Annotated in this window: 37 protein-coding genes, 3 pseudogenes and 1 riboswitch (1 of these 41 running past the window's edge); of the genes and pseudogenes, 20 read left to right on the plus strand and 20 right to left on the minus strand. The window is 69.9% G+C overall.

The features are described 5' to 3' along the window. A partial coding sequence (locus VMR06_RS00645) for a transposase (RefSeq protein WP_325372106.1) occupies positions 1–135 on the plus strand: 135 nt, incomplete at its 5' end. A gap of 317 nt (positions 136–452) precedes the next feature. Here VMR06_RS00645 and VMR06_RS00650 read toward each other — a convergent pair. The 3 genes from VMR06_RS00650 to gpmI form a co-directional block, all read right to left on the minus strand. Next, positions 453–1,781: a S41 family peptidase gene (locus VMR06_RS00650; RefSeq protein WP_325371935.1), complete on the minus strand. Its 1,329-nt coding sequence runs from the start codon at positions 1,779–1,781 to the stop codon at positions 453–455. A 134-nt stretch (positions 1,782–1,915) separates the two neighbouring features. Continuing rightward, the gene (locus VMR06_RS00655) at positions 1,916–3,070 is read right to left on the minus strand and encodes a murein hydrolase activator EnvC family protein (RefSeq protein WP_325371937.1); all 1,155 of its coding nucleotides are present in this window, start codon (positions 3,068–3,070) and stop codon (positions 1,916–1,918) included. Continuing rightward, on the minus strand, positions 3,070–4,599 hold the full coding sequence (gene gpmI / locus VMR06_RS00660) for a 2,3-bisphosphoglycerate-independent phosphoglycerate mutase (RefSeq protein ID WP_325371939.1): 1,530 nt from the start codon (positions 4,597–4,599) through the stop codon (positions 3,070–3,072). Before gpmI ends, VMR06_RS00655 begins: the two co-directional genes overlap by 1 nt. A 134-nt stretch (positions 4,600–4,733) precedes the next feature. Between gpmI and VMR06_RS00665 the strand changes: the two genes are divergently transcribed. After that, complete coding sequence (locus VMR06_RS00665; RefSeq protein WP_325371941.1) at positions 4,734–5,396, plus strand: hypothetical protein; 663 nt, start codon at positions 4,734–4,736, stop codon at positions 5,394–5,396. Positions 5,397–5,514: 118 nt separating this feature from the next. Then, on the plus strand, positions 5,515–5,712 hold the full coding sequence (locus tag VMR06_RS00670; protein WP_325371943.1) for a hypothetical protein: 198 nt from the start codon (positions 5,515–5,517) through the stop codon (positions 5,710–5,712). 19 nt (positions 5,713–5,731) lie between these two features. Here VMR06_RS00670 and VMR06_RS00675 read toward each other — a convergent pair whose 3' ends face one another. After that, on the minus strand, positions 5,732–6,961 hold the full coding sequence (locus VMR06_RS00675) for a nucleoside recognition domain-containing protein (RefSeq protein WP_325371945.1): 1,230 nt from the start codon (positions 6,959–6,961) through the stop codon (positions 5,732–5,734). A 182-nt stretch (positions 6,962–7,143) separates the two neighbouring features. On the opposite strand from VMR06_RS00675, the gene VMR06_RS00680 reads away from it, so the two are divergent. The 7 genes from VMR06_RS00680 (at position 7,144) to VMR06_RS00710 (ending at position 22,898) form a co-directional block, all read left to right on the plus strand. Next, positions 7,144–8,574 carry a hypothetical protein gene (locus tag VMR06_RS00680; protein ID WP_325371947.1) on the plus strand — a complete coding sequence of 477 codons (1,431 nt, stop codon included), beginning with the start codon at positions 7,144–7,146 and terminating at the stop codon, positions 8,572–8,574. Positions 8,575–8,837: 263 nt separating this feature from the next. Continuing rightward, a riboswitch (cobalamin riboswitch) is annotated at positions 8,838–9,029 on the plus strand. 199 nt (positions 9,030–9,228) lie between these two features. Then, positions 9,229–11,718, plus strand: a complete 2,490-nt coding sequence (locus tag VMR06_RS00685; RefSeq protein ID WP_325371949.1) for a ribonucleoside-diphosphate reductase subunit alpha — start codon at positions 9,229–9,231, stop codon at positions 11,716–11,718. A 66-nt stretch (positions 11,719–11,784) separates the two neighbouring features. Further along, complete coding sequence (locus VMR06_RS00690) at positions 11,785–12,816, plus strand: ribonucleotide-diphosphate reductase subunit beta (RefSeq protein WP_325371951.1); 1,032 nt, start codon at positions 11,785–11,787, stop codon at positions 12,814–12,816. 361 nt (positions 12,817–13,177) lie between these two features. Continuing rightward, complete coding sequence (locus VMR06_RS00695; RefSeq protein WP_325371953.1) at positions 13,178–14,194, plus strand: bile acid:sodium symporter family protein; 1,017 nt, start codon at positions 13,178–13,180, stop codon at positions 14,192–14,194. A gap of 42 nt (positions 14,195–14,236) precedes the next feature. Beyond that, positions 14,237–16,675 carry a winged helix-turn-helix domain-containing protein gene (locus VMR06_RS00700; protein WP_325371955.1) on the plus strand — a complete coding sequence of 813 codons (2,439 nt, stop codon included), beginning with the start codon at positions 14,237–14,239 and terminating at the stop codon, positions 16,673–16,675. Between the two features lie 173 nt (positions 16,676–16,848). Continuing rightward, positions 16,849–21,297 (plus strand): choice-of-anchor Q domain-containing protein, encoded by a 4,449-nt coding sequence (locus VMR06_RS00705; protein WP_325371957.1) that lies wholly within the window; start codon positions 16,849–16,851, stop codon positions 21,295–21,297. Between the two features lie 149 nt (positions 21,298–21,446). Beyond that, positions 21,447–22,898, plus strand: coding sequence for a phospholipase D family protein (locus VMR06_RS00710; RefSeq protein ID WP_325371959.1), 1,452 nt, complete (start codon positions 21,447–21,449; stop codon positions 22,896–22,898). A 285-nt stretch (positions 22,899–23,183) separates the two neighbouring features. On the opposite strand, the gene VMR06_RS00715 is transcribed toward VMR06_RS00710, so the two are convergent. Next, a complete protein-coding gene (locus tag VMR06_RS00715) occupies positions 23,184–25,895 on the minus strand; it encodes a BACON domain-containing protein (protein WP_325371961.1) in 2,712 nt (903 codons plus the stop codon). Between the two features lie 480 nt (positions 25,896–26,375). Beyond that, the gene (locus VMR06_RS00720) at positions 26,376–27,698 is read right to left on the minus strand and encodes an APC family permease (protein ID WP_325371963.1); all 1,323 of its coding nucleotides are present in this window, start codon (positions 27,696–27,698) and stop codon (positions 26,376–26,378) included. A gap of 226 nt (positions 27,699–27,924) precedes the next feature. Here VMR06_RS00720 and VMR06_RS00725 point away from each other — a divergent pair, with 226 nt between their 5' ends. Together VMR06_RS00725 and purH are read left to right on the plus strand one after the other, a co-directional pair. Continuing rightward, entirely contained in the window at positions 27,925–28,200 is a 276-nt protein-coding gene (locus VMR06_RS00725) for a helix-turn-helix domain-containing protein (protein WP_325371965.1), read from the plus strand. A gap of 70 nt (positions 28,201–28,270) precedes the next feature. After that, positions 28,271–29,845, plus strand: coding sequence for a bifunctional phosphoribosylaminoimidazolecarboxamide formyltransferase/IMP cyclohydrolase (purH, locus tag VMR06_RS00730; RefSeq protein WP_325371967.1), 1,575 nt, complete (start codon positions 28,271–28,273; stop codon positions 29,843–29,845). 509 nt (positions 29,846–30,354) lie between these two features. Here the strand turns inward: purH and VMR06_RS00735 are convergent. The 4 genes from VMR06_RS00735 to VMR06_RS00750 form a co-directional block, all read right to left on the minus strand. Then, positions 30,355–30,891, minus strand: coding sequence for a hypothetical protein (locus VMR06_RS00735; RefSeq protein WP_325371969.1), 537 nt, complete (start codon positions 30,889–30,891; stop codon positions 30,355–30,357). A 154-nt stretch (positions 30,892–31,045) separates the two neighbouring features. Next, a complete protein-coding gene (locus tag VMR06_RS00740) occupies positions 31,046–31,585 on the minus strand; it encodes a DUF924 family protein (protein ID WP_325371971.1) in 540 nt (179 codons plus the stop codon). Next, the gene (locus VMR06_RS00745) at positions 31,585–33,423 is read right to left on the minus strand and encodes a monovalent cation:proton antiporter-2 (CPA2) family protein (protein WP_325371973.1); all 1,839 of its coding nucleotides are present in this window, start codon (positions 33,421–33,423) and stop codon (positions 31,585–31,587) included. Before VMR06_RS00745 ends, VMR06_RS00740 begins: the two co-directional genes overlap by 1 nt. Positions 33,424–33,666: 243 nt before the next feature. Continuing rightward, positions 33,667–34,776 (minus strand): AI-2E family transporter, encoded by a 1,110-nt coding sequence (locus tag VMR06_RS00750; protein ID WP_325371975.1) that lies wholly within the window; start codon positions 34,774–34,776, stop codon positions 33,667–33,669. Between the two features lie 169 nt (positions 34,777–34,945). Here VMR06_RS00750 and VMR06_RS00755 point away from each other — a divergent pair, with 169 nt between their 5' ends. Then, positions 34,946–35,236 carry a hypothetical protein gene (locus tag VMR06_RS00755; RefSeq protein ID WP_325371977.1) on the plus strand — a complete coding sequence of 97 codons (291 nt, stop codon included), beginning with the start codon at positions 34,946–34,948 and terminating at the stop codon, positions 35,234–35,236. Between the two features lie 21 nt (positions 35,237–35,257). Further along, entirely contained in the window at positions 35,258–35,995 is a 738-nt protein-coding gene (locus VMR06_RS00760; RefSeq protein ID WP_325371979.1) for an extensin family protein, read from the plus strand. A 10-nt stretch (positions 35,996–36,005) separates the two neighbouring features. Here the strand turns inward: VMR06_RS00760 and VMR06_RS00765 are convergent, their stop codons facing one another. Next, a complete protein-coding gene (locus VMR06_RS00765; protein ID WP_325371981.1) occupies positions 36,006–38,456 on the minus strand; it encodes a delta-60 repeat domain-containing protein in 2,451 nt (816 codons plus the stop codon). A gap of 184 nt (positions 38,457–38,640) precedes the next feature. On the opposite strand from VMR06_RS00765, the gene VMR06_RS00770 reads away from it, so the two are divergent. Together VMR06_RS00770 and VMR06_RS00775 are read left to right on the plus strand one after the other, a co-directional pair. After that, entirely contained in the window at positions 38,641–39,192 is a 552-nt protein-coding gene (locus VMR06_RS00770) for an ECF-type sigma factor (RefSeq protein ID WP_325371983.1), read from the plus strand. A gap of 72 nt (positions 39,193–39,264) precedes the next feature. Continuing rightward, entirely contained in the window at positions 39,265–41,679 is a 2,415-nt protein-coding gene (locus tag VMR06_RS00775; RefSeq protein WP_325371985.1) for a serine/threonine-protein kinase, read from the plus strand. Positions 41,680–41,858: 179 nt separating this feature from the next. Here VMR06_RS00775 and VMR06_RS00780 read toward each other — a convergent pair whose 3' ends face one another. Together VMR06_RS00780 and VMR06_RS00785 are read right to left on the minus strand one after the other, a co-directional pair. After that, entirely contained in the window at positions 41,859–42,149 is a 291-nt protein-coding gene (locus VMR06_RS00780; RefSeq protein ID WP_325371987.1) for a hypothetical protein, read from the minus strand. Positions 42,150–42,338: 189 nt separating this feature from the next. Further along, entirely contained in the window at positions 42,339–43,112 is a 774-nt protein-coding gene (locus VMR06_RS00785) for an SDR family oxidoreductase (protein ID WP_325371989.1), read from the minus strand. Between the two features lie 120 nt (positions 43,113–43,232). On the opposite strand from VMR06_RS00785, the gene VMR06_RS00790 reads away from it, so the two are divergent. Continuing rightward, on the plus strand, positions 43,233–44,183 hold the full coding sequence (locus tag VMR06_RS00790) for an AraC family transcriptional regulator (RefSeq protein WP_325371991.1): 951 nt from the start codon (positions 43,233–43,235) through the stop codon (positions 44,181–44,183). Between the two features lie 56 nt (positions 44,184–44,239). Continuing rightward, on the plus strand, positions 44,240–45,526 hold the full coding sequence (gene purD, locus VMR06_RS00795) for a phosphoribosylamine--glycine ligase (RefSeq protein ID WP_325371993.1): 1,287 nt from the start codon (positions 44,240–44,242) through the stop codon (positions 45,524–45,526). A gap of 68 nt (positions 45,527–45,594) precedes the next feature. On the opposite strand, the pseudogene VMR06_RS00800 reads toward purD, so the two are convergent. The 3 genes and pseudogenes from VMR06_RS00800 to VMR06_RS18240 all read right to left on the minus strand — a co-directional run bounded on the left by VMR06_RS00800 (position 45,595) and on the right by VMR06_RS18240 (position 48,650). After that, positions 45,595–46,712, minus strand: a pseudogene (locus VMR06_RS00800) (IS3 family transposase). Positions 46,713–47,505: 793 nt separating this feature from the next. Further along, complete coding sequence (locus VMR06_RS00805; RefSeq protein ID WP_349255292.1) at positions 47,506–48,360, minus strand: IS3 family transposase; 855 nt, start codon at positions 48,358–48,360, stop codon at positions 47,506–47,508. A 17-nt stretch (positions 48,361–48,377) separates the two neighbouring features. After that, positions 48,378–48,650, minus strand: a complete 273-nt coding sequence (locus tag VMR06_RS18240) for a transposase (protein WP_349255294.1) — start codon at positions 48,648–48,650, stop codon at positions 48,378–48,380. A 63-nt stretch (positions 48,651–48,713) separates the two neighbouring features. Between VMR06_RS18240 and VMR06_RS00810 the strand changes: the two are divergent. Together VMR06_RS00810 and VMR06_RS00815 are read left to right on the plus strand one after the other, a co-directional pair. After that, positions 48,714–48,800 (plus strand): annotated as a pseudogene (locus VMR06_RS00810) (IS3 family transposase); the annotation flags it as partial. A 27-nt stretch (positions 48,801–48,827) separates the two neighbouring features. Then, a pseudogene (locus VMR06_RS00815) lies at positions 48,828–48,923 on the plus strand (integrase core domain-containing protein); the annotation flags it as partial. A 218-nt stretch (positions 48,924–49,141) separates the two neighbouring features. Here the strand turns inward: VMR06_RS00815 and VMR06_RS00820 are convergent. The 4 genes from VMR06_RS00820 to hrpB form a co-directional block, all read right to left on the minus strand. Further along, the gene (locus VMR06_RS00820; RefSeq protein WP_325371995.1) at positions 49,142–49,591 is read right to left on the minus strand and encodes a hypothetical protein; all 450 of its coding nucleotides are present in this window, start codon (positions 49,589–49,591) and stop codon (positions 49,142–49,144) included. Then, positions 49,588–54,705 carry an RHS repeat-associated core domain-containing protein gene (locus tag VMR06_RS00825; RefSeq protein ID WP_325371996.1) on the minus strand — a complete coding sequence of 1,706 codons (5,118 nt, stop codon included), beginning with the start codon at positions 54,703–54,705 and terminating at the stop codon, positions 49,588–49,590. The genes VMR06_RS00820 and VMR06_RS00825 overlap by 4 nt, the downstream gene beginning before the upstream one ends. Positions 54,706–55,198: 493 nt before the next feature. Continuing rightward, positions 55,199–56,095: an adenylate/guanylate cyclase domain-containing protein gene (locus tag VMR06_RS00830; RefSeq protein WP_325371998.1), complete on the minus strand. Its 897-nt coding sequence runs from the start codon at positions 56,093–56,095 to the stop codon at positions 55,199–55,201. 103 nt (positions 56,096–56,198) lie between these two features. Next, positions 56,199–57,671, minus strand: the 3' portion of a protein-coding gene (hrpB, locus tag VMR06_RS00835; protein WP_325372000.1) for an ATP-dependent helicase HrpB. 1,065 nt of this gene lie beyond the right edge of the window; only the last 1,473 of its 2,538 coding nucleotides appear in the window; the start codon falls outside the window, past its right edge — the gene reads right to left on this strand; the stop codon is at positions 56,199–56,201.

Consider the following 57,671-nt stretch of genomic DNA (forward strand, 5'->3'; position numbering starts at 1 on the left):
CACCCTCTCAACACCAGCGTCGTGGAAGGTATCAACAACACCATCAAGGTCATCAAGCGCCGCGCATACGGCTACCGGGACGAGGCCTACTTCTTCCTCAAGATCCGCGCCGCCTTCCCCGGTAATCCGCGATGAACCAAATAAAATGCCCCGAGGGCCAGGGGGAGCCCTCGGGGCGGGGGAAGACCGGACTTGGGGAGAATCCGACCTTCACAGGATCCACCCAGGGAGGAGGGGATCCGGGGGCGCCGTTGCGTGCACCCGGAAACTAAGACAGAGGCGACTGCAGAAAAGTTGCGAAGCGGCGCCGGAATGATTTATCGGGCATTCAGACTGCTACGAACGGTTTCGTAAACGCCTGTTTTGAAACGACCTGAAACCGGGCCGCGCCTGTCAGCGGCAGCGTCCGGGGTGCCCGATGCGGCGATCGCCAAGCTGGCTGCCCGCACACGCTAGCCCTTCTTTTCGGCCGGCGCCGGCCGGCGCTGCAGCGCCAGGCCCTTGAGCACGTTCAGCGCCTCGTTGAGCGCGTAGTCGGACTGGACTTCCTCGTCCTGTTCGACCGCCGGCAGGTCGATCGTCTCGTCGACGCCCTGCAGATGGTTGCGCAGGTCGCGCTCGCTGAGCATCGGCGTCGGCGGCGCATCGCGGCGCGTCAGCGCCAGATCCGACAGCGCGATGTCCGGCACGATGCCCTGGGCCTGGATCGAGACGCCGCTCGGCGTGTAGTAGCGTGCGGTCGTCAGCTTGATCGCGTGCTCGGCATCGAGCGGCAGGATCGTCTGCACCGAGCCCTTGCCGAACGTACGCCGGCCCATCAACAGCGCGCGGTGATTGTCCTTGAGCGCGCCGGCGACGATCTCGGCCGCCGAAGCCGAGCCGTTGTCGACCAGCACGACCAGCGGCGCGCCCGCGAGCTGGTCGCCCGGCGTCGCGCTGAACGAGAGCTCGGCCTCCTTGATGCGGCCGCGCGTCGTGACCACGACGCCGGCATCGAGAAAGATGTCGCTGACGTCGACCGCCGCCGACACCAGACCGCCCGGGTTGCTGCGCAGGTCGAGCACCGCGCCCTTGAGCGGCGCGCCGTTCTCGGTCTGCAGGCGGGTCAGGCGCTTGCGCAGGTCGTTGCCGGTCTCGGCCTGGAACTGGCTGATCCGCAAGTATGCGTAGCCGGGCTCGATCAGGCGGCCGCGCACGCTGGCGACGCGGATGATCTCGCGCTTGAGCGTGACGTCGACCGGCACGCTGTGGCCCTCGTGCAGGATGCTCAGCGTGATTTCGCTGCCGGGCTGGCCGCGCAGGCGGTCGATCGCTCCGGCCAGGTCGTCGGGCGAGAGGGGCTTGCCGTCGATGCGCAGGATCGTGTCGCCGGCCTTGATGCCGGCGCGCTCGGCCGGCGTGTCGTCGATCGGCGCGATCACGCGCAGCACGCCGTCCATCGGCACGACCTCGATGCCGAGGCCGGCGTAGCTGCCGGTGGTGTCCTCGTTGAGCTCCTCGATCTGCGCGCCGTCCAGATACTCGCTGTGCGGGTCGAGATCGGCCAGCAGGCCGCGGATCGCCGCCTGCATCAGGCGCTGGTCGGACACGTCCTCGACGTAGCCCTGCTTGACCAGGCTGAACACCGCGGTGAACGTGCGGATGTCCTCCAGACTCAGCGTGCTCTTGGGTGCCGCCGCGGCCGGCGGCGGGGCCGCTGACGCCGGTGCCGGCTCGTCGGCGCGGACGGCCGAGCAGGCAGTGGCCAGAGCGGCGGCCAACAGCAGGGATGACAGGCGCATGCGGCAGGTCCTTGCAATCAGTGACGGACGGGGATGGTAGCGCGTCCTTCGGCGGCGCCGCGTCGGCACGCATCCGGAACCCGCATCCGGTTCATGGACCGCGCGAAGGCGCCGCAGTTTCCGGCGAAGGCCGGTCAGCGCTTCAGCCAGACCTTCGGATCGATCGGCTTGCCCTTGTGGCGCAGCTCGAAATAGAGGCTGTCGACCGACTGGCCGCCGCTGACGCCGCTGCGCGCGACCGGCTCGCCGGACGCGACCCAGTCGCCGACGTCCTTGAGCAGCGCCTCGTTGTAGCCGTAGAGGCTCAGATAGTCCTCGCCATGATCGACGATCAGCAGCAAACCGTAGCCCTTGAACCAGTCGGCGAAGACGACCCGGCCGTGCGCGATCGCCTGCACCGGCGTCGATGCCGCCGCCGCGATGCGCCAGCCGGCGCTGCGGCGGCCCGACTCGTCGGTGGCGCCGAACCCGGTCAGCAGCTTGCCCTGCAGCGGCCAGGACAGACGGCCGCGCAGCGACGCAAACGCATCGGCGACGCCGAGCTGGCGCGGGATGTCGGCGAAGACGTCGCGCAGCTTCTCGATCAGGCCGAGCAGCGCACCCTCGTCCTTGCCGAGCGCGGCCAGCCGCGCCGTCTGCGTCTTCAGCGTCGCCTCGAGCGCGCCGAGCAGCTCGGCGCGCGTCGCGCGCTCGCCGGCCAGGCGCCGGTTCTCGGCTTCCTGGGCGGCCTGCGTAGCGTCGAGCTCGGCCTGATGCAGTTCGATCTGCCGCTGCACCTCGGCGAGCTGCTCCAGATCGGCGGTCAGCGCGTCGATGCGGCCGAGCCGCGCACGCTGGAAATAGCGGTGATAGGCGAGCACGCGCGCGATGCCGGCGACGTCGTCCTGCTGCAGCAGCAGCTTGAGCTCCTCGTGGCGGCCCAGCGCGTAGGCCGACCGCAGCAGCGCGGCCAGCGCCTCGCGCTGACGGCCGAGCGCGTCGGTCAGCTCGGCGCGACGGCGGTTCAGCGCGTCCAGCTCGCGCTGCTGCTCGCCGCGTCGCGTCTGGATCGCGACCAGCTCGCGCGCGACCGCGGCGATCGCCAGCTCCTGCTCGCGCAGGCCGCGCGTCGCGTCCTCGCGCTGGCCCTGGGTCGCGCGCTGGGCGTCGGTCAGCGTGCGGATTTCGGCGCGCACCTGCTCGAGCTGGCGGCGCGCCTTGGCCTCTTCGGCCGCACGCGTAGCCGCATCGTCCTGCGCCAGCGCATGCGCGCCGGCCAGCAGGGCGAGCAGCGCCAGCGCCCGGCGCATCAGGCGGCGAACGTGACCAGGCTGCGGCCGGTCATCTCGGCCGGCTGCGCCAGCCCCATCAGCGCCAGCACGGTCGGCGCCAGGTCGGCCAGCGAGCCGGGCGCGAGCGCGGCCGGCCGGCCGACGTAGACCAGCGGCACCGGGCCGACCGTATGCTGGGTGTGCGGCACGCCGTCGGCGTCGACCATCTGCTCGAGATTGCCGTGGTCGGCGCTGATCAGCATCTCGCCGCCGGCCGCGCGGATCGCCGCGACGATCCGGCCGATCGCCGCATCGACGACCTCGGCGGCCTCGATCGCGGCGGCCTCGACGCCGGTGTGGCCGACCATGTCCGGGTTGGCGATGTTGCAGACGATGAAGTCGAACCGGCCGCTGCCGATCGCCGCGACCAGCGCGTCGGTGACCGCCGGGCAACTCATCGCCGGCAGCAGATCGTAGGTCGCGACCTTCGGGCTCGGCACCAGGATGCGTTCCTCGCCGTCGAACGGCGCCTCGCGCCCGCCCGAGAAGAAGAACGTCACATGCGCGTATTTCTCGGTCTCGGCGATGCGCAGCTGGCGCAGGCCGAGCGCGGCCAGGTATTCGCCCAGCGAGCGCTCGGTCGACTGCGGCGGCCAGGCCACCGCGGTCACCGGCAGATCCGCCGCATACTGGGTCAGCGTCACGAACGCGGACAGCGCCGGCCGGCGCGCGCGCGCGAAGCCGTCGAAACCCGGCGCGACGAAGACCTCGGTCAGCTGGCGCGCGCGGTCGGCGCGGAAGTTCATGTAGACGATCGCGTCGCCGTCTTCGATCGGCACGCCGCCGTCGATCACCGTCGGCTGCACGAATTCGTCGCCCTCGCCGCGCGCATAGGCCGCCTGCAGCGCCGACAGCGCGTCGGGCGCATGCTGCGTCGAGCGCGCGTCGGCGATCGCCGCATAGGCGCGTTCGACGCGGTCCCAGCGGCGGTCGCGATCCATCGCGTAGTAGCGCCCGCTGACCGAGGCGATGCGCGCCTGGCCGACCCGGCGGCAGGTCTCCTCGAGCGCGCGCAGGCTCGGCTCGGCGCTCTGCGGCGGCATGTCGCGGCCGTCGAGGAATGCGTGCACGGCCACCCGCGCCACGCCCTGGCGGCGCGCCAGCTCGAGCAGCGCGAAGATGTGGTTCTCGTGGCTGTGCACGCCGCCCGGCGAGAGCAGGCCGAACACGTGCAGCGTGCCGCCGCTGGTCTTGACCGCCGCGCAGGCGCCGACCAGGGCCGCATTGCGGTCGAAGCTGCCATCGGCGATCGCCGCGTCGATGCGCGTCAGGTCCTGGTAGAGCACGCGCCCGGCGCCGATCGTCATGTGGCCGACCTCGGAATTGCCCATCTGCCCGTCCGGCAGGCCCACATGCAGGCCGTGCGTGTCGACCAGGGTATGCGGGCACTCGGCCAGCAACGCGCGCCAGTGCGGCAGGCGCGCCTGCGCGATCGCGTTGTGTTCGGTTTCTTCGCGATGGCCCCAGCCATCGAGAATCAGCAGCAGGACGGGTTTGGGTCGGGACACGGGCGCGGCGGATCCGGCGGGAGCAATCGCGTATGTTAGCGCGAACCCCGAGCGCCGGCCGGCTTCGGCGCGCCGTTAAACCCGGCCCGGCCCGGCCGCATCCGATGCGTCCGAACCCCTCAGGAGTACGCCCCATGTTGCGCACGATTGCCGTCACGATCGCCCTGCTGCTGTCCTGTCCCGTGCTGGCCGCCGACGGCGGCGACATCAGCAAGGTCAACGGGTCGGTCCGCGTCGAGGCGAACAAGACCGCCGGCGAGGTCAGCACCGTCAACGGCTCGATCCGCATCGAGGACGGTGCGCGGATCGAGTCCGCCGAGACCGTCAACGGTTCGATCACGCTGACCGTCGACACCGTCGCCGGCTCGCTGAGCACCGTCAACGGCTCGATCCAGGTCGGCGAGCGCAGCCGGATCACCGAGTCGGTCGAGGCCGTCAACGGTCGCATCCATCTCGACCGCGGCGCCGACGTCGGCGCTGCGGTCTCCAACGTCAACGGCGAGATCCGCCTGGACGGTGCGCGCATCGGCGGCGGCATCCGCACCGTCAGCGGCAACGTGATCGTCGGCGCCGATTCCCAGGTCACCGGCGGCGTGCTGATCGAGAAGCCGAGCGGCAGCTGGTTCAAGTCCGATACCTCGCGCAAGCCGCGCGTCGTGATCGGTCCGCGCGCGGTCGTCGACGGCACCCTCGAGTTCCGCCGCGAGGTCGACCTCTACGTCAGCGACAGCGCCCGGATCGGACCGGTCAAGGGCGCGACGCCGCAGCGCTTCAGCGGCGACCAGCCGGGCGAGTGACGGCCGCGAGCGGCTCGCGCCGGCGATTCGCGCCGGGCGGGCCGCTTGATCGGGCCGGCGCCATCCTCATGTTCCACCCCGCCGGCGCCCCGTGCCGGCGCCTCGAGAGAGCCATGCAATGCTGAGCTTCCTGATCTGGTTGCTGCTGCTGGTGGTGTGCTGGCCGCTGGCCCTGCTCGCCCTGGTGCTCTACCCGCTGATCTGGCTGCTGCTGTTGCCGTTCCGGCTGATCGGCTTCGCGGTCAACGGCGTCTTCGAGTTCCTGCGCAGCGTGCTGTTGCTGCCGGCGCGGATCCTGCGCGGCCGGCCGGTCTGAGCCGCATCGGGCCGCGCGTTCAGCCGAAGAACCAGTAGCAGACCGCGATCGAGACCAGCACGCCGGCCAGATCGGCCAGCAGCGCGCACCCGACCGCGTGTCGCGCGCGGCGCACGCCGACCGCGCCGAAGTAGACCGCCAGCACGTAGAAGGTGGTCTCGGTGCTGCCCTGCACGGTCGCCGCCAGCAAGGCCGGAAAGCTGTCGACGCCGTGGTGCTGCATCGTCTCGATCAGCAGCGCGCGCGTCGCGCTGCCCGAGAACGGCTTGACCAGCGCGGTCGGCAGCGCGTCGACGAAGCGCGTGTCGGCTCCGCTCGTCGTCGCGATCCAGCGGATGCCGTCCAGTGCCAGGTCGAGCAGGCCCGAGGCGCGCAGCACGCCGACCGCGCAGAGCATCGCGACCAGGTACGGCAGCAGGTCGCGCGCGACCTCGAAACCCTGGCGCGCGCCCTCGACGAAACTCTCGTAGACCGGCACGCGGCGCCACGCGCCGACGAGCAGGAATGCGACGATCACGCCGAACAGCACGAGATTGCCGAGCAGCGACGACAGCCCGGCCAGCGCCGCGGCCGACAGCGTCGACAGCACCGCGACGAAGCCGCCGAGCAGCAGCGCGCCGGCGCCGAAACAGGCCAGCAGCAGCGGATCCCAGAGCCTGAGCCGCTGCATCCAGGCGACGCCGAGCAGGCCGACCAGGGTCGATGCCGTCGTCGCCAGCAGGATCGGCAGGAACACCAGAGTCGGGTCGGCCGCCCCCTGCTGCGCGCGGTACATGAAGATCGACACCGGCAGCAGGGTCAGCGAGGAGGCGTTCAGAACCAGGAACAGGATCTGCGCGTTGGTCGCGGTATCCGGATGCGGATTGAGCGATTGCAGCTCGCGCATCGCACGCAGGCCGATCGGCGTCGCCGCGTTGTCGAGACCGAGCGCGTTGGCGGCGAAATTGAGCGTGATCAGGCCGACCGCCGGGTGATCGCGCGGCACCTCGGGCATCAGCCGCGCGAACACCGGGCCGAGCAGGCGCGCCAGCGCGGCGACCAGGCCGGCCTGCTCGGCGATGCGCAGAAAGCCCAGCCACAGCGTCAGCGTGCCGAACAGCAGCACCATGACCTCGACCGACAGCCGGGCCATCTCGAACAGGCTGGCCACCATCGCCGCGAACACGTCGGCCTCGCCGCCGATCAGCCAGCGCGCCAGTGCCGACAGCGCCGCCGCGAGGAAGAAGCCGAGCCAGAGCGTGTTGAGCATGGAGTCGCCGATCGTCGCCGGCGGCCAGCATAGCCGCATCGCCGGCCATGCCGCGACCGGGCGGCCGGCACGGCACCTGCCCGGATCACGCCGCCTCTGAGTGGATCGCACGCCCGAATCCGTCTGCTCGTATGCCGGCGCGACTTGCGCCGGCAGCGCCCATCCGTGTCGAGGAATCGAAGATGAAACGCCTGATCGTCGCCTGCCTGCTGGCCGGCCTGTCCGTTCCCCATGCCGAGGCCCGCGCCGGCCAGCCACCGCTGTTCCACGACTCGGCCATGCTCGCGCCGGGCGACTTCGACGTCCGCGTCGCCGGCGCGGTGCAGCGCGGCGACGGCAGCTCGGTCACGTTCGGCTCCAGGACCGACGCCAAGCTGACCGAAAGCCTCTACCTGATCGCGCGCGATGCAGGCGGCAAGCGTCTGGCCGCGCACGCGCTGCCGAGCAATGCCGGCCATCAGCAGATCGCGCAGTCGCTGATCGCGCTCGACGGCGGCGACGTCGTCGCCGCGAGCCTCGAGTTCGACGACTTCGCCGGTCCGTACCGGCTGTTCCTGACGCGTCTGGATGCGGGCCTGAACCCGGTCTGGAACATGCGCCTGAACCTGCCGCAGGCCTCGTTCGCCTCGGCCCGGCTCAAGGCGCCGGAAACCGGCGGCGGACCGCTGCGCGTGCTCGGCGAGGTGCAATACGCGATCGAGGGCGGCTTCGGCAACGGCGACGGCCTGCTCGCGACGGTCGATCCGGCCGACGGCAGCGTGCTGTCGGCACGCACGATCGGCACCGCCGAGCAGGAACGCACGGTCGACTGGCAGCGCGCCGAGGACGGCAGCGAGGTCGTGCTGCTGGAGACCGCGCGCCGGACCAGTCCGGTCAGCCTCGAGAGCGGCGATGCGCTGGTGCGGATCGGCGCGTCCGGCCAGATCCTCGCCTCGCGCGCGATCGGCCATCCGGCCAGTGCCGGCATCCGCGCCCGCGCACTGGACCTGCTGCCGCACCCCGACGGCGGCTGGGTGATCGCCGGCCGGCGCACCGCGTTCGGTCCCAACTTCTTCTATCTGCAGCGCGTCGCCGCCGATTTCGCGCCGGCGCCGCAGCGCACGCTGATCCCGTTCTTCAACGTGATCGCCAGCGCCGCCCACGGCGGCAGCTTCTGGCTCTACGGCGAGGCCAACGGCGAGGCGATGCATACCGGCACGGTGCTGATGCGCCTGGACGCCGACCTCGCGCTGCGCAGCCAGCGCCGCTATGCGACCGACAACATCGGCTTCCCGACCGGCGCGCTCGCGCTCGCCGGCGACCGCGCCCTGCTCGCGCTCGGCGCCAACCGCAGCGGCGATCAGGTGTTCGTGTTCGAGACCGCGCACCGGGTCGATCTCGACGCCGGAGGTGCCGGTCTGGTCTGCGACGAGTCGGCCTATGCCGGCTTCTCGACGGCGACCGACGTGCCGGGCGAGATCGCCGGCTGGACGCCGGTGCTCGCCGCCCTGCCGGACCTGGCGGCCAATCCGCTGCCATCGCTGGCCGAGCCGCTGAGCGCGGCCGGCGTGGGTCTGTGCCTGCTCGCCGAGGATGCGGTCTTCGCCGACGGCTTCGAGCTGCCGCTGCACTGAACCGCGGCGGCGCCGGCAAAGCCGCGCCGCCTCTGGCGCTCCGCGAAAAGCAAGAGGGCGCGACACAAAATAATCGGTTGACACACCCAGGCGACCACAATAGCTTGTGGTCGTCGGTGCCCGCAGGGCATGGCAGGGTTCGAGGGACACGCGTCTGCGGTGCCTCGATTCGAATCGCGCGGCCAGCCCGCGCAGGTCTCGGGGCCGTCCCTCGCCGATGCGGGGAATGGCGCGGCGGTCCGCTCAGACCGCCCCGGAGCCGCTCTCGATCCCCGCCAGGTCCCGCCGGCTTAATAGGGAATCCGGTGTGAAGCCGGAGCTGCCCCGCAGCGGTAGGTGGAAACGAAATCCGCGTTCTGCACTGGTCCGGTCGGACTGGGAAGCGGCGGAGACTAGGCGAGCCGCAAGGCTCCGGTCCACGAGCCCGAAGACCTGCCGACACGTCGGGTCGCCGTCGACGTCGTCGCGTCCGCTGAGACGCCGTTCGCCGATCGTCGGCTCCCGGCGCGGGTGACCACCTCCGCGGGGAGGCTGCGTCACGAGACGGCGCGCCCGATGGCGCGTCGTCGTCGTCGACGCCGTTCCTCCCCGGTGGTCGAACCGACCATGCCTGCGCGACGGAGCAGGTGGTCCGACAGATGACGGAGGAATTCCATGCAGCCCCTCGATATGCGCCCCGCGACCGCGGATGCCGATCCCGTTTCCGCGCCGGTGCTTGCGCCGAAGGCCGGCGGCCAGCGCCAGGATTTCGCGCTGACGCCGCCGCACAGCCCCGCGCAGATGCGCGTGACCAAGCGCAACGGCTCGACCGAAGCGGTCGACGTCAACAAGATCGTGCGCGCGGTGACGCGCACCGCCGAAGGCCTGCACGCGGTCGATCCGATGCGCGTGGCGCTCAAGACGATCGGCGGCCTCTACGACGGCGCCAGCACGCGCGAGCTCGACGAGCTGTCGATCCGCACCGCCGCCGCGCTGACCGCCGAAGAACCCGAATACGGCTTCCTCGCCGGCCGCCTGCTCGCCGGCTACATCGACAAGGAGGTCGCCGGCCAGGAGATCCAGTCGTTCTCGCAGTCGGTCGCGCGCGGCGTCGAGGTCGGCATCATCGATGCGGCCCTGCGTGATTTCGTCGCGCTGAACGCGCGCAAGCTCAACGACGCGATCGACCCGGCGGCGACGCGTCGCTTCGAGTACTTCGGCCTGCGCACCGTCTACGACCGCTACCTGCTGCGCCATCCACAGCTGCGCAAGGTGCTCGAGACGCCGCAGTACTTCTTCATGCGCATCGCCTGCGCGCTCGGCGGCGGCGACATCGGCGAGACGCTGGAGCTGTACCGGCTGATGTCCTCGCTCGAGTACATTCCAAGCTCGCCGACGCTGTTCAACGCCGGCACCGCGCACCAGCAGCTGTCCTCGTGCTTCCTGCTCGACTCCCCGGACGATTCGCTCGAGGGCATCTACGGCAAGTACGCCGACGTCGCCAAGCTCAGCAAGTTCGCCGGGGGGATCGGCCTGTCGTACTCGCGCGTGCGCTCGCGCGGCTCGCTGATCCGCGGCACCAACGGCCATTCCAACGGGCTGGTGCCGTGGCTCAAGACGCTCGACGCCTCGGTGGCCGCGGTCAACCAGGGCGGCAAGCGCAAGGGCGCGGCCTGCGTGTACCTGGAGACCTGGCACGCCGACATCGAGGAATTCCTCGAGCTGCGCGACAACACCGGCGACGAGGCGCGCCGCACGCACAACCTCAATCTCGCCAACTGGGTGCCCGACGAGTTCATGCGCCGCGTCGAACGCGACGCGGACTGGTCGCTGTTCGACCCGAAGATCGTCCCGCACTTCGTCGACAGCTGGGGCGAGGCGTTCGACCACGCCTACCGCCAGGCCGAGGCCGACGGCCTGGCCGTCAAGACGATCAAGGCGCGCGAGCTCTATGCGCGCATGCTGCGCACGCTGGCGCAGACCGGCAACGGCTGGATGACGTTCAAAGACCGCAGCAACGCGACCTGCAACCAGACCGCGCTGACGCAGAACGTGGTCCACCTGTCGAACCTGTGCACCGAGATCCTCGAGGTCACCTCCGGCGGCGAGACCGCGGTGTGCAATCTCGGCTCGATCAACCTGGCGCGGCACGTCGCCGACGGCGGCTTCGACTTCGACAAGCTCGCCGCGACCGTGCGCACCGCGGTGCGCCAGCTCGACCGCGTCATCGACATCAACTTCTACCCGATCGACACCGCGGCCACGGCCAACCGCAAGTGGCGACCGGTCGGCCTCGGCGTGATGGGCCTGCAGGACGTGTTATTCCAGCTGCGTCTGCCGTTCGACTCGCCCGAGGCACTCGCGCTGTCGTCGCGGATCGCCGAGGAGATCTACTACAACGCGCTGCTCAGCTCCTCGGAACTGGCCGCCGAGTTCGGCCGCCATCCCGGTTTCGACGAGACCCGCGCGGCGCGCGGCGAGCTGCAGTTTGACTACTGGCCGCAGGCGCGCCCGACGATCCCGGCCGAGCGCTGGAACGATCTGCGCGAGCGGATCGGCACGCAGGGCCTGCGCAACTCGCTGCTGATCGCGATCGCGCCGACCGCGACGATCGCCTCGATCGCCGGCTGCTACGAGTGCATCGAGCCGCAGGTGTCGAACCTGTTCAAGCGCGAGACGCTGTCGGGCGACTTCCTCGTCGTCAACCGCTATCTGGTCGAGGAGCTCAAGTCGCTGGGCCTGTGGACCGACGCGATCCGCGACGCGATCAAGCTCGCCGAAGGCTCGATCCAGGGCATCGCGGCGATTCCCGAGCCGCTGCGGCAGATCTACCGCACGGTCTGGGAGCTGCCGCAGAAGGCCTTGATCGATCTGGCCGCCGCGCGCGGCGCCTACATCGACCAGAGCCAGTCGCTGAACCTGTTCCAGGAAAACCCGAACATCGGCCGCCTGTCCTCGATGTACATGTACGCCTGGAAGGCCGGCGTGAAGACCACCTACTACCTGCGCTCGCGTCCGGCGACGCGGATCGCCAAGACCACGGTCGGCGCCACGGCGGCCGAGCCGGTTGCGGCGCCGTTGCAGCCGGCCGCCGACCCGGCAGCGGCGACGCAGGCGGTGTTCTGCTCGCTCGAGAACCCCGAGTACTGCGAGGCCTGCCAGTAGCGCCTGCCCGCCCCGCGCCCGCTGCATTCGCGGCGGGCGCGTTCCTCCTTCGACCTGCGAGCGCCCATGTCCGCCCAGCCACCGCTACCAAGATCCCACCACCTGCTCGACCCCGGCTTCGAACTGACGCTGCGGCCGATGCGCTATCCCGAGTTCTACGAGATGTACCGCGCGGCGATCCGCAACACCTGGACCGTCGAGGAGGTCGACTTCTCGATCGACGTGACCGACCTGCGCTCGCGCATGTCGGCCGCCGACCGCCATCTGATCCACCGTCTCGTTGCGTTCTTCGCGACCGGCGATTCGATCGTCTCCAACAACCTGGTCCTCAATCTCTACAAGCACCTCAATTCGCCCGAGGCGCGCATGTACCTGTCGCGGCAGCTCTACGAGGAAGCGCTGCACGTGCAGTTCTACCTGACCCTGCTCGACACCTACATGCCCGATCCGGACGCGCGCGTGCAGGCGTTCGCGGCGGTCGAGAACATCCCGTCGATCCGCAAGAAGGCCGAGTTCTGCTTCAAGTGGATCGACTCGATCCAGCACCTGGACCGCATCGAGACGCGCGAGCAGCGCCGCGAGTTTCTGCTCAACCAGATCTGCTTCGCGGCCTGCATCGAGGGCCTGTTCTTCTTCGCGGCGTTCGCCTACGTGTACTTCTTCCGCTCGCGTGGCCTGCTGCCGGGCCTGGCCTCGGGCACCAACTGGGTGTTCCGCGACGAGAGCTGCCACATGGCGTTCGCGTTCGAGGCGATCCGCACCGTGCGCAGCGAGGAGCCGGAGCTGTTCGACGCGCAGATGCAGAGCCAGGTCTACGAAATGCTGGCCGAGGCGATCGACTGCGAGACGCAGTTCGCCGAGGACGTGCTGGCCGGCGGCGTTGCCGGCATCTCCACGCGCGACATGCGCCAGTACCTGGAGTACTGCGCCGATCAGCACTTCGTGAAGCTCGGCATGGCCAAGCGCTACGGCGTCAAGAACCCGCTGCCGTTCATGGAGCTGCAGGACGTGCAGGAGCTGACCAACTTCTTCGAGCGCCGCGTATCGGCCTATCAGGTCGGCGTGCAGGGCGAGGTCGGGTTCGACGAGGCGTTCTGAGCATCGCGCCGGCGCAGCCGCCGGTGCCTCGGCATCGGTGGCCCGCGGTGCGCCGGCTGCGGCCGATGCCGGCACGACGGCCGGCCGGATCGGTCCGGCGAGGCCACCGATCGAGCGAGGATCGGACGCATCCGGTACCGCTGATCGATCGCCGCCGCACGCCACCGCTCGCTAGGCCGGCGCCCGGCGCCTGGTGTACCGTGCGGCCGATGCATCGCCGCCGTTCCCTGCCCGCGTTCGCAGCGCCCCGATACGCGATCGACCGGTACCGCTCGACGAGGCGCGCCGCACGCGCGCATGACGCGACATGTCCGCGCGCACGGCGCATTCGATCGCGCGGCGAGGCGGAATCCGGACCGCGATGAAGACGCTGCGCAGCCTGCTCGACGGCTTCACGCTGGCGCTGATCGGCACCGTCGTGCTGGCCTCGCTGTGGCCGTGCGAGGGCGCGGCCGCGGTGTTCTTCGACCGGCTGACGGTCGCCGGCATCGCGCTGCTGTTCTTCCTGCACGGCGCACGCCTCTCGCGCGAGGCGATCGTCGCCGGCCTGCTGCACTGGCGCCTGCATCTGGTCGTGCTGGCGGCGACCTTCGTCGTGTTTCCGCTGGTCGGCCTCGCGTTCCGGCCGCTGGCCGGCGCCGTGCTGCCGGCCGGACTGGTGTTCGGCCTGATGTACCTGTGCTGCCTGCCGTCGACCGTGCAGTCCTCGATCGCGTTCACCGCGATCGCACGCGGTAACGTGCCGGCCGCGGTCTGCAGCGCGTCGGCGTCGAACCTGCTCGGCGTGTTCGCGACGCCGCTGCTGGTCGCGCTGCTGCTCGGCACGCCCGGCGGCGACGGCGACAGCGGCTCGCCGCTCGAGGCGATCGGCGACATCGTCTTGCAGCTGCTGGTGCCGTTCGTCGCCGGCCACCTGCTGCGGCCCTGGGTCGGCCGGTTCGTCGAGCGCCATCGCCGCGTGCTCGGCCAGACCGATCGCGGCACCGTGCTGCTGGTCGTCTACGTAGCCTTCAGCGAATCGGTCGTCGAGGGCCTCTGGCATCACGTGCCGCCGCCGGCGCTGGCGATCCTCGCGGCCTGCGTGCTGGCGCTGCTGACGCTGATGCTGGTCCTGACCACGCTCGGCAGCCGCGCGCTCGGCTTCTCGAAGGAGGACGAGATCACGATCGTCTTCTGCGGCACCAAGAAGAGCCTCGCCACCGGCGTGCCGATGGCCAAGATCCTGTTCGCCGGCAATCCCGCGCTCGGCATGATCGTGCTGCCGATCATGCTGTTCCACCAGGTGCAGCTGATGGCCTGCGCCTGGCTCGCGCAGCGCTATGCGCGCCGGCCGGCGGATGCCGCGCAGACCGCCGCGTCCGGCGACGCGACGCGCTGAGCCGATCGCCCGGCGGCATTCGCGGCGGCTACACTGCCGACGATGTCCGCCGCCCGTCCTGCCCTGCGCTTCGGCGCCTACCGCATCGATCCGGCCGCACGCGAACTGCATCGCGGCGGCCGGCTGCTGGTGCTTTCGCCGCGCATGTTCGACTGCCTGGCCTGGCTGCTCGAGCACCGCGACCGCGCGGTCGGGCGCGACGAACTGAGCGCCGCCGTGTGGGGCCGTGCCGACGTCACCGACACCCAGATCGACCAGTTGATCCGCAAGGTCCGCCGCGTCGTCGGCGACAGCGGCAGCGACCAGGAGGTCATCCGTACGATTCCGCGCTACGGCTATCGCTGGGTCGCCGACGTGCATCCCGAACCGCCCGGCCCGGCACCGTTCGCCGAGCCGGCACACATGCCGGCGCCGGCTGCCCGCTCCCGCGTGCGGCGCGGCCTCGGGCCAATGGCCGCTGCGACCTGCATCGCGCTGGCCGTCGGAGCCGCCGCGCTGCCGCTGTGGCGCGGCATTTCGACCCCGACGCCGATGCCCGCGATCGTCGACGCGGCGCAGCCATCGCGGCCGGAGGCCGTCGCGGTGCTGCCGATCGGGCTCGACGTCTCCATCGACGGCGAGTGGCGCTGGCTGCGGCTGGGACTGATGGATCTGATCGGCGACCGGCTGCGTCAGGCCGGCTTGCCCGTGGTCCCGGCCGACAACGTGCTGGCGATGCTGCGCGAGGGGCAGCCCGATCTCGACGCATCCGCCGTGCAGGCGGCGACCGGCGCCCGTTACGTCGTCGCGCCGGCACTGCGCCGGATCGCCGGCGGCTGGCGCGTCCATCTGGAACTGATCGACGCGCGCGGCCCGACGCGCGAGGCGGAGGCCCATGCCGACGACGCCGCGATCGGCGCACGCGCCGCGGCCGATCGTCTGCTGGTGATGCTCGGCCGCGCCCCGGAGACGGACGAAACGGCTGCGCCGAAACGGGAAGACGTGCTGATCTCGCGCATCGACGCGGCGATCTACGGGCGCGACTACGCGAGCGCGCGCGATCTGATGCTGGGCGCACCGCCTGCTTTGCAGGATGCTGCCCGGCTGCGCCTGCGGCTTGCCGAGGTCGAGCGGGTCGAAGGCCATCTCGAACAAGCCCAGGCGCTGTTCCAGACGGTGCTCGACGGCCACGCACGCAGGCCGCTCGACGTGTGGACGCACGCCGACGCCCTGCACGGCCTGGTCGTCGTCGCCAGCCAGACCAACCGGCCCCAGGTGGCGATCGAGCGTCTCGGCGAGATGATCGACCTGGCGCGCCACCACGAGGTGCCGCTGATCTACGGCCGCGCACTGACCAGCCGCGCCGCGCTGTACACGATGCAGCGCCAGGACCGCGAGGCCGACGACGACTTCGCGCAGGCGCGCATCGCCCTGGAGATGGCTGCCGATACCCTGGGCGTGGCGCGCCTGGAGGCCAACCAGGCCGCGCAGATGATCCTGCGCCGCCGCTACGTCGAAGCCGGTACGCTGCTGGACCGGGCGATTCCCCGTCTGGAACGCTTCGCGCCGAGCGAGTCCCTGCTCACCGCACTGGGCAATCGGATCCACATGCATCTGGTCCTGCTCGAGCCGGCTCGGGCGCTGGCCCTCGCCGAGCACGCGCAGACGCAGGCGGCACGCCTGGACAACCCGCGCGCCCGCCAGATCCTGACGCGCCACGTGGCGCGGGCGCTGCTGGCCAACGGACGCCACGCCGAGGCAGGCCGGGTACTCGCCGCGCTGATCGGCGAGATCGACGCGGACCGCGCGCCGGATCTGTACGCCGGCGTCCGCGTCGCCCAGGCGCAGCTCGCCCTGGCGACCGGCCAGCCGGCACTCGCCGCCGAGCACGCCGACCAGGCGCTGTCGCGTCTCGCCGCCCCGCAACTGGCCGGACCGATGCCGGCGCGCACGCGAGCCGCCGCCTGGCTGGTACGCACGCGCGCGCTGCGCAGCCAGGGCGATCGCACCGGTTCGGCGGCCGAACAGGCGCGGTTCTCGGCCTGGGCGTCCGGAGCCCAGGACGCCACCATCGGCGTCGCCGCCGGTCTCGCCCTGGCCGAACAAGCCGCGGCGGCCGGGCGACCGGAAGCGTTCGAGGACTTCGAGACGGCGCTGCTGCTGGCGGGCCAGCGCGCGACGCCGGCGGATACCGTCCAGGTCGCGGCCGCCTATGGGGAATGGCTGCTCGAGGCCGGCCGGCTCGACGACGCGGCGCGCGTGATCGGTCAGACCGCAGGCTGGGCCGATCGTGATTTCGACTGCGCGCTGCTGCAGGCGCGGCTGTACCACGCGCTCGGCCAGCGCGGTCCCTGGCGCCAGGCCCTGATGCAGGCACACGCGTTGGCCGGCGAGCGCGCGATCCCGCCGGCTTTGGCCACCACGCCGCCGGATGCAGGGAGCGCCCCCGGCTGGCCGGGCAGCGCGGGCGCGACCGCGCAGGCGCACGCAGCGCGCCTCTGAGCATGCCGTACCGCGCAGCGCCTGCTCGCCGCATCAAGGACTTGTCGGCGCCGGCTAGGCGGCGGAAAGGCACGGCCCAGACGCACGCAGGCCGGCGCCGCTAGATTCGGGGAGTCCTGCGGCAGGCCGATCGGCCCGTGCCGCGGCATCCCCTTCTGACGAGACCGCCACCGATGAGACCGTTCCGATTCGCCTCTGTGCCGTTCCGTATCCTGGTCGCGGTCGCGCTCGCCGCGGCGGCACCGGCCCTGATCGCCGCGACGCTGCCGGTCGGCCACTGTCTGGACGACGGCAGCGCCGACAGCCTGCGCGGTGTCCTGGCCGTCGCCGAGAGCGGCGACCTGGTCGACCTGCGCAATCTGACGTGCACGTCGATCACCCTCGACCAGGGGCCGCTCGAGCTCGGCAGCCTGGAGGACGTCGGTCCGGACGCGCCGCCGTTCGACCTGACCCTGGCCGGTCCCGGGCCGGACCGTCTCGCGATCCGCGGCACCGACGAGGACTATCTGATCTTCGCGCTGCACTACACCGGCACGCTGACGCTGGAAGGGCTCAGCCTCAGCGATGGGCGGTCGCCGCCGAGCAACCTGCTCGGCGCACCCGGCGTCGGCGGCTGCGTGTTCGCGATCCAGAGCGTCACGCTGCGCAACGTGGAAGTGCACCGCTGCACGGCCCAGTACGGCTCCGGCGTGTTGAGCTACCTCGGCGACCTGATCGTCGAGGACAGCCGCATCCACGACAACAACGGCGAACTCTACGCAGCCAGCGGCCAAGTCGCCGGCGCGGGCCTGATGGCGATGCAGGGGCACAGCCAGGGCCGCGGCTTCGTGCATCTGCTGCGCACCGAGGTCTACGCCAATACCGCCAGCGGAACGGCCGTACTCGGCGCCGGCGTGTTCGCCCACAACAGCCTGAGCCTCACCGACAGCGTGCTGCGCGACAACCGGGCCATCAGTCCGGGCGGGCAAGGCGCACAGGGCGGCGGTGCCCTGGCGAACCTGGACATCACGATCACGCGCAGCCGGATTCATGGCAACAGCGTCTCCGGCGGCAGCGTCGGCATGGGCGGCGCGCTGTTCGGTAGCGGGACGCTCACGCTGACCGACAGCGCCGTCTACGACAACCGCGCGGCCGGATCGAATCAGGTCTTCGGCGGCGCCGTCCACGTCTCCAATGCGGCCGCCGGCGCGGCGCCGTCGCGGATCGTCAACAGCACGGTCAGCGGCAACCGTGCCGAGTTCGACTTCGGCGGCGGCTCGTCCGAAGCGCTCTCACTCGACCTGCTGCACGACGGTCCGCTGCGCGCAGGCTTCGCCGCGGTTGAAGTGCCCGCCGGCCTGCCGCCGGCCGGCGGCGGCGGCCTGTCGCTGTGGGCGCCGGTCGAAATCGACCATGCCACGATCGCGTTCAACCAGAGCAGCGGCTCCGGCGGCGGCATCCTGCACATTGCCCGCTTCAGCACCTACACGGTGGCGCTGAACGATTCGATCGTCGCGGCCAACCAGGCGCCAGCCGGGCGCGACATCGCCGGCGCCGAGCAGGCCACGCTGCCGAGCGTGGTCACCGGCAGCCGCAACATCGTGCGCAGCAGCGGGCCCACCGTGACGCTGCCGGCCGATACGCTCGACGCCGACCCGAGGCTGCTGCCGCTGGCCGACAACGGCGGCCCGACGCCGACGCACGAGCTGCGCTTCGACAGCCCCGCACGCGACGCCGGCGGCAATCCGGCCGGCCTGGCTTTCGACCAGCGCGGCCCGGGCTTCCCGCGCGAGCTCGGTGGCGCCGCCGACATCGGCGCCTACGAGCTGGACGTCGAGACGACACGCTATGTCGTCACCGTCTCGACCACCGCCGGCGGCACGGTCGACCCGTCCGCGCCGCAATCGATCGTGCCGGGCGAGTCGGCCGTGCTGACACTGACCCCGGATGCCGGCTTCCAGGTGCTGGCGGTGGGCGGCAGCTGCGGCGGCACGCGCCAGGGCGCCGTCTACACCACGGCGCCGGTCGTCGCCGACTGCACGGTGGAAGTCAGTTTCATCGACACCGCGATGATGCCGGTGGCCCAGGTGGCGCCCGGCGAACTCGATCTCACGCTCGGCCAGGGCAGCAGCACCGGCTCGGCATTGTCGATCGCCAATGTCGGCACCGGCAGCCTCGACTGGACGATCCACGCCAGTACCGCACCGGGCGCGCAGCCGCCGCCGGCTCCGCGCCCCGCGTCGGCCACCGCACGGCTCGGCAGCGGCCCGCCGGCGACGACGGCAGCGCGGCCCGCGCTGCCGCGCGGCTCGCTGGCGCTGTCGCAGACCAGCGAGCTGACGCCGTCGCCGCAGAACTCGGCGGCCTGCTACGAACCGGATCTCTACACCACCGAGAATCGCTACTTCCGGCGCTTCTACCTGCACGAGCACGACGTCGGCCCCGCGCTGGCGATCGAAAGCGTCGACGTCGGCGTCGAATCGAGCACCGGGCTCGAACTGACGGTGAACCTTTACACGCTGCCGGCCGACACCGCGCCGGAGACGATACCGCTGGAAGGACTCGTGCCGATCGGCAGCGGCCGCGTCTATGCACTCGGCGGCAGCGCGCTGACGACGGTGCGCGTGCCGATCGCGGCGATCGTCGCCGACACCGCCGTCCACGACCTGATCGTCGAAGTGGTAGCGCCGAGCGGCGTCGACAGCGGCGCGTTCTTCTACATCGGCTCGACGCCGTCGCCGGAAACGCATGCGAGCTTCATGATGGCACCCGAATGCAACATCGACGAACCGACCCGCACCGCCGGCCTCGGCTTCCCGAACATGCATCTGATCCTGGTCGTCAACGTCGACGAGGAAGCGCCGCTGCTGCCCGGCTGCGACAATCCGGCCGACATCCCCTGGCTCAGCGTAACGCCGGCGGCCGGCAGCGTGGCCGCCGGACAGACCGGCACGGCGACGGTCGGCGTGGACGCCGCGGAGCTGGCGATCGGCGAGTATTCGGCCGTGGTCTGCGTCGCCAGCAACGACGTGGCCGGCCGGCCGCTGATCGAGGTGCCGATCCACGTCACGGTGACCGAACGCACCGATGTTCCGGTAGCCGACGTGACGCCGGCCAGCTTCACGTTCGAGGCCGTCGAGGGCACCACGATCGACGAGGCGATCCTGGTCGGCAACATCGGCACCGCGCCGCTGACGTTCCAGGTCCACACCGCTGCCGGCCGTCCGCGGCCGGCGCTCGCCGGCGCCAAGAGCGACGCCCCCGTACCCGGCGAACTGCACGCCAGCGGACTGCCTGCCGCCACCGCCGCCGCTCCGGTCGCCGGCGCTGCGCCGGCCGGCAGCATACCGATCGCGCAGACCACCGACCTGCTGCCGGCCGCGTCCAACTCGATCGCCTGCGGCCTGTCCGGCGCGTACACCGCCGTCAACAGCTACTACCGGCGCTTCACGTTCACCGACCATCCGCAGATCGGCGCCTACGGCGAGGTCGTCAGCGTCGACGTCGCCGTCGAGGCGAGCAACGGCATGACGATCGCCGTCAACCTCTACACGCTGCCGTCCGGCGTGCCGGCGGGCACGATCCCGCTCGGCCAGCTGGCGCTGATCGGCAGCGCACAGGCCGACGTCGCGGCCGGCAGCGCGCTGACGTCGATCTCCGTACCGGTGACCGGCACGGTCGCCGACACCGCCGCGAGCGACCTGGTGGTCGAGGTCGCCACGCCCGACGGCAGTGCCGATGAACACTACTTCTACGTCGGCTCCACGCCATCGCCGCAGTCGCGACCCAGCTTCATGATGGCGCCGAACTGCGGCATCACGCAGCCGGCGACGACCGCCAGCCTCGGCCGGCCGGACATGCACCTGATCCTGGTCGTGCACATGGTTCCGGAACCGGTCGAGCCGCTGGCCTGCGACGATCCGGCGACGATCCCCTGGCTCGCGCTGGACAGCGCCGGCGGCAGCGTCGCGCCGCAGGACGTGCAGCCGGTCGCGCTCGGCGTGGAGACCACCGGCCTGGCGCCGGGCGAGCACCGCGCGCGGCTCTGTCTGACGACCGACGATCCACTGCAGCCGCGGATCGAGATTCCCGTGCGGCTGGCGATCACCGCCACCGACTGCGTCTTCGGCTACGACTTCGAGACTGGCGAGAACCGCTGCGCGGGCGGGACCGCGCCGCCCGTATCGCTGGTGCATTCCGGCCCGCTCGAGCGGACCATCGCGAAGACGCATGCCGGCACCTCGGTCGACTGGCTCACCGGCACGATCCTCGATGCCCAGCGCGACGATTTCGCATTCAACGCGTACTTCGACGGGCAGCGCATCGCGTTCTGGTGGCCGCGCGCGGCGGCCGGCGGCGTCGACGCCGGCATCGCCCCGCATCCGGCCAGCGGCGAGTACCGCATCCTGCGGCGTGGCGACCGGGTCGGTCCGGCGGCGACGTTCTCGGCGGTCTCGGCGCCGGGCAGCGTCGGTTGGGGCGCCGGTGCCGAGGGCTATCTCGGTCTGCGCCTGGCCTGCGCCGCACCGGGCGGCGTCTGCTACGGCTACGTGCACCTGCGCACCGGCACCGACGGCGGCTTCCCGGCCTCGATCGTCGACTACGCCTACGATCCGACCGGCCGCCCGGTACGCATCCCGTGAGCGCCTAGCGCATCCGGCTCCGCGCGCCCGCCGTCGCCGACGGCGGGACGCGCCGGCCTGACCGGACGGCAGGGCCAGAGTCCCGTCACGCGCCGGCCTGCTAGAGTTGATAGCACCTGCCGACCGGCGCCGACGCGCGAAATCAGCCTATGCCCGTCGCGCTGCGCCGCTTCCCGTTGCGGCTCGTGTTCGCCGCCGTGCTGCTGGCCTGGGCCGTTTCGGCGACCTATCAGATCGCCAAGTCGCCGCCGCCCGGCGTCTCGACGGCCGGCCCGCCGCGCGCGGCGAGCGACGTGCGCTTCCTGGCCGACTGGACCTACCTCGACACGCTCGGCGTGCGCCGCAGCGAGCAGACGATCTTCGACGAGGTCTTCGCGCTGATCGCGCAGGCCGAGCGCCTGGTCGTCCTCGACATGTTCCTGTTCAATGCCTATACCGGCCGTGCCGGTCCCGGTCTGCGGCCGCTCAGTGCCGAGCTGACCGAGGCGCTGATCCGGCGCAAGCGCGAGGTACCGGGATTGCGCGCGATCGTCATCACCGACCCGGTCAACACGGTCTACGGCGGCCTGGCCGCGCCGCATCTGGCGGCGCTCGAAGCGGCCGGCATCGACGTCGTGACGACCGACCTGCGCCGCCTGCGCGCGTCCAATCCGCTCTGGAGCGGCCTGTGGCACCTGTGCTGTGCACGGCTCGGCAACGATCCGGACGGCGGCTGGCTGCCCAATCCGTTCGGTGCCGGCAAGGTCAGTCTGCGCAGCTATCTGGCCCTGCTGAACTTCCGCGCCAACCACCGCAAGACGATCGTCGCCGATGCCGGCGAAGGCTGGGCCGCGCTGGTCACCTCGGCCAATCCGCACGATGGCTCGAGCGCGCACGGCAACGTCGCGCTGCGCTTCGGCGGCGCAGCCGCGCTCGACCTGCTGCAGAGCGAGCGGCCGCTGATCGAGGATGCCGGGCTGTCGCTGGCGCTTCCGGCGGCGCCGTCCGCGCCGGCCGTTGCCGAAGCGCCCGGCGGCCTGCGCGTGCAGGTGCTGACCGAGCGGCGCATCCGCGATGCCCTGCTCGAACGCGTCCAGACCGCCGCGGCCGGCGACCGCATCGACGTGGCGGTGTTCTATCTGTCGCACCGGCCGCTGCTGCGCGCCCTGCTGGCTGCGCAGCGGCGCGGCGTCGCCCTGCGCGTGCTGCTCGATCCGAACCGCGATGCGTTCGGCCGCGAGAAGAACGGCATCCCGAACCGGCCGGCCGCGGCCGAGCTGCACGCCGCCGGCCTTCCGGTGCGCTGGTGCGATACGCACGGCGAGCAATGCCATGCCAAGCTGCTGCTGTACGTCGGCGCCGCCGGCGAGGCCGAGCTGATTCTCGGCTCGGCCAACTACACGCGGCGCAATCTGGACGGCTTCAATCTGGAGACCAACGTGCGCCTGCTCGGCTCGGCCGCCGATCCGGCGCTGGCCGAGGCCGCGGCCTATTTCGAGGACAGCTGGACCAATGCCGGCGGACGCCGCATCAGCCTGCCTTATGAGGCCTATGCCGACGAGTCGGCCTGGAGCGCATGGCGGTACCGCTTCGGCGAGGCGAGCGGGTTGTCGACGTACTGACTGGCCACCATCCGGCCAGCGGACGCCGCCGCGGCCCGCACGCGCGCATGCGGTTCGAGCGTCGCTCGCATCGGCGGCGATCGCCATGCGCTTCCGCAGCCGCGGCGGCTGCGCGGTGCGTCAGGCGCTCGAATGGCGTTCGGACAGTGATCGTCGGTCGAGGCGGTCCTCACGGAGAAGACCGATCGATCCTAGCCGGCCAAAAAACAGGCGCCCGTTGCGGGCGCCTGCCGGGGATCGCCGCCGCATGCCGCCGGGGTCGCGGCATGCGGCGGACGGGACCACTCAGTCGCGGGCGGCGCCGCACTGGCCGCTGTCGCCGGTCTCGAATCCGCTGCAGAACAGCGCATCGACGACGGAGCCCGGCTCGACGGTCAGACTGACCGGCACCGGCACCAGCGGATTGGCCGGATCGTTGCTCGACACGCAGACGCTGGCCGCGTACGAACCGGCCGTCAGGCCGCTCGCGTTCGCGGTGACGGTGAGCTCGGCGGTCGCGCCCGGCACCACGGTGCCGGAGGCCGGCGTCTGGCTCAGCCACGACACCTGGCCCGGCATCTGGCAGCCCGGCGGCGGCACGTCGCCGAGATTGACGATCATCGTCAGGTGGAAATCCGGCGCGCCGAGGTTGGCCGCGTCGATCGGCTCGTCGAACTCGCAGGCCACCGACGACATGAAGGTCGGATGCGTCTCGGGCGTGGCGTTGGCGCCCGGGAAGAACAGACCGAGCCAGTCGCCGATGCCCGGCGTGTGGTACTCGACGACCAGGTCGAGACCGCGCGTGTCGTCGATCGTGCCGGTCACCGGAATCGTCATCGTGACCAGGCCGCTGTCGATCGTGCCGCTGGCGCTGCCGATCAGCGTCAGCGCGGCGGTCGGGATCGTGTCGACGGCCACGTCGTGCGCGATCGTGTAGAGATTGATCGTGATCGGCATGCCGGCCGGGCCGATGCCGCCGGAGGACACGGTGACGCTGCTGATGCCGGCGCGCGGACCGACCTGCGGATGCTCGCCGAAGTAGAAGCGGCGCCACCAGCTGTTGTCGGCGGTGTTCTTGCCGACCACGCCGCAGGACAGACCGGTGTCGCCGGGCGTGTTGTCGTCCATCTGCGAGATCGCGAAGTCGCCGAGCGCAGCCGGTACGGCCGAGCCGGTCGGCGCGATGCGCGTACCGCGGTTCAGCGTCGGCCGCTCGCCGCCGGCAGCGGCCTGCGCGGCCGCGAGACGCGCCGCGGCGAAGCTCGGCGGCAGGCGCTCGGCGATGTGCTCGACCACGCTGTAGGTGAGGTCGGCCTCGCCGCCGTTGTCGATCGCCAGCGTTAGGCTGGCCGCGGCGCCGCTGGCGACCGTGAAGTCCAGGCGGCCCGGGCTGATGCCGATCACCGGTGCCGGCGCGTCCGGCGGCATCACCGTCAGCGCGACCGGCACCGCGATCGCCGGCTGCGCCGGATCGGTGCTCGACACGCACAGCGCCGCGGTATGCACGCCCTGGGTCAGCGCGCCCGCATCCATCGTCACGGCGACCGCATCGGCATGACCCGGCGCGAGGCTGCCGGCGCTGCTGGCCAGCGTCAGCCAGGCGGTCTCGCCGGGGCGATCGCAGTCGCTCTCGCCGATCGTGTAGTCGAGCGTGGCACTGCCGGTATTGGTGACGGCCAGCGCGACCGTGCGCGCCTCGCCCTCCTTCACGGCCGCGGTCAGCGGGCTCGGCGTGACCGCCACGGCCGGCTGCGTCGTGCCGATCAGGTTCGTGTAGAAGTAGCCCGCGCCCTGCAGGAACTGGCCGCCCGGACTGGCGACGCCGGAGGCGAGCAGCACGGTGCGCGCGTCGATCGCGGCGGTGGTGCCGATCGAGTCGTTCGCGGCGGCGTCGCTGGCGATCAGCTTCTGCGCGTATTCCCAGCCCGTGCCCGTTTCGGTGAACACATAGCCGGCGCCGGCCCAGGACTGGCCGTTGACCGTGGCCGCGGTGGCGCCGGCGACGATCGCGCTGTCGGTCATGCCGACCGAATAGCCGAAGTTCGCGAACTTCTCCGCTTCGGGCGAGACGATCGTATGGGTGCGGCGCCAGCTGCCGTCGATCTGCGTGTAGACGTAGATCACGCCCTCGGTGCCGAGCGTCGGCGCGCCGGCGACCAGGCGATGGCCGCGCGCGGACAGCGACAGGCCGAGGTTCGAGTAGAACTCGCCGACCAGCTTCTGCTTCTGCGTCCAGACGCCGTCGACCGGCTTGAAGAAGTACAGCGAACCGGGGAAGTCCTGGAAGGCCAGCAGCGCGCTGACCACGATCGTGTTCTCGGCGAACGCGACGCGCCAGCCGAACGCATCGCCGTCGCGCGTGTCGACGCCGCGGATCTTCTGCGTCTGCGTCCAGCTGCCGCCCGATTCGGTGTACAGGTAGACCGCACCGCGCGGATTGCCGTTGACCTTGGCCTGCGAGGCGCCGACCAGGGCCGAACCGCCCGACAGTGCCAGCGCATTGCCGAAGCCGTCGCCGGCCTGGCCGTCGGCCGCGGTCAGCTTGGCGACCTGGCTCCAGCTGCCGCCGCTGCGGCGGAACACGTAGACCGCGCCCTGCCCGTCGTTGCCGCCGACGCTGGCCGCGTCCGAGCCGATCAGCGCGGTGTCGCCTTCGAGCGCGATCGACGCGCCGAAGCGCGCATTGTCGCCGGGCGCGCCATCGCCGGCCTGCAGCTTCTGCACCTGCTGCCAGGTGCCGCCGGAGCGCGCGAACACGTAGACCGCGCTGCGCCCGGTGGTCGTGTCGTTGGTGCCGACCATCGCGGTGTCGCCGGCCAGCGCCACCGATTCGCCGAAGCGCTGCAGCTCGGTGCCGTCGCTGGCGACGATCTTCTGATCCTCGATCTGGGTGACCGCGAACGGCACCGATGCGCCGGAGGGCGTCGCCGCGGCCAGCGCGCCGCCGGCCGCCAGCGCCAGGCTCGACCAGGCCAGGAAGACCATGCCGCCGGCCGCATGCCGGAAGCTTCGTTGCATCGATGTCATGTCAATCGCCTTCTTTCAGTATGTCGTGGTATCTGCCGTGCCGATCGGTGCCGTGCCGCCTCGGGCCGATGCGCCGCATCGATCCGCTCGCCTGCGCGGCGTCCCGGCCTCCGCTGCGGTCGTTTCCGTTCGATCGTCCGTCGGCCGTGTCGCGCGTCGGCGCGACCTCCTGCGGCCGGGCCCAGGCGCCGGCCGCGGCCGCCCGGCGCACCGCTCCGGCGATGGTCCCAGCCGGACCGAATCGCCCGCCGACGGCCCGCCTCCTGCGTGTGATCGCACAATGGCAGGCTGGCGCGGCGCCGGATTCGCCGGCCGTTTGCAGCGTCTTTACGATGCCTTTTCGAGGCGTTTCGTGCCGGTCCGGCCCGGATCGCGCGCCCGTCAGAGCCGCCGCGGAGCGACCCGGGGCGGCGTCTCGCACATGGCTCGTCGGTCCGTTCGCGGCGCTTCCGGAACAGGCGCGAGGCGCGCTCAGACCGCGCCGGAGCGGCTGCGCACCAGCCCGTACAGCGCGACCAGGGCGGCCAGCGCCAGACCGATCGCCAGCCATTCGTCGCGCGTCAGCGTCGAGACGATCGCGCCCATCGCCAGCACGGCCAGCAGCGGAATCGCCGGCCCGCCCGGCAGCACGAACGGCGCGCCGCGGCCGCGCAGGTCGATGCGCTGCGCGCGCCAGGCCGCCAGGCATACGCCGACGTAGAGCAGGCAGTTGGCGCCGCCGGAGATCAGCGCCAGCGCTTCGAAGCTGCCGCCGATCGCCAGCGCGCAGGCCAGACCGCCGTGCACGAGGATCGCCAGCAGCGGCACGTGATGCGCGGCGCTGACGCGGCCGAACGCGCGCGGCAGGTAGCCGTCGCGGCCGAGCGCGAATACCAGTCGCGAGGATCCGAGCAGATTGCCCATCAGAAAGCCGGTCATCGACACGCAGGCGGTCGCCAGCAGCAGGCCGTAGCCGGGCGGCCACAGCGCACCGGCCGCCGCCGCGATCGGCGCGGCGCTGCCGGGCAGCGCCGGTCCGAGCACGCCCTGGCAGACCACCTGGATGCCGACGTAGAGCAGCACGACCAGCACGATCGCCGCCAGCGTCGCGCGCGGCACGTGGCGCGCCGGATCGCGCACCTCGCCGGACGGGATCAGCGCGGTCTCCATGCCCGAGTACGCGAACATCACCAGCACCATCGCGGTGCCGAGCGCGCTCCAAGACGGCACCTGGGTCCAGCTGATCCGGTCCCAGTCGACGAACAGCAGGCCGACGCCGGCCAGCGCGATCAGCGGCGCGAGCTTGAGCGTCGCCAGCGCGAGGATCGCGCGCGCGCCCAGACGCACGCCGAACGCGTTGAGGGCGATCAGCGCCGCCTGCAGCGCGATCAGCGCCGCCGCGCGCGCGGCCGGTTCGGCCAGTGCCGGCACGAAGTGCGCGAGCTGGCTCATCAGCGCCGCGGCGACGCCGGCGGCCGAGGCCAGATTGCAGATCCAGCCGAGCGCGCCGGCGAGAAAGCCCGCGAACGGACCGAACGCAGCGCCGACGTAGGTGTACGGGCCGCCGGTCGCCACCGCGCGGCTGCCGACCGCCGCGAAGCACAGCGCGATCGGCACGATCGCCAGCGCGCCGGCCAGGAACGCCAGCGGTGCCGCGCCGCCCATCCGCGAGCCGAGCAGCGCCGGCAGCATGAAGATGCCGGCGCCGACGATGATGTTGACGATCGCCGCGGTCAGCGCGACCGGCCCGATCGCGCGGACCAGCGCGTTCTCGCCTCGCAGCGGACCGCCGGCTTCGGGTGCGGATGCGGACATCGGCGGCGCGCTCGTGACGGAGCCGCTAGCCTCGCACGCATGCGCCCGCTTGGCGAGGTCCGTCCGTTCGCATGACAGGACACGCCTGCTTGCGGGACTTACCAAGCCGCCGGCCAGGCGCTAGAATCCCCGCCCCGTACGCGGCACGATTTTCGCGATTCCTCGCCTGGATCGCGCCCCGGCGGTACCTAGGACGTCTCGCTCTCCTTCTCCAGGGTCTGCCGCTTTGAATGCCGTCTCCCTCCTGCGTGTCGACACGACGCCGGGTTCCCTGCAGCCTGCATTGCGCGAATGCGTCGCGCGTGCGGTGCGCCGCTATCTTTCCGACGTCGACGCCCAGCCCAGCGAAGGGCTGCACGAGCTCGTGCTGCGCGAAGTGGAGATTCCACTGCTGCACGAGGTCATGAACTGCTACGGCGGCAATCAGAGCAAGGCCGCGGCCGCGCTCGGCATCAACCGCGCGACCTTGCGCAAGAAGCTGCAGCAGTACGGCCTGGCCTGAGCGGCCGGGATTCGCGCCGGCGCGGCGTCGCTATAATGCGCGCCCCTTTTTCCGCTGCCGGGATGTTGCCGTGTCCGATTCTTCCGCCGTGACGGTCCGCCGCGCGCTGCTCAGCGTCTCCGACAAGACCGGCCTGGTCGATCTGGCCCGCGGCCTCGCCGCGCGCGGCGTCGAGCTGCTCTCCACCGGCGGCACCGCGCGCGCGCTGCGCGAGGCCGGGCTGGCCGTGCGCGACGTCGGCGAGCTGACCGGCTTTCCCGAGATCATGGACGGCCGCGTCAAGACGCTGCATCCGAAGGTGCACGGCGGCCTGCTCGGCCGGCGCGGCACCGACGATGCGGTGATGGCCGAGCACGGCATCGCGCCCATCGACCTGCTGGTGCTGAACCTCTATCCGTTCGAGCGCGTCGCCGCCGACCCGTCGAGCACGTTCGACGACATCGTCGAGAACATCGACATCGGCGGGCCGGCGATGCTGCGCGCGGCCGCGAAGAACTTCGCGCACGTCGCGGTCGCGACCGATCCGGCGCAGTATGCCGCGCTGCTCGCCGAGCTCGATGCCGGCGCCGGTGCGCTGTCGGCGCCGACGCGCTTCGCTCTGGCGGTCGCCGCATTCAACCGCGTCGCGCGCTACGACGCGGCGATCGCCGATCATCTGTCCTCGATCGGCGAAGACGGCAGCCGCAGCGCGTTCCCGGCGCAGCGCCACGACATCTCGGTCAAGCTGATGGATCTGCGCTACGGCGAGAACCCGCACCAGCAGGCCGCGTTCTACCGCGACGCCGAGCCGCTGCCCGGCACGCTGGCGACGCTGCGCACGCTGCAGGGCAAGGAGCTCAGCTACAACAACCTCGCCGATGCCGATGCGGCCTGGGAATGCGTGCGCCAGTTCGAGGCGCCGGCCTGCGTCGTCGTCAAGCACGCCAATCCCTGCGGCGTCGCGCAGGCCGCGACGATCGGCGCGGCCTACGAACTGGCGTATGCCACCGACCCGACCTCGGCCTTCGGCGGCATCATCGCGTTCAACCGCCCGCTCGACGCGGCCACCGCCAAGACGATCCTGGACCGTCAGTTCGTCGAGGTGCTGATCGCGCCGGCGGTCGACGCCGCTGCGCGCGCGGTCTGCGCGAAGAAGCCCAACGTGCGCGTGATCGAAATTCCGGCCGGCGAAGGCCGCAACGCGTTCGAGCTCAAGCGCGTGGGCTCCGGCCTGCTCGTGCAGAGCGCCGACCAGCGCGAGGTGCGCCGCGACGAGCTGCGCGTCGTGACCCGCCAGGCGCCGACCGCGGCACAGACCGACGACCTGCTGTTCGCCTGGCGCGTCGCCAAGTTCGTCAAGTCCAATGCGATCGTCTACGCGCGCGATCTGCGCACGGTCGGCATCGGCGCCGGCCAGATGAGCCGCGTCGTCAGTGCGAAGATCGCCGCACTCAAGGCCGAGGAGGCCGGCATCGCCGTGCCCGGCAGCGTGATGGCCAGCGATGCGTTCTTCCCGTTCCGCGACGGCATCGACGCGGCCGCCGCGGCCGGCATCGCCGCGGTGATCCAGCCCGGCGGTTCGATGCGCGACGAGGAAGTGATCGCCGCGGCCGACGAAGCCGGCATCGCGATGGTGTTCACCGGCGTGCGCCACTTCCGCCACTGACGGCGCGCGCCGCTGGTCAAGCGGCGCAAGCGAAAAGCCGGTTTCTCACCCGTCTGCGCGAACCGACCCGCGGCCGGTCTCGTCCGCGCCGAATGCGTTCGCTTTCGCTCCTGCCGTGGCGTTCGGCCTTTGCCGTTGATGCGCCTGAAGCGAGCCGAGCATCGCAGGGCACCGGCGCGGCGCAGCCGCGGCGGCTCGCGTCAGCGCAGGCGGTTTTGGTGACTTTTCCGACGAAAAAGTCACCCGTTCGCGCAGCGAGTGCAAGCGCTTGCTCTTAATCTTTTCGCTTGAGCTTTCTTGACGATCGAAGGCCCTAAAAGCGCAAGGTTCGGTATCGACGTCGAATCCCAAGCGCGTCGGGTCACGCGAAAACAAACACCGGCACGCAGCTGGCCGAAACCCGGTCATCCCGCAGCCGGGACAAGAACCCGAAACAAGGGGCCGACCAGCGGCCCCTCTCGATCGTACGGCGCAGCGCGAACCGCCCTCGCTTGGGACGATGCGCCAGATCAGCCGCCCTTGACGTCCTTGGCCGCCGACTCGGCATCATCGAGCGTGCGCTTGGCGCGCGCCTTGGCGGCCTCGTGCGCGGCATCCGCCTGATCCTTGCACGCGCCCTGCTGGCCCGATGCCAGCGTGTCGCAGCGCTCCTTGGCCACCTTCAGCGCCGCATCGGCTTCGGCGATCGCCAGATCGTAGTCGGCCTTGGCCTGGGTCTCGAGCGTATCGGCCTGCACCTCGGCGACGTCCTTGCCGGCATCGCGCGCGACGTCGGTGGCGTCGCCCTGTGCCGCGTTGATCTTCTCGTTGGCATCGGTCTCGGCCCGCGCGACCTCGGCGCGTGCCTCGGCGGTCGCGGCGTCGAGCTTGCGCTGCGCCTCGGCGGCCTTCTCGTTGGCCTGCTGCTGCGCCTTGGCGACGTCTTCGGCCGCCTGCTGGCGCGCCTGCTCGACCTTGCGGTCCGCCTCCGCGGCGGAATCCTGCCGGCTGCAGGCGGACAGACCCAGAACGGCCGCGATCGCGGCGACCAGCAACGTGTTCTTCATGACGGTTCTCCTGATGGGACGGCCCCCGCCGGATGCCCCTCTCGGGTCCTTCCGGGCCGCGGCGTGCATTGGAGTGCCGCGTTCATGAACGCGCTGTGATCGGCACGGCGCCGTGCACCGCCTGCGTTCAGCGAGACCGGGCCGGCACGTCGCCTCAGCCGGCGAAACCTCCGCCGGCGAGAAACGCCGCTTCCTCGGCGCTGGTCTCGCGCCCGAGCATCGCGTTGCGGTGCGGAAACCGGCCGAAGCGGCGCACGATCGCACGGTGGTTCTCGGCGTGCGCGAGCGGCTCCTCGCCGAGGTCACGCATCAGCTGCACCGACCGGTCCTGGTCGGCGAGGTCCTCGGAATGCGCGAACGGCAGATAGCAGAACAGGCGCAGCTCCGCCTCGATCGCCTGGTCGAGCCCCTGCGCCAGCGCATCGCGCGCGATGCGCCGCGCCAGCGGATCGGTCGCGACCGTGTGCGCGCTGCCGCGGAATGCATTGCGCGGGAACTGGTCAAGCAGCAGCAACAGCGCGAGCACGCCTTCCGGCCGTGCCCGCCAGTCATCGAGCTCGCCGCGCGCGGCGGCGAAATGCGCGTCGAGGAAGCGTTCGCGGAAGCGCGCATCGAACGCCGCGTCCTTGTCGAACCAGCGCTGCGGTCCGGCTTCGCGCCAGAACGCGACGACGTCGGCGGCTGCGTGGCCCATCAGGCTTCCTCGGCCGGCTCGCGCGTGACCGCGGCGGTCTCGGCGGTCAGCGCGCGCGCTTCGCGGCGCGGCCTCGTGAACGGCGTCGGCACCGGCCTGGGCGCGTTGCCGAACATCATCGAACGGCCGGCGCGCACGTCGCCGGCCGCAACCTCCAGCTGGAACCGCTCGGCGTCGCGGAAGCGCACCTCGGCGGCGGTCTCGGCGGCTTCCTCGGCCTCGACGCCGAGCGCGCGCAGCGCGGCCTCGCCGAAGCGCAGCGCCGACTCGAAGGTCTCGCGGATCTGGTAGTCGACGCCGAGCGCGACCAGCTTGGCCGCGTGCTCGCGATCGTAGGCGCGGACCAGCACCTGCGCCTGCGGGAATTGCTCGCGGACCAGCTCGCAGATCAGCGACGCGGCCTCCTTGTCGTCGACGCAGACCGCGATCGCGCACGCAGACTGCGCGCCCGACGCGCGCAACACGTCCAGCCGCCTGCCGTCGCCGTAATAGACGACGAAACCGAAATCGGCGGCGCTGCGGATCATCTCCACGTCGGTATCGATGATGGTCACTTCGCTGCCGTGCGCGAGCAGGCACTGGCTCATGACCTGTCCGAACCGGCCGAAGCCGATCACCAGTACCGTGCCGGACAGATTCTCGGCGACGTCGATGCCGTCCATCGATTCGGCCTGCCTGGGGATCAGCGGCCGGATCAGGATCACGAACAGCGGCGTCAGCGCCATCGACAGCACGACGATCGCGGTCAGGTTGGCGTTGACGGTCGCGTCGATGACCTGCGCCGCCGAGGCCGCCGCGAACAGCACGAACGCGAACTCGCCGCCCTGCGCCATCAGCACCGCGCGGTCCATGGCCTCGGCGTGGCTGCTGCGCGTCAGGCGCGCGACGACGTAGATGCAGGCCGCCTTGACCGCCATCATCGCCAGCACGCCCGAAACGATCAGCGGCCAGTTGCGCGCGACCACGGCCAGATCGAGCGACATGCCCACGGCCAGGAAGAACAGCCCGAGCAGGATGCCGCGGAACGGCTCGATGTCGGCCTCGAGCTGGTGGCGGAACGTCGACTCGGACAGCAGCACGCCGGCCAGGAACGCGCCCATCGCCATCGACAGGCCGCCGACCTGCATCAGCAGCGCCGCGCCGAGCACGACCAGCAGCGCCGCCGCGGTCATGACCTCGCGCGCCTTGGCCGCGGCGAGAATCCGGAACAGCGGGTTGAGCAGCCAGATGCCGGCCGCGATCAGGCCGGCCAGCGCGGCGATGCCGATGCCGACGCTGAGCCAGCGCGACTCGGCGCCGTGATCGGTCATCGCCGGCGAGATGAAGGCGACCAGCGCCAGCAGCGGCACGATCAGCAGATCCTCGAACAGCAGGATCGAGACGATCTTCTGCCCGCGCGGCAGCGCGATGTCGCCGCGCTCGCCGAGCAACTGCATGACGATCGCGGTCGAGGTCAGCACGAAGCCGGCCGCGCCGATGAAGGCCACCGGCAGCGCGAATCCGAACGCGAGTCCGACGCCGGTCAGCGCGGCCGTGCACACGGCGATCTGCAGGCTGCCGAGGCCGAAGATCTCGCGCCGCAGGTTCCACAGATGCGAGGGCCGCATCTCCAGCCCGATCACGAACAGGAACATCACCACGCCCAGTTCGGCAACATGCAGGATCGCCTGCGGATCGGAGAACCAGCCGAGGCCGAACGGACCGATCGCCAGGCCGGCCGCGAGATAGCCGAGCACCGAGCCCAGGCCCAGACGCCGGAAGATCGGCACCATGACCACGGCCGCGCCGAGCAGCGCCACCACGTTGACCAGTTCGCTGCCGCCTGCCTCTGCCGCCATGTCGCTCTACGTCCGCCGATCGCCGGCGCTCATCGTAGCAGGCGGTCGGGCGGCGCTGATCCCGCGATCGGGGGATCGCGGCCGGACACCGGGCGCGCCGGCGGCGCGCGCCCGGACCAGTCCGCCGGGCCGTCCGGCGGCCCCGGACGTTCACCCGGCATGGCCCCGAGCCGCGGCGACCGCCTCTGCGGACACGCGGCGTGCGCCCGCGCGCATATGCGGCCAGCTCGATCGTGCCGGCGCCTACTTCTCGAGCAGGATCGCGAAGTCCTGCAGGCTCTCGACGCGGCTGCAGACGATCTTGAAGCAGACCAGCATCGGCACCGCCAGCAGCAGGCCGAGGATGCCCCACAGCCAGCCCCAGATCATCAGCCAGACGATGATCGCCAGCGGATTGAGGTTGACCGTGCGGCCGAGCACCAGCGGCGTGAAGACCTGGCTTTCCAGCGTATGCAGGGCCAGATACCCGGCGGCCGGCAGCAGCGCGGCGCCGAGCGTCGGAAACTGCGCCAGGCCGATCAGCGCCAGCAGCGCGGCCATGACCAGCGGGCCGACGTACGGCGTCAGGTTCAGCAGCGCGGCCAGCGCGCCCCACAGCAGCGGCGTGTCGACGCCGATCAGCCAGAGCAGGGCCGCGGTCGCGATGCCCAGACCCAGGCTGGTGCAGCACACGGTCAGGAAATAGCGCGAGACGTCGTTCTGGATCGAGCGCACGATGTCGACGGTCAGCCGCTTGGCCGACCAGGTCGGCCGCAGCATCAGGATGCGCCGCAGCAGCGTGTCGCCATACAGCAGGAAGAAGTACGTCAGCAGCACCACCGCCAGCACCCCGGCCAGCGCCCGCGGCGTCGCCGCCAGCAGGTTGGCGCGCGGCGGCGCCTGCAGCACGACGCGCGAGCGGCGCGCCTCCTCGTCGCCGCCGATCTCGCCGAGCGAGGCGGTCACCTTGCTCGCCTCCTGGAACGGCCGCGTCAGCGCCTTCAGGCGCGGCGTCGCCTCGCGCAGCACGGTCGGTGCGCGGCCGACCCATTCGGCCGCGGCCGGATACAGCGCATTGGCGATGCCGCCGATCAGGCCGAGGAACAGCGTGATCATCACCAGCGCGGCCAGCCAGCGCGGCAGCCAGCGCTGCGCGAGGCGGCGCATCAGCGGGTTCAGCAGCAGCGCGAAGAACGCCGCCAGCAGGATGGGCAGGATCAGCTCGGCCGCGAAGTAGCAGGTGTACAGCACGCCGCCGGCGACGAGGATGCCGAGCAGGCGATGGATGCGCGCGTTGAGCGTCACCTGCGCGCGGCGCAGCTCGCCCAGCGTGGGCGGCGCGGCATCGGGCACGCGCTCGCTGATCGGATCCATGGCCTCTCCCCGGTATAAGACGCGCCATTGTGCGCTGTCGCCGACGCGCCGCGACGGCGGCGCATGCGTGCGATTCATCCGCGGTTGCCGCCGCACGGCCGGCGGCGGTTCGGCCGCGATTCGGGCGCACCGGTATCTACTGGCCGCCCATCCGACGAGGAAGCCCGCCATGCCGACCGTGTACCTGCGCCTGACCGGCAGCGACGACGATGCCCGCACCCTGATCAACCTGATCGCGTCGCTGGACGGCATCGAGCACGTCGAGGAGACCGACGATCTGATGCCGCACATGGACGACGCCGATTCGAGCTCGGCCGGCCTGACCGACGACATCGGCCCGGGCTTCCACGCGATCGAAGTGCTGGCGCCCAACGACAACACGGCACGGCGCGTGCGCGAGACCGCCGAAGCACTCGCGCAAGAGCTCGGCGCCGCGCTCGAGATCGTCGACGAGCCCTGAGCGCCGGACCGGCCTGCGCGCGTGAATGCCGTGCCCGATCCGCCGCCGAGGCCGGCCGCGCGGGCGCGGCGCGTCTCGCTGCTGCTGTTCGCGCTGGTGCTGGCCGCGCTGACCTGGGCGCTGCAGCGCGGTCACCTGGTGGTCGAGGACCGCTGGAAGCCATGGACACCGCTGCGCGTGGACGATCCGCCGAACCTGTTGACGCCGCTCAAGCTGCGCCGGCTAACGCACGACGCGGCGCTGTGCCGCTCGGTGCTCGCGACGACCGGCTTCCGCTACGACGCCGTGCCCGATCGCGTCACCGGGCCGGGCTGCGGATTCGAGAACGCGGTGCGGATCCGCGCGACCGGCGCCGCGATCGGCTCGCCTTTTTCGCTGAGCTGCCGCGCCGCGGTCTCGCTGGCGCTGTGGGAACGCCACAGCCTGCAGCCCGAGGCACAAGCGCGGCTCGGCCAGCCGGTGGTCCGCATCGAGCATTTCGGCAGCTACACCTGCCGTAACGTCTACGGCCGGCCCGACGCGAGGCGCAGCCGTCACGCCACCGCCGACGCGTTCGACGTCGCCGGGTTCGTGCTGGCCGACGGCCGCCGCATCCGCGTGCGCGGCGGCTGGAACGGCGACTCGGCCGAGGCGCAGTTCCTGCACGCGGTCCACCGCGGCGCCTGCCGCTGGTTCGATACCGTGCTCGGCCCCGACTACAACGCGGCCCATGCCGACCACCTGCATCTGGACCGCGGCCGCTTCGGGCTGTGCCGCTGAGCGGCAGCCATCAGTCGAAATCGTGGCGGACAATCCGATCGGGCCGGAACAACCGCACCGTGGTCTCGACCAGGCCGGCCGCGCCGTTGCCGACGCCGCCGCTGGTGCGGCCCTGCACGCGCAGGAAGTAGGACTGGCCGACCGGCGCGCGGAACCCCGGCAGCGCCCAGCCGCCGGCGACGCGCTGCATCGGGCCGAGCGCGCTGTAGCTGGCGCCACTGGTCGAGATCGCCAGCTGCGGCGCGCCGCTCAACTCCGGGCTCGCGCCGCCGCGCACCCAGCGTACGGCGCCGTTGTCGACGCCGAGCCGCTGCCAGGCCGCCGTGCGCTGTCCGGCACGCACGATCCGTCGCGTGCCGGTCGCGGTGAAGACGTCGAAGGCGAGCTTCCCGTCCGGCAGGATCGCCAGCGCGCCGGATTCGGCGGACGGCGTGGCCGCGGCGAAGCCGGGGTCGAGACTGCCATCGCCGCGCAGTACCGCAACGTCGATCACACCGCTCTGTCCGCTCGGCCGGAAGCGGCCGGCAACCGCGACGCGGCCGTCGGCCTGCAACGCGATCGAGCTGACGTAGGCGGTGGTGTCATCGGCGATCGCCGGCACGAAACCGGCGTCGAGGCTGCCGTCGGCACGTAGCCGCGCCACGCGGGCGCGCGGCTGGCCGTCGATGCGCGAGAAATCGCCGGCCACGATCAGCGCGCCGTCGGGCGTGGCGACGACGGCGGTCACCGTGCCCTCGCCGACCTGCGGCGCGAACGCGGTATCGAGCGTGCCGTCGGCGTGCACGCGCGCCAGGCCGCTGCGCGGCTGGCCGTCGATCGCGTCGAAGAAGCCGGCGACGACGATGCGGCCGTCGGGCTGTTCGGCCGCCGTCAGCACCGCGCCGTCCGCCTGCGGTGCGAAGCCGGCGATCAGACCGCCGCTGGCCGCGAACCGCGCCAGGCCACGGCGCGGATGGCCAGCCGCCTCGGTGAACCCGCCGACCGCGAGCAGGCCGCCGTCGGCGAGCGGCACGCCGGCCGCGACATCGCCGCCGAGCGCGCAACCGCTGAAGCCGGCGTCGAGACTGCCGTCGTCGCGCAGCCGCGCCAGGCGCAGGCAGTCCTGGCCGCCGATCACCATGAAGCTGCCGAGGATGCGCGTCGCGGCGGCGTCGACGATCAGGCTGACCACGGCTTTCTCGATGTCCGGCCGGTAGGCCAGATCCGGCGCGCCGTCGACGCCGATCCGCGCCGGCATGCCGATCGACTGACCGGCGTAGGCGCGCGGACCGCTGACCAGCAGGCGCCGGTCCGGCATCGGCGCGATCGCGAACACGCCCTGATCGATCGCGACCGTCAGGTCGTCGTCGAGCACGCCGGCCGGATACAGGCGCGCCAGCCGCGAGCGCGTCCAGGGACCGAACTGCCCGAACGGCCCGCCGACCAGCAGCTGGCCGTCGGCGAGCTCGGCCAGCAGGGTCACATTGTTGCCGGGCTGCGGCCGGAAGTCGGCGTCGACGCTGCCGTCGACGGCGAGCCGCGCCACGCGCGTGCGCGCCTGGCCGTCGACGTGGTCGAAGCTGCCGCCGAGCAGCAGCCGGCCGTCGGCCTGCATCGCCAGTGCCAGCACGGCCGCGTCGGTGTCGCGACGGAACGCCGGATCGACCGACCCGTCGGCGCGCAGCCGCGCCAGGGATCGCCGCGCGACGCCGTCGATCGTCGTGAACACGCCGCCGGCGTAGATCAGGCCTTCGGCGGTGATCGCCAGTGCCTGCACGCTGCCGTCGGCCTGCGCGTCGAACGCCGCATCGCGGCGCCCGTCGGCGCGCAGCCGCGCCAGCGCGCGATGCGCCTGGCCGTCGATCGTCGTGAACGCGCCGCCGATCAGCAGCGCGCCGTCGGCCTGCGGCACGGCCGCGAAGACGAAGCCGTCGGCCGCGGTCGTGAACGTCGCATCGCGCATGCCGGCCGCGGTCAGTCGCGCCAGGCGGCCCTGCGGTATGCCGTCGATGCGCGTGAAATGGCCGCCGATCAGCAGGCGGCCGTCGGCCTGGCGGTGGATCGTGCGGACCGTGTCGTCGGCCTGCGGCGCGAACGCCGGGTCGAGCGCGCCGTCGGCGGACAGCCGCGCGATGCGGCCGCGCGCAACGCCGCCGATCGACGTGAAGCTGCCGCCGATCAGCAGATGGCCGTCCGGCTCGACCGCGATCGCATGGACGCGTCCGGCATCGATGCCGGCCGAGAACGTCGTATCGATGCGGCCGTCGGCATGCAGACGCGCGAGGCCGACCGCGGCCACGCCGTCGACGACCGTGAAGTCGCCGCCGATCAGCACGCGGCCGTCGGCGAGCTGCACCGCGGTGCGGACCTCGCCGTTGGGATCGGGCTTGAAGCCGACGATCTGTGCGGCAGCCGGCGGCGCGGCGAGCGCGGCCGCTGCCAGGATCGCCGGCAGGCGGGCAAAGAGACGTGGAATGTTCATGTACAGGGAACCTCTCGGGGTGCTGACGCCGAGGGTGCCGACGTCGAGGATGCCGGCCTCGTAGGTACCTGGACCCGTGATCGCCCGCTCATCCCCGGAAACCCGCAATCGCGCGCCGTCCCGCCAGAACGCCCAGACCGGCGTCAGCCGCCTACAATCGGGCGCTGCCGCCGGAGGCCCGCCGATGACCGACATCACGCTGCTGCTCGCGCAGGCCCGCGCCGGCGACGACCGCGCCTGGGATCGCGCGGTCGGGCTGGTCTACGAGGATCTCAAGCGCATCGCACGCGGCCTGCTCGGCGGCCGCGGCAGCGCCACGCTCAACGCGACCCAGCTCGTGCACGAAGGCTATCTGCGCCTGGCGCGCGGCGGCGCCGAGGGCATCGTCGACCGCGGGCATTTCCTCGCGCTGGCCGCGCGCGCGATGCGCCAGCTGATGCTCAACCATGCGCGCGACCGCCTCGCGCTCAAGCGCGGCGGCGGCGCCTCGCACGTCGACGCCGACGCGCACGCCGATGCGATCGCCGAGGAAGCCCGCGGCCTGATCGAGCTCGATTCGGCGCTGATGCGGCTGGAGGACGACGACCCGCGCTGCGTGCGCATCGTCGAATGCCGGATCTTCGCCGGCATGACCGAGCAGGAGACCGCCGACGCGCTCGAGCTGCCGCTGCGCACCAGCCAGCGGCTATGGCTGGACGCGCGGCGGCGTCTGGCGGCCTTGCTCGATGACGCCTGAGCGGCGCATTGGCGGACCGGACCGGCGGACCGGGTTAGCGTCGATGCCCCTGTCCCGGCCGGCCCATCTGCGATGACGCGACGCGCGCGCGACCTGCTCGAACCCGGCGCCCTGCTCGGCGGTGCGCTCGCGCGCGACCTGCTCGAGCGCGGCGGCATCGCCGCAGCGCCGCCGGGTACGCGCCTGGGCGCGTACCGCATCGTGCGCGAGCTCGGCCGCGGCGGCATGGGCGTGGTCCATCTGGCCGAGCGCGCCGACGGCGAGTTCGCGCAGCAGGTCGCGCTCAAATGCCTGGCCGAACACGGCAGCGCAAGCGAGCTGTTCCGGCGCGAACGGCAGATCCTGGCCGGTCTGCGCCACCCGAACATCGCGCGCCTGCTCGACGGCGGCAGCGAGGCCGGCGGTCTGCTCTGGTTCGCGATGGAATGGGTCGAGGGCGAGCGCATCGACCGCCATTGCCGCCGCCATGCCCTGCCGCTCGATGCGCGGCTGCGGCTGTGGCTCGGCGTCGCCGAGGCCGTGCAGTTCGCGCATGCGCGGCTGCTGATCCATCGCGACATCAAGCCCGGCAATGTGCTGGTCGATGCCGACGGCCGGCCGCGCCTGCTCGATTTCGGCATCGCCGCGCTGCTCGGCGATGGCGACAGCCCGCGCGCGTATTCGCCCGGCCATGCCAGCCCGGAGCAGCTGGCCGGTGCCGACGTCGGCACTGCCTCGGACCAGTACCAGCTCGGCCTGCTGCTGGCCGGGCTGCTCGCGCACGACGGCGACGAGGAGGCGGCGCGTACCGGTGCCGACCATGCGCCCGCGCAGCCGGACCCGTCGCCGACGGTCCCGCGACGCGAGCGCTGGATCGCGATGCCGGCGGTACGCCGGCGCGAGCTGGCCGCCGTGCTCGATCGTGCCTGCGCCGAGGATCCGGCCGCGCGCTACGGCTCGGTCGCGCAGCTGCGTGCGGACATCGAACGCCTGCTCGAGCGCCGTCCGGTCGAGGCGCTGCGCGGCCGCTGGCCGTATGCGTTCGCCTGTGCATGGCGGCGGCGTCCGGTCTCCGCGGCCGTCGTGACGCTGACCGGCGTCGCGGCGATCGCGCTCGTGCTCGCGTTCAATGCACGACTCGCGCAGCAGCGCGACCTCGCGCGCGCCGAAGCCGCCAAGGTGCGCGCGATCAATGCCTTCGTCAGCGACGACCTGCTCGCCGCCGCCGACCCGTTCGCGGTCAGCCAGCCGGACCTGCGCGTGCGCGAAGCGCTCGACCGCGCGCTGGCGCGCGTCGGCACGCGCTTCGCCGACCAGCCGGCGATCGAATCCGAGCTGCGCCGCACGCTCGGCACGACCTACGCCGGCATCGGCGAGCTCGCGCTCGCCGCCGAGCAGTTGGACCGCGCTTATGCACTGCGCCGCCAGCTGGCGCCGGCCGATGATGCCGATGCGGTCGGCATCGTGCTGCAGCAGGCGCGCCGCGACCTGGCCGCCAGCGACTACGCGGCCGCGCAGCACCGGCTGGAGACGCTGATCGGTGTGCTCGAAACCGGCCGCGATGGCGACGACGACGCGCTGATCGCTGCGCGCATCGCCCTGCTCGACACGCTGAGCCAGGCCGGCCGGCTCGGCGAAGCCGAAGCGCTCGATGCCGATCTGACGCGGTCGCTGCAGGCACGACGCGACGACGACGCGCTGAAACTGGACCATGCCGATACGCGCGGCCATCTGTGGCTGCTGCAGGGTCACGCCGGACGCGCCGCCGCGCTGTTCGACGCCACGGCCGCACGTCGCGCCGCACGCGACGGCGACGACGACTACCGCCGCCTGCGCAGTCTCGAGGGCAAGGCGCGCGCACTGCGCGACGGCGGCCGCCAGACCGAGGCGGCCGAGGTTCTGCGTGATCTGCATGCACGGCGCCTGGCCATCTTCGGCCCCGAGCATCCGGAAACGCTGCGCAACCACAACGAACTGGCCGTCGCGCTGAGCCAGAGCGGCGATCGCGCCGCCGCGATCGCGATCTGGACCGGTGACCTCGCGATCAAGCAGCGCCGGCTCGGCCCCGGCCACGCGAGCACGCTGAGCACGCGCTACAACCTCGCCAACGAGCTGCTCGCGAGCCGCCGCTACGCCGACGCCGAGACCGCGTTCCGTGCGCTGCTCGAAGCCGAACGCACTGCCCGCGGCGCCGGCGACCCCGGTGCCTGGATCACCCAGATGAGCCTGGCCAATGCGATCGGCCGGCAGGACCGGCCCGCCGAGGCGCTCGCCCTGCTCGACGCCCTGCTCGACGATCCGGCTGCGCTGGCCGGCCGGCCCGAACGTGCGATCGCCCTGGTCTACCGCAGCCGCACGCTGGCCGCGCTCGGACGCCGTGATGCGGCGCTCGACGACGCGCGCGCCGCTATTGCGTCATTCGAGGCGACCGTCGGGCCCGACCACCGGCGCACCGTGCAGGCGCGCGAGTGGCTGGCGTCGCTGGATGCGCCTGCGAAGTCCGATTAAGCGTGGCGGCCTCGTCGGCACCCGCATGACGTTCCGATGCGCCGCGGCCCTGCCCGGCTGACCGATTACTCGGGCAGCGTCGGCCCGGAAGAATGATCGGGCCGACCAACATGAAGCTGAAACAGAATCAACAGCCGGTAGGACACCGAGTCCTCACGGCACCTGGCCGGGCTGTTCCGTCACTCGACCGAGCGCGGTAGCGGCGTATCGATCTGACCGATCGCGCGAATCGCCCGTCTGCGAACGAACCACGCCGCCGCGGCCGGCACGCCGAACAGCACCAGGTGGATGCCGAGTTCCTCAGCGAGCGAGTAGCCGTGCGAGAGGCCGATCGCGAGATTGATCGCGCAGGCCAGCAGCCAGACGCCGATGAAGACCAGCGCGACCTGCGGGCGGCGCGGCGGGCGGCTGAGTGCGGTCATCAGCGCCAGCACGACCAGGCCGATCAGGATCAGGACGAGCGTCCGCATGGCGTGTCTTCCTTCGCGGGCTGGGTGGAGCGGCGATCGGCGCTTGCGCGGAACGCCCGTCATCGGCTGCTGCGCGGTCCGGAGCTTTCGATCGCCGGCACCGGCATGTCGGGTTGGCGATGCCGGCGCGGTGACTCCAGCGCACGCGGGCGTGGCGCGGGGACACGCCACGCCCCGGGCTTCGGCGCGTCAGCGCGTCGTGTAGCCGCCGTTGGCGAAGATGGTCTGGCCGGTGATCCACCAGCCCTCGGTCACCAGGAAGCGCACGATCGGCGCGATATCCTCGATGTCGGTCAGGCCCTTCCTCGAGTACTTGCTGAGCGCCGCGGCCGAGCTGTGATAGGCCACCGCCTCGGCGCTCTCCTGGCCGTAGAAGAACGACGTGTCCATCGGACCCGGGCCGATCGCGTTGACCGAGATGCCGCGCTCGCCGAACTCCTTGGACGCCGCGCGCGTGTAGTGCTCGACCGGCGCCTTGCTGCCCGGGTAGACCGCGTAGTACGGCGTATAGGCGGCCAGCAGCGAGCTGACCAGCGTGACGATGTTGCCGCCGTCGGCGAGCGTGCGGCCGGCCTGCTGGATGAAGAAGAACGCCGCCTTCGAGTTGGCCGCGAAGCTGCGCTCGTAGTCGTCCTCGGTGACCTCGAGGATCGGCTTCTTGATGACCAGGCCCACCGTGTTGATCGCGATGTCGATGCGGCCGAAGCGGTTCCGGGTCTCGTCGAACAGACGCACGCAGTTGTCGACGACCGACAGGTCGCCCTGGATCGCGAACGCCTCGGCACCGCGCTCCTTGAGGTCGGCGACGGTGCGCTCGGCGTCGCCGCGCGAGGCGTCGCTGTGATAGTGCACGGCGATGCCGCGCGCACCGCCCTCGACGAACTGGCGTGCGATCAGCGCGCCGAGGTTCTTGGCGCCGCCGGCGATGACGGCGATCTTGCCGTTGAGACTATGGTCGGACATGGGGGACTCCTTGCAGGGGGAGGCTGCCGGCCGGCGCGAATGTGTCATTTGGCAACACGCCCGCAGGGGCGCGGCAGATCGTCGCTAAGATGCCCTCATCCGGCCTGGCGTGCTTTCATCGTGCCCGCACGACTATCAAATTCTCCGCATCCGGACGAGGACGGCTGGCTCACCGAGCGCACGCCGGCCACGGCCGCGCTCTTCAGCGTCCTCGCCGAGCGCCACTGGCCCGGCCTCGGCTTCCTGCTCTGCTGTGAGGACATCCGCCAGCCGACGACCTGGTCGATCGGCCAGCCGCGGCACACGCTGATCGTCCACCTCGGCGGCGCGATGCGCGCGCTGGACACGCGGATCGAAGGCATCGGCGCCACGCGCGAACCGCCCTCGCCCGGCGACATCTGGCTGGTGCCGGCCGGCGGCCGCTATCTCGGACAGGCGCGCGGCCAGGTCATCCGCTATGCGGAGCTGCGCATCGATCCGGACGCCGTCGCCGAGCTGCCGGGCGAGCGCACCGGCACGCTCGACGCGCTGCGGCCATGCATGGCGCATCGCGACGAATTTCTCTACTACACGGTCGCGCAGATGGCGCGCCTGGCCACCGCCGAGGACGACCTCGCCGCGATGATGGCCGAACGGCTGCAGTGGGTGCTGCGCCAGCATCTGTTCCGCGACTACCGCCTCGGCGGCGATGTGCGCAGCGAGCCGGTGCGGCGCGCCACGCTCGACGCGGGCACCGCGCAACGCATCGCCGATCACATCGATGGCATGCTCGACCGGCGCATCACGCTGGCCGATCTGGCCGCGATCGCGCAGCTCAGCGTGCATCAGCTGCTGATCGCGTTCCGCGCGCATTTCGGCCTGACGCCGGCGCAGTACGTGCTGTCACAGCGTCTGCGCCGCGCGCGCTGGCTGCTGCTGAACACCGGCCGGGAGATCGGCGAGATCGCGCTGACGACCGGCTTCGCGAGCCACAGCCACCTCAGCGCCGCGTTCAAGCGGCAGGCCGGCATCAGCCCGCGCCAGTTCCGAGAAGGCCTGCGCACGCTGCCGCTCGGCCGCAGCGGGGGCTGAAAGCGCGCCGCCGCGGTTGGTACCATGCACGCCCTTTTTCCGGCGGGACGGCGACCATGAAGGTACTGGTGATCGGTTCGGGCGGGCGCGAGCACGCGCTGGCCTGGCGGCTCAAGCAGTCGCCGCGCGTCGGCGAGGTGATCGTCGCGCCCGGCAATCCCGGCACCGCGCGCGAGCCCGGCATCCGCAACGCCGCCGTCGCCGCGACCGATCTGGAAGGCCTGCTGCGGCTGGCCCAGGACGAGGCCGTCGCGCTGACCGTGGTCGGCCCCGAGGCGCCGCTGGTCGCCGGCATCGTCGACCGCTTCGCGAAGGCCGGCCTGCGCTGCTTCGGTCCCGGACGCATTGCCGCCCAGCTCGAGGGCTCCAAGGCGTTCACGAAGGACTTCCTGTTCCGCCACAACATCCCGACCGCGCGCTACGCGGTCTTCACCGAGCTCGCCCCCGCGCTGGCCTACGTGCGCCAGCACGGCGCGCCGATCGTGATCAAGGCCGACGGCCTGGCCGCCGGCAAGGGCGTCGTCGTCGCGCTGACCCTCGGCGATGCCGAGCAGGCGCTGCACGACATGCTCGGCGCGCACGCGCTCGGCGAGGCCTCCGCGCGCGTCGTGATCGAGGAATTCCTGGACGGCGAGGAAGCCAGCTACATCGTCATCGCCGACGGCCGGCATGCCTTGCCGATGGCGACCAGCCAGGACCACAAGCGCGTCGGCGAGGCCGATACCGGCCCGAATACCGGCGGCATGGGCGCCTACTCGCCGGCACCGGTGGTCACGCCCGAGGTCGAGCGGCGCATCCTGGACGAGGTGATCGGTCCCACGCTGGCCGGCATGGCGGCCGAAGGCGCGCCGTTCACCGGCTTTCTCTATGCCGGACTGATGATCGACCGCAGCGGCGCGCCGAAGGTCATCGAGTTCAACGTGCGCTTCGGCGATCCGGAAACCCAGCCGATCATGCTGCGCCTGAAGTCCGACCTCGCCGAGCTGATCGAGGCCGCGCTCGACGGCCGGCTCGACCAGACCCGGGCCGACTGGGACCCGCGCCCGGCGATCGGCGTGGTCTACGCCGCGCACGGCTATCCCGGCAAGGTCCGCAGCGGCGATCCGATCCGCGGCCTCGACGGCGATCTCGGCCCGGACGTCAAGGTGTTCCACGCCGGCACGCGCGAGGATGCCGGCCGCGTCATCACCGCCGGCGGCCGCGTGCTGACGGTCTGCGCGATCGGCCAGGACATCGCCGCCGCCCGCACCCGCGCCTACGCGGCGATCGAGAAGATCGGCTTCGACGGCGGCTTCTATCGGCGCGACATCGCGCACCGGGCGATCGGGCGCGGCGGCGGCTGAATGGTGGTGCCGGCGGCTGACGGCGTAGCGAGCGCGGGCGCTCCGGTCCCCGCGACGTCCCCCCGCTTTCAGTAGCGGTCTGATCTGGAGTCCGGGTTCACTGTAGCCGACTCGGCCAGCTGTTTGGCGTAGGCCGCTGGCGTCAGGCCGCCCAGTGCGTTCTTGGGCCGCTCCTCGTTGTACTCGCGGCGCCAGGTTTCGATCACCGTGCGCGCATGGAGCACGTTGGTGAACAGGTGCTCGTTGAGGCATTCATCGCGCAGTCGGCCGTTAAACGATTCGACGTAGGCGTTCTGGTTCGGCTTGCCCGGCTCGATCAGCCGCAGCTGGACGCCACGGGCGTGTGCCCAGGTGACCATCGCCTTTCCGCAGAACTCCTTGCCGTTGTCAGTCCTGATGACCTTCGGCAGCCCTCGGCTGAGCGCAAGCCGATCCAGGACACGGCACACGCCCTGTCCGGAGATCGCCCGTTCGACCTCGATCGCCACCGGCTCATGCGTGGCATCATCGACGATCACCAGGCACTTGATCACCTGGTCCTCGGCCGTCCGGTCGAATACGAAGTCCATCGACCAGACCTCCTTGGCCCGGATCGGCCGCAGCAACGGCTGCCGCTCGCCCACCGGCACCTTCTTGCGTCTGCGACGGCGCACCTGCAGCCGCTCTTCCCGATACTGCCGCTCAACACGCTTGTAGTTCACGAGCTGCCCTTCCTGGCGAAGCTTGAGGTAGATCATCCCGACTCCATAGCGCTTGTGCCGCTGCGCCAGCGCCACGATGCGCGCCCGAAGCTCCACGTTCCGGTCCGGGCATGGTGCATAGCGCAGCGCGCTGGCGCTCATCCGCACCACCGCCAGCGCCCGTCGCTCGCTCAAACCCCTGTCTACCATGTAGCGCACCTGCTCCCGACGAGCCGGTGCGCTCACCACTTTTTTCGCAGGACGTCCTTGATGACCTAGTTCTCAAGCACCTGCTCGGCCAGGAGCTTCTTCAGCCGCGTGTTCTCGGTCTCGAGCTCCCTGAGGCGCTTGGCGTCGGGCACGCTCATGCCGCCGAACTTGCTCCGCCACAGGTAGTACGACGCCTCGCCGAAGCCGTGTTTGCGGCACAGCTCCTTGACCGGCAGCCCCGCCTCGACCTCACGCAGGAAGCCGATGATCTGTTCCTCGGAAAAGCGCTTCTTCACGTCCAATCTCCTTCTCGTTGGGGATTGGACTCCAAATCGCTGCGCTACTCAAAAGCAGGGGGACGTCGCTCAGAACAGTATTTGAAAGGAGGTAAGTTTTATCAAGAATCAGAAAGCCCAAGTATTGCAAAAGCGTTGACCACAGATATCCTGACCTGGCCTTCACCGACATAGTTTGGAATTACTTGCCTTTCCTTCTCAAATGGGGAATACCAAACGATTTTATCGAATAAATCAGAAAAAGCCTGCTTCTCTAGCGAAGAGAATTTAGACTTGTCTGTGCAGAAATTGTATTCCTTCTCATAATTTTCGCAAAAATCCGCGACATCAATACCCCCCCCTTACATAGCTCTGCATTAGCCCCATCAACTTTTCCGCAGGCTCGCTCATAATTACCTCCCACTCTTGTATAGCACATGCCTGATTTGCCCACTCGGCTCATGGACCAAAACTTCAAGCGTCCCGCTCGACCCGTTCAAGGACGCTCTATTTCTATACATGGACTGGCCTTCGACTGCCTGAGGATCTGCCCCCCTGATCGTCTCTAAATTGCAAGATTAGGTATGTAGCTCCGCGATCCGGAAAGTTGTTACCTAACCGTGTCGGACATATTCAGCGACCCATCAGGCTTAATTGCACGCTGCAACACAGCTGATCTCTCAGCATGAATGGCGGATAGTTTACGCGCCAATCTCGCGTTAGTTATTCTGTTATATACCGGCCCGTCGGGCGGACCCACAAAAGTCGGCATTACTCGAACGGGCTCTATGAATCGCCCCGGGATTCGTAGACACTACGAGCCTGAAAGTCCCGCCTGCCGGTTGAAACCTACCGGAGAGACGCCTCCATTGGAGCCGTGCCGGCATTTGGGGTTGTAGAACATCTCGATGTAGTCGAACACGTCGCTGCGCGCTGCATCACGCGTCAGGTAAGTCCTCCGCTTGATCCGTTCCCGCTTGAGTAGCTGGAAGAAGCTCTCGGCCACTGCATTGTCATGACAATTGCCGCGCCTGCTCATGCTACAGACGATCCCATGGGCCTTCAGGAACGCCTGCCACTGGGCACCGGTGAACTGACTGCCCTGGTCCGAGTGGAGCATCAGGCCGGTTGCCGGCTTGCGCCGCCACACCGCTGCCAGCAGCGCCTGCAGCACCAGATCGGCGTGCATCTGGCCCTGCATCGCCCAGCCCACCGACCTGGCGCGAGTACAGATCCAGCACCACCGCCAGGTATAGCCAGCCCTCGTGCGTGCGGATATAGGTGATGTCGGTGACCCAGTGCGTATTGGCGCGGCCACGTCGAACTGTCGATCCAGATGGTTCGGCGCGACCATCGAGACCCGGCCAGCGCGAGGCCGCGGACGACGCCCGTAACCCACTTGCGCCCGCAAGCCTTCGCTCTTCATCAGTCGTGCCACGCGATGCTTGCCGCAGCGTTCGCCCAGATCGCGCAGGTCATCGGTGACCTTGCGGTAGCCGTACACCGTGCCGCTCTCCAGCCACACCTGCTTGATCATCCCGAGAAGACGTTGATCCTCGCGATGGCGCTCGCTGTGCGGCCGCTGCCGCCACGCATAGAACCCGCTGCGCTGCACACCCAGCACACGACACATGCGGGTCACGCGGAACTCGTCGAGATGCGCCTGCATGAACGCGTACTTCGCCCTTACCCTTTGGCAAAGTACGCTGCGGCCTTTTTTAGGATGTCGCGCTCCTCGGTCACACGCTTGAGCTCGGCCTGCAGACGACGGTTCTCCGCCGCCAACGAAGCATCCGCCTGGCGCATGGCCGGCACCTTGCGTTGCTCCCTCACCCACGCGTACAGCGAGTCAATGCTGACCCCCAGCCGGTTCGAGACCTCCCGTACCGAACGACCCTGATCGATCACCCGCTTGGCCGCCTCGGCCTTGAACTCATCCGAATACCGCTTGCTGCTCATGCACACCTCCGTCGTTGCCGTAATGTACGGCTTGGAGATGGCTACTGAAGCCGGGGCGATTCATACATCGAGGTCTTCTACAATCGAACCCGCCGTCACAGCCATCTGGGCGGCATCAGTCCCGAGGCCTTCGAACAGGCCGCGGCGTGAGGCTGGGAAGTGTCTTAAAACTCGGGACAGTCCAGTTTCGTCGAAAGCTTCAACGGCAAACTGCGCGACGAGCTGCTCAATCGCGAATGGTTCCGCAGTCGCACCGAAGCGAAGGTGCTGATTGCGCCGTCCGGCGCGTCGCAGCCGCAGGTAACGTCGGCGTTGTCGGCAGCGGACGAATACGCTGCACACACAAAACCAGCTTGACCTTATGGAACTTACTATACCTTAGACGGCTGAATCACCTGGCGTAATGCAGCGACTCGGCAAAGAACGCCAGCGAACCCCTAGCAATGCATTAAAGAATCACCCACCAATTGAGAAGAATATTTCGAGGAAATTCATTGAAATGTAATGTCCAATACATTTGAGGTGACGCCTTCCATCTCGCCATCCTGGTACAGCCAGTTATAGACAGCCTCCACTTTATACTTACCTGGAGGCAAACAATAGAGTCTTTTTATATTTCCGTATTGCTCTACGACGCTTATTCTATGAGAATAAAAAAGCGTAGATTCTCTCGGCATGCTTGAATAGTTAATTTGCGCGCAAAAATAATATTCATGACCTTTTAAGTCGAATATTCTAAAGTGCACGCCAGGAGAACTTTCATTTGGTGAAATAACAATCGGAAGGCTAATTCTTGAATTATATATTGATTTACTCTCGACACTCAACTCCAGCCCATTATCTTTTTCTTCTATCTTGAATTCAATGTCATCTTTAGCATAGACAGAGGTGCCGATTAAGCACATCAGGATATATAAAGAAAATGTGACTGCATCCCTCATTCTAATCCCGCCCTAGCTTTGTAGTATTCCAATCTAGATTTCATTTCAGAAATCTCTTCTTCAGTATTGCCGAACCTAGCCAAATTGGCCGGGCGCAGGTTATATCGATACGCCTCGACCTCTCGCAGGTTATACGCTCTTTTATTCCCGAAATCCAACCGGAGAGCGGACATAAGCGCGAACTGTCCCACATGCACTTCGATCTCATGACTCAATATATAGCCGAGATAGCTCCACGACTTATATGCCGTCGGGCCAACCCGAACCGTGATGCCACCGTCGTACTCAGTTATGCCGTTGTCCCTCAGACCAGGATCATAGTGGGGGCCGCTATATTTTGATTTTGATTCGATTTTGAACCTTGAAACAGCCTCATCAGCCGCCTTCTGTCTATCCGATGAATCCTGAGAATTCATCCACCCTTGTATTTCTTTTGTTGGTGCATTTTGTTTTCCAAATCCTGTGCTGAATGTATTGTGCGCCGAGTATGTCCTAGCGGACGAGCCGCCCCAATCACCTCGCTCCAAAGAACACGTCGTGTCCGTACCGCAGGCCTTGCGACCATCCGGATCGATGTTGTTGTAGGGGCTGTTGTTGGCGTACCAGTACCGATTGAAGCTGCCTAGCGTGGAAGAGACCGGATCGGTGCTGACGAAGCGGCTCTGCACCGGATCGTAGTAGCGCGCCTGCATGTAGACCAGCTTGGTCAGCTCGTCGGACATATGGCCGGTGAAATCCGGACCGTCGAAGAACACCTTGTTCGATGGCTCGCCATACGGCTCGAGCGGCCGGCGATTGGCATCCAGCGTGGTGCCGGCACTGTTGGTCTGGAACACCGGCGTGCCCAGCGCATCGGTGTGCTGGTAGGTCACCCCCGACGCGTCGATCTTCGCCAGCAGATGCCGGTTCAGGTACACATGCTTGGTCACCGCCGTGCCGCTGCGCTCGTAGACCAGTTGGCCGGCCTGCGTGTAGACCTGCAGCCGCGACGGCTCGCTGTCTTCGCTGATCCGGATCCGCCGTCCGTTGCCGTCGTAGTCGTACTGCGCCAGCACCGTCGAGGTGCCCGTCTGCTTGACCTGGCTCATCCGGCCGCCGATGTCGTACACGTAGTCGTGCGCTACGAACAGCGGTGCGCCCGGTGAGTACCGGTACGTCATCTCGCCGCGTGCGTTGTAGTTGTAGGACAGTGTCGAGCTGTTCTCCGAGTCGTAGATCTGCGTCAGCCGATTCTTGGTGTACGTGTATTGAAAGTCCCGCATCGCGTAACCGGGGGTCCAGCTGTAGTTGCGGCGGAAGTTGTCCAGCGCGTCATACGCGTAAACCACATTGGCTGTCGTCGGCGACACGCCGATCTCGACGCCGTTGAGACGATCCAGTCCGTCGTAGCTCATCTGCCTCTTATTGCTCGACGTCGGCGTCAGGTCATCGATCGTCTTCACATTGCCGTTCACGTCGTAGGTGTAGGCATCGATCAGGAAACTGCCGTTCTGCACGCTCGCCGGCAGGCCACGCAGGTTCTGGATCACCGTGTGGCTGATCGAATTGCCATATGTGAACGAGCTCACGCCACCATTCGCGGCGTGCGCGATGTCCGAGGCATAGTTGATCCCGCCGCTGCTGAGGCGGCTCGGCTGCCCCAGTTGGTTGGGCGAGTAGTTCACCGTCGTGTTGTCCGGATAGGTCATCGACGTCCGGCTGCCGTTGGCGTCGTAACCGTAGCTCGTCGTGAACGTCCCCTCCGACACCGCCAGCGCCTCGCTGCGCAGTAGGCGACGCTTGTCGTAGGTATAGGTCCATTGCGACAGCAGGCTCGTCGTGTTCCACGGCTCCGTGCGCACCGTCAGCAGCAGATTGTCCGCCGTCCAGGTCCGCCGGATCTTCGGGCTGTTGTCGCCGAAGGTCGTCAGCTCCAGACGGTTGCGGTCGTCGTAGCTCATCGTCGCCTTCGCATTCACCGGCACCGAGCCGCGCTGGCACTCATACTCATCGGTCAGGGCCTGCCCCTTGGCTTCCCAGGCCACGTTGCCGGCTGCGTCGTAATCGATCACCGTCGCACCGTTCGGAGAACTCGGCCCACCGGTTTCCGGTTCGATGATCTTGCACAGTCGATGATTAGGGTCGTACACGTAGCGACGCGTCGCCGAGATCGCCGAGTCGTCCCACGTGCCGCTGCGCGTGACGGTCGTCGGCCGACCGTACACGTCGCGGGCGATCGTCGTAGAACGCTTCTCGCTCTCGATTAGGGTGGTCACGTTCTCCGAAATCTGGATCGGCGCATCCTCACTCGGCTCGTCGAACAGCTGGTACCAGGTGTCGGTCACCGCGCCGCGCGGGTTGGTCACCCGCTTCTGGAAGCCGGTCAGGTATTGGATCGTCGTCGTGGCATCGGCCGCCGCACCGCTCAGCTCGGTCTTGGCGACCGTCTGGCTCACCCGGCCCAGCGCGTCGTAGCTCGTCGTAGTGCCCGGCGGCGACGAACCGATCGATGCGATCGTCCGCTGCGGATAGGACTCGAACGTCGTCCTTCCCTGCCCGTCGAATCGCTTGAGCACCATCTGCCGCGACGCGGCCTCGGTCGTACCGCTGGTGCCGTCGTAGCGCTTGACCATCGCCGGGCGCAGCAGGGCATCCAGGTAGGTAATCGTGTAGCCGTTGCCGGTGGTCACCGTCTGGCGCCAGTGCGAACCCCCGGGAATCTCCGAGGTCGTCCCGAACGTATAGGTCAGCGTGGTCGTGTTCCACGTCGTCAGATCGCCGCTCGGATAGGTGATCGACGCCAGTCGGCCCAAGCCGTCGTAGCCGTACATCCGCGTTCCGCCGGCCTGCGTCACCTGTATGATCTCGCCGGTATCGTTCACGACTACCTGCATCGTGTCCAGGTTGTGATACGTGATCGTCTGCGGAATGCCTCGCTTGTAGACCGAGTATGTCGTCGTCTTGCCCAGCCCGTCCGTGCTCTTCCACAGCGTGCCGTCCGCGTACCAGTCGTAGCTGCGCTCGAGTACACCGTACTTCGTGTGGCTCAGGATGTTCGCCGTGGTCGAGTCGTAGGTGTTGTACACCGGCGTGGTCACCGCCGACGGGCTGGCGCTCGGCCAAGCCTGCACCTGTGCCACCTGGCCGAGCACCCACTTATTGGTGTTGTCGTGATACGTCGTCGATTCCGTACGGCTCGAGCCGATGCTGCCTACGCGCGAGCGGATCACCTGCAGCGGCCGGCCCCGCACGTCGTAGGTCTGCGCCTCCCAGCTCATGCCCACGTCTTGCTGCAGCGTCAGCCGCTTCTTCTCCGCGATGATCCGCTCGGTCATGTACGGATCGCCGCGCGTCTGGATGCTCGTCCCGTATGGATGCGGCCACGGCGGCGAGGAGCCGAATCCGCCGCCACTGGTCGGGAAGTAGGTCGTCTCCACCGTCCGCATCGCCGTGCTCGTGCCCGGATTCCAGCCGCTCTCCACCTTCAGCAGCTGACCCTCGTTCACTCCGGCCCGGATGCCGAACGTATAGCGCGTCTGCGATCCCTCCGGATCCATCACCCGCACCGTCTTGGTCGTCGGGGAGCTGCCCGTGCACAGCGGACTGGCCAACGTGCCCGCACCTGCCGGATCCCAGCAGTAGCTCGTCGAGGAGATCGTCTCGTTGTAGACGTACGTCCAGATGTAGCCCGGCAGGCCCGTGCCCGTGATCGCCTTGCTCGTCAGCGACAGCTCTCCAAACTGCAACGGCTGCTTGGACCAGCTGCCCGAGGTCACCGTCGATCCCGGCGGCACGATGCACTCCCACTTCACCCACGTCCGGCCGTGCTCCTCGCGCGTCAGCGTGAAAGAACCGGTCGCGCCGCTCGGATGACGCATCGTGCCCGTGAATGAACCCGGGTCGCCCGGATAGCTCGAGTTGCAGTTCGACGGCGGCGCCGTCAGCGACAGCGGTGCATTCGACAGCGGGCCCAGATCGAACTGCCAGTACGACACACCGTCGGGCTGATACACCCGCCACAGCCGACCGCTGCTGTATTCATAGCTCCACGTCCGCGACGGCGATCCGCCCGATTGAGCCGTCACCGACTGGATCAGGCTCGTGCCCGATACGTACGTGAAATTCAGCGAGCGTGTGTCGGCCGGGGTGCCTGTCACGTTCGTCGACACGATGCTCGTCAGCTGCGAACCACTCCAGGTATAGGTCACCGTGTTGCCGTAACGGTCCGTCACCACCGTCGGCACGATCCAGATCTCCACACGCTGCAACTGGCCGTTCACGCCCGTCACGCTCACCGGTGGGTAGGCCGTCTCCCAGCCGCCACGCGGAATCGTGCCGCCGCCTCCCGTCAACGGACGTGTCTGTCGGCTGATCAGGTGAGCGAAGCGATACCGCGTGCCGTCCGGCGTCAGCAGCGTGAAACCTTCGTTGCTCGTATCCAGTCCGATCGTCGAGCATCTGATCATGCCCCCCGACTTGGTCACCAGCGGATAGCTCGAGCCGTCGGTCGGCGCCTGCGTGTTGCCCGATGCCCGCTGCAGGATTTCCTGATCACCGCTTCCCGGCAGATACACGAAGCTGCCCTGCCAGTAGCTCTCCGGCGACATCGGCACGCTGCCGCCCCCCGGCAGGCCCATCAGCGTCTCCGGCGGCGGACTGAACTGGCTGCAGCGCAGATTATTGCCGCTCTGCGTCTGCCATCCGGTTTCCATCGCGAACACGCCGTGCACATGCGGAATGTCCAGATCCCAATCGCCGAAATGGCGGTTGAATTCGTTGCTCTGCGTCGGCCGATAGCGACGGCCTGCCGCCACCGGCAATGCGCTGTTGCCCGGAATGCTCACGTCCGTCTGCGTGAACTCCAGCGCACCCGTGTACAGGCTCACCTGGTCGCCGAACAGATCCGCACCCAGCGACCCCACCACGTCGCTGCCGCGCAGCAGCTTGCCCTGCTCGCCGTAGATCGACACTTCCTTCGGCTGCGCCTGCACCACGCCCGCGCTCAGCAGCACGGCGCTCAGCAGACCCAGCAGCACGACACGGCCACTGCACGCGCCAGGGGCTCGAGGATCGGCGGCACTCGACCGTGCGGAAGGGCTGACCCATGCGCTTAGCGCGCGGAACGACGCGGACATGCAAAAGCTCCTTTGCAGGCCCGGAATGAATACCCCTTAGAGAGAAGAACGAACGCCTTGCGCGTCCGTACACTCAACCGGAATCCAGCCCGATGCCCTGACGTGAACGTCGGGGCCACCCCCTGCGGGCTTCCCTGCGACGTGGGCCGACCTTAACCCGAACCGAGCAATCTGGAAAGCGCGACGATGTGACGGATTGTCTCGTGATGTAACGCGCGCCACGAACATGCAGTGCCACGCCATGATCTACGACGTCGCCTGACGAGATCGGTTGCAACCATTGGACGATCCCATGTCGGAAGACTCTGGCTTCCCTTACCGACGGCCATTCGAGTTCCCTATGTCGCCGAGCCCTGTCGCCGAATCAAACTGACGAGTTAGGTCAGTCAGAAGACATCCGAAGCTGTCTCGTCGCTTCGATTCAGCGGCCTCGCTACGGCAACTCCCATATGCTTGGCGGCCCCACGCGCAACAGGCCAGGTCGACCCAACTTTCACCCGCCACACTGAAAATACAGCGTATCGGCCCAGGTCGGGTCGTGCGCCTGGCCCAGGCTGACCAGGCCGCTGCGGCGCAGGTGGACGTCTTCGCGGTGGACATGCTGCTCGTCGTCCTCGCCGATGCGCAGCCAACTGCCGTTGGTCGAGCGGTCGGTCAGCACGAAGTGGCCGCGCTTCCACTCGATGACCGCGTGCATGCGCGAGACCCAGTCGGCCTCGATGACCAGGACGTTGGTCGGATCGCGGCCGATCGTGAACGCCTCGGAGGCCTCGTCGATCTCGAAGACCTGGCTGCGGTGGCGCAGCAGCAGCCGCACGCGCGCGACCGGCTCGGGCGATTGGACCATGCGCTGGACCGTAGTCACGTTGCCGAGATCGTCGTGCCAGACCACTTCGGCGATGCCGACCGGCTGCGCCTTGCCGGCGACGCGCGCACTGCCGAGCGAGCGGATGCGCAGGCCGGCAGCCTGGGTGACGCCGCTGGTCATCGCGGCGCTGGCGACGATCTGGTCGCGGCGCGCGATCGAGGCCATGCGCGCGGCGACGTTGACCGCATCGCCGAAGACGTCGCCGTCCTCGAACAGCGCCTCGCCGTGATGCAGGCCGATACGGATGCCGAGGTTGTCGCGCACGAACTGCGCGTCGGACTTGATGCGGCGCTGCATGTCGCTGGCCGCGAACAGGCCCTGCACGGCGCCGGGAAACGTGCACATGATCTCGTCGCCGATCGTCTTGACCAGGCTGCCGCCGTGGCGCTGCGCGATCTCGAGCAGAGTGCGCAGCACGCCGGCGATGATCGCGCGTGCGGTGACGTCCCCGCGCGTCTCGAACAGCTTGGTGCTGCCGGACACGTCCGCGAACAGAATGGTCGCTGCCTTGCGCTCGCTCATGCCCGGGCGATCATACAGGAGCACTCCGCGCCCCTGGGAGACTCAGGATGGGCGTTCGCGCGTCCACTTGTGCGCATGGGGGACCCGCGCGGCGGCGGGCGATTCAGGTGCCGCGCGGCTTGGCGCGGTGGGTCGGCCGCGCGTTCCACGGATCGTCCGGCCAGGGGTGCTTGGGGTAGCGCCCCTTGAGTTCCCTGCGCACGTCGGGGTAAGTACGCTCCCAGAAGCTCTTCAGATCGCCGGTGACCTGGATCGGTCGGCCGGCCGGCGACAGCAGGTGCAGCAGCAGCGGCACGCGGCCGCCGGCGATGCGCGGCGTCTCGGCCAGGCCGAACAGCTCCTGCAGCTTGACCGCGAGCACCGGCGGCGCGTCGGCCGAATAGACGATCGTGCGCTCCATGCCGCTCGGCACGCGGATCGCCGGCGGCGCTTCCTCGTCGAGCGTGCGGCGCAGCCGATGGTCGAGCCGTGCGGCCAGCGCATCGGACAGCGTCGCGGCGGCGATCGCGTCGAGCCGGCGCACGCCGGTCAGATGCGGTGCCAGCCATTCCTCCAGCGTCGCCAGCAAGGCGGCATCGGAGAAGTCCGGCAGGTCGAGCTCCGGCCGCCATGCGCGCAAGGCCTCCACGCGCAGTCGCAGCGACTGCGCGGCTGCGCTCCACGGCAAGACGTCGATGCCGCGCGCGCGGATCGCGGCGAGCAGGGCCGGCACGCTGTCGGCGGCGGTGGCCGGTACGCTGCGCCGCTCGAGCACGATCGCACCGAAATGGCGCTCCTCGAATGCGGCGACGGCCGCGGCGGCCTCGTTCCATTCGACGACGCGGCGCTGACCGAAGCTGCGCGGAAAGTCGCGCGCGAGGCGCTCCGGATCGAACGGCGCGGCGGCCAGGATCAGGCTGTCGCGCGCGTCTCGGCGCAGATCGGCGACGACCAGCCAGGGCTCGCCGTAGAGCGCGCTGTTCTCGTGCAGCCGTGCGCCGCGACCGTTGGCGAGCTGGTAGCGCAGCGGCTGCGCCGGATCCTGCCGCGCGATGCGGTCCGGGAATGCATGGATCAGCACGTCGCCGAGCGCGGTCGGACCGAGCGCGCGCGAGACGGCGGCGTCGGTGGCGCCGGCGCGGCGGCGCCAGGCGTCGGCGGCCTGCGCGATCGCGCCGAGCGCGGCCGCATCGGCGCCGGCCGCGCGCACGGCGCCGTGATCGCGGCCGCGCCAGGCCGACAGCGCGACCTGCCGCGGCCGCAGATCGTCGCTGCGTCCGGCCTCGCCGCGCAGCGGATTACGCGCCTCGATCAAGGCCGCGACGTCGCAAGCCAAGGCACGTTCGGCGCCGGTCGCGCGCATCACCGCGGCACCGAGCCGCGGCGAGGCGCCGAGCCGCAGCAGGTCGCGGCCGAGCGGCGCCAGGCGGCCGTCGCCGTCGAGTGCGCCGAGCGCGGTCAGCAGGTCGCGCGCCTGTGCCAGCGCGCCGGCCGGCGGACGGTCCAGCCAGTCGAGCGCGTCCGATCCCCAGGCGGCCAGCTCGAGCGCGAGGCCGGACAGCTCCACCTGCGCGATCTCCGGCATGCGCGCCGGCTC

Source organism: Dokdonella sp. (assembly GCF_035511235.1).
Taxonomy (GTDB): Bacteria; Pseudomonadota; Gammaproteobacteria; order Xanthomonadales; family Rhodanobacteraceae; genus Dokdonella.

Excerpts from the sequence above, each read along its gene's own strand:
- VMR06_RS00805 (WP_349255292.1), bottom strand. The coding sequence starts at position 48,360 with ATGCAGGCGCATCTCGACGAGTTCCGCGTGACCCGCATGTGTCGTGTG.
- VMR06_RS00695 (WP_325371953.1), top strand. The coding sequence starts at position 13,178 with ATGAAGACGCTGCGCAGCCTGCTCGACGGCTTCACGCTGGCGCTGATC.
- VMR06_RS00755 (WP_325371977.1), top strand. The coding sequence starts at position 34,946 with ATGCCGACCGTGTACCTGCGCCTGACCGGCAGCGACGACGATGCCCGC.
- VMR06_RS00785 (WP_325371989.1), bottom strand. The coding sequence starts at position 43,112 with ATGTCCGACCATAGTCTCAACGGCAAGATCGCCGTCATCGCCGGCGGC.
- VMR06_RS00710 (WP_325371959.1), top strand. The coding sequence starts at position 21,447 with ATGCCCGTCGCGCTGCGCCGCTTCCCGTTGCGGCTCGTGTTCGCCGCC.
- VMR06_RS00685 (WP_325371949.1), top strand. The coding sequence starts at position 9,229 with ATGCAGCCCCTCGATATGCGCCCCGCGACCGCGGATGCCGATCCCGTT.
- VMR06_RS00830 (WP_325371998.1), bottom strand. The coding sequence starts at position 56,095 with ATGAGCGAGCGCAAGGCAGCGACCATTCTGTTCGCGGACGTGTCCGGC.
- VMR06_RS00775 (WP_325371985.1), top strand. The coding sequence starts at position 39,265 with ATGACGCGACGCGCGCGCGACCTGCTCGAACCCGGCGCCCTGCTCGGC.
- VMR06_RS00675 (WP_325371945.1), bottom strand. The coding sequence starts at position 6,961 with ATGCTCAACACGCTCTGGCTCGGCTTCTTCCTCGCGGCGGCGCTGTCG.
- VMR06_RS18240 (WP_349255294.1), bottom strand. The coding sequence starts at position 48,650 with ATGAGCAGCAAGCGGTATTCGGATGAGTTCAAGGCCGAGGCGGCCAAG.
- VMR06_RS00690 (WP_325371951.1), top strand. The coding sequence starts at position 11,785 with ATGTCCGCCCAGCCACCGCTACCAAGATCCCACCACCTGCTCGACCCC.
- VMR06_RS00765 (WP_325371981.1), bottom strand. The coding sequence starts at position 38,456 with ATGAACATTCCACGTCTCTTTGCCCGCCTGCCGGCGATCCTGGCAGCG.
- VMR06_RS00745 (WP_325371973.1), bottom strand. The coding sequence starts at position 33,423 with ATGGCGGCAGAGGCAGGCGGCAGCGAACTGGTCAACGTGGTGGCGCTG.
- VMR06_RS00770 (WP_325371983.1), top strand. The coding sequence starts at position 38,641 with ATGACCGACATCACGCTGCTGCTCGCGCAGGCCCGCGCCGGCGACGAC.
- VMR06_RS00680 (WP_325371947.1), top strand. The coding sequence starts at position 7,144 with ATGAAACGCCTGATCGTCGCCTGCCTGCTGGCCGGCCTGTCCGTTCCC.
- VMR06_RS00740 (WP_325371971.1), bottom strand. The coding sequence starts at position 31,585 with ATGGGCCACGCAGCCGCCGACGTCGTCGCGTTCTGGCGCGAAGCCGGA.
- VMR06_RS00720 (WP_325371963.1), bottom strand. The coding sequence starts at position 27,698 with ATGTCCGCATCCGCACCCGAAGCCGGCGGTCCGCTGCGAGGCGAGAAC.
- VMR06_RS00700 (WP_325371955.1), top strand. The coding sequence starts at position 14,237 with ATGTCCGCCGCCCGTCCTGCCCTGCGCTTCGGCGCCTACCGCATCGAT.
- VMR06_RS00715 (WP_325371961.1), bottom strand. The coding sequence starts at position 25,895 with ATGCAACGAAGCTTCCGGCATGCGGCCGGCGGCATGGTCTTCCTGGCC.
- VMR06_RS00735 (WP_325371969.1), bottom strand. The coding sequence starts at position 30,891 with ATGAAGAACACGTTGCTGGTCGCCGCGATCGCGGCCGTTCTGGGTCTG.
- VMR06_RS00655 (WP_325371937.1), bottom strand. The coding sequence starts at position 3,070 with ATGCGCCGGGCGCTGGCGCTGCTCGCCCTGCTGGCCGGCGCGCATGCG.
- purD (WP_325371993.1), top strand. The coding sequence starts at position 44,240 with ATGAAGGTACTGGTGATCGGTTCGGGCGGGCGCGAGCACGCGCTGGCC.
- VMR06_RS00780 (WP_325371987.1), bottom strand. The coding sequence starts at position 42,149 with ATGCGGACGCTCGTCCTGATCCTGATCGGCCTGGTCGTGCTGGCGCTG.
- VMR06_RS00665 (WP_325371941.1), top strand. The coding sequence starts at position 4,734 with ATGTTGCGCACGATTGCCGTCACGATCGCCCTGCTGCTGTCCTGTCCC.
- VMR06_RS00650 (WP_325371935.1), bottom strand. The coding sequence starts at position 1,781 with ATGCGCCTGTCATCCCTGCTGTTGGCCGCCGCTCTGGCCACTGCCTGC.
- VMR06_RS00825 (WP_325371996.1), bottom strand. The coding sequence starts at position 54,705 with ATGTCCGCGTCGTTCCGCGCGCTAAGCGCATGGGTCAGCCCTTCCGCA.
- VMR06_RS00820 (WP_325371995.1), bottom strand. The coding sequence starts at position 49,591 with ATGAGGGATGCAGTCACATTTTCTTTATATATCCTGATGTGCTTAATC.
- VMR06_RS00670 (WP_325371943.1), top strand. The coding sequence starts at position 5,515 with ATGCTGAGCTTCCTGATCTGGTTGCTGCTGCTGGTGGTGTGCTGGCCG.
- VMR06_RS00750 (WP_325371975.1), bottom strand. The coding sequence starts at position 34,776 with ATGGATCCGATCAGCGAGCGCGTGCCCGATGCCGCGCCGCCCACGCTG.
- VMR06_RS00705 (WP_325371957.1), top strand. The coding sequence starts at position 16,849 with ATGAGACCGTTCCGATTCGCCTCTGTGCCGTTCCGTATCCTGGTCGCG.